The organism is Novosphingobium guangzhouense (assembly GCF_002896965.1).
Lineage (GTDB): Bacteria > Pseudomonadota > Alphaproteobacteria > Sphingomonadales > Sphingomonadaceae > Novosphingobium > Novosphingobium guangzhouense.
On record NZ_LYMM01000024.1, the window covers coordinates 56,497 to 114,167 of the forward strand.

At 63.8% G+C, this 57,671-nt stretch carries 42 protein-coding genes (1 of these 42 running past the window's edge); 26 read left to right on the top strand and 16 right to left on the bottom strand.

Annotated features, from left to right (window positions below; translation table 11 throughout):
- Positions 1-245: 245 nt before the first annotated feature.
- From A8V01_RS06990 to A8V01_RS07010, 5 genes are all read left to right on the top strand, one after another.
- The gene (locus A8V01_RS06990; RefSeq protein WP_103095201.1) at positions 246-1,259 is read left to right on the top strand and encodes a polysaccharide pyruvyl transferase family protein; all 1,014 of its coding nucleotides are present in this window, start codon (positions 246-248) and stop codon (positions 1,257-1,259) included.
- 420 nt (positions 1,260-1,679) lie between these two features.
- Positions 1,680-2,795, top strand: a complete 1,116-nt coding sequence (locus A8V01_RS06995) for an acyltransferase family protein (protein WP_146037211.1) — start codon at positions 1,680-1,682, stop codon at positions 2,793-2,795.
- Positions 2,796-2,897: 102 nt separating this feature from the next.
- Positions 2,898-5,600 (top strand): family 16 glycosylhydrolase, encoded by a 2,703-nt coding sequence (locus tag A8V01_RS07000; RefSeq protein ID WP_146037212.1) that lies wholly within the window; start codon positions 2,898-2,900, stop codon positions 5,598-5,600.
- Positions 5,601-5,726: 126 nt separating this feature from the next.
- A complete protein-coding gene (locus tag A8V01_RS07005; protein ID WP_103095204.1) occupies positions 5,727-6,791 on the top strand; it encodes an acyltransferase family protein in 1,065 nt (354 codons plus the stop codon).
- Entirely contained in the window at positions 6,788-8,065 is a 1,278-nt protein-coding gene (locus tag A8V01_RS07010; RefSeq protein ID WP_103095205.1) for an O-antigen ligase family protein, read from the top strand. The genes A8V01_RS07005 and A8V01_RS07010 overlap by 4 nt, the downstream gene beginning before the upstream one ends.
- Here the strand turns inward: A8V01_RS07010 and A8V01_RS07015 are convergent.
- Positions 8,057-9,400: an MFS transporter gene (locus A8V01_RS07015; protein ID WP_103095242.1), complete on the bottom strand. Its 1,344-nt coding sequence runs from the start codon at positions 9,398-9,400 to the stop codon at positions 8,057-8,059. The genes A8V01_RS07010 and A8V01_RS07015 overlap by 9 nt on opposite strands.
- A 305-nt stretch (positions 9,401-9,705) precedes the next feature.
- Between A8V01_RS07015 and A8V01_RS07020 the strand changes: the two genes are divergently transcribed.
- Both A8V01_RS07020 and A8V01_RS07025 read left to right on the top strand, forming a co-directional pair.
- Entirely contained in the window at positions 9,706-13,557 is a 3,852-nt protein-coding gene (locus tag A8V01_RS07020) for a LamG domain-containing protein (protein ID WP_245892366.1), read from the top strand.
- Positions 13,554-14,231: a LamG domain-containing protein gene (locus A8V01_RS07025; RefSeq protein ID WP_103095206.1), complete on the top strand. Its 678-nt coding sequence runs from the start codon at positions 13,554-13,556 to the stop codon at positions 14,229-14,231. The genes A8V01_RS07020 and A8V01_RS07025 overlap by 4 nt, the downstream gene beginning before the upstream one ends.
- 63 nt (positions 14,232-14,294) lie before the next feature.
- On the opposite strand, the gene A8V01_RS07030 is transcribed toward A8V01_RS07025, so the two are convergent.
- From A8V01_RS07030 to A8V01_RS07055, 6 genes are all read right to left on the bottom strand, one after another.
- Complete coding sequence (locus A8V01_RS07030) at positions 14,295-16,430, bottom strand: TonB-dependent receptor (RefSeq protein ID WP_103095207.1); 2,136 nt, start codon at positions 16,428-16,430, stop codon at positions 14,295-14,297.
- A 185-nt stretch (positions 16,431-16,615) separates the two neighbouring features.
- Positions 16,616-17,914 carry an APC family permease gene (locus A8V01_RS07035; protein ID WP_103095208.1) on the bottom strand — a complete coding sequence of 433 codons (1,299 nt, stop codon included), beginning with the start codon at positions 17,912-17,914 and terminating at the stop codon, positions 16,616-16,618.
- The gene (locus tag A8V01_RS07040) at positions 17,911-19,395 is read right to left on the bottom strand and encodes a S10 family serine carboxypeptidase-like protein (RefSeq protein WP_103095209.1); all 1,485 of its coding nucleotides are present in this window, start codon (positions 19,393-19,395) and stop codon (positions 17,911-17,913) included. The genes A8V01_RS07035 and A8V01_RS07040 overlap by 4 nt, the downstream gene beginning before the upstream one ends.
- Positions 19,396-19,397: 2 nt before the next feature.
- On the bottom strand, positions 19,398-20,576 hold the full coding sequence (locus tag A8V01_RS07045) for a pyridoxal phosphate-dependent aminotransferase (RefSeq protein WP_103095244.1): 1,179 nt from the start codon (positions 20,574-20,576) through the stop codon (positions 19,398-19,400).
- A 97-nt stretch (positions 20,577-20,673) separates the two neighbouring features.
- Positions 20,674-23,733 carry a TonB-dependent receptor domain-containing protein gene (locus tag A8V01_RS07050; RefSeq protein ID WP_103095210.1) on the bottom strand — a complete coding sequence of 1,020 codons (3,060 nt, stop codon included), beginning with the start codon at positions 23,731-23,733 and terminating at the stop codon, positions 20,674-20,676.
- A gap of 161 nt (positions 23,734-23,894) precedes the next feature.
- A complete protein-coding gene (locus A8V01_RS07055; protein ID WP_103095245.1) occupies positions 23,895-25,352 on the bottom strand; it encodes a S10 family serine carboxypeptidase-like protein in 1,458 nt (485 codons plus the stop codon).
- A gap of 181 nt (positions 25,353-25,533) precedes the next feature.
- Between A8V01_RS07055 and A8V01_RS07060 the strand changes: the two genes are divergently transcribed.
- The 8 genes from A8V01_RS07060 (at position 25,534) to A8V01_RS07095 (ending at position 36,469) form a co-directional block, all read left to right on the top strand.
- Complete coding sequence (locus tag A8V01_RS07060; RefSeq protein ID WP_245892367.1) at positions 25,534-26,775, top strand: aminotransferase class V-fold PLP-dependent enzyme; 1,242 nt, start codon at positions 25,534-25,536, stop codon at positions 26,773-26,775.
- A 31-nt stretch (positions 26,776-26,806) separates the two neighbouring features.
- Positions 26,807-28,315 (top strand): S10 family serine carboxypeptidase-like protein, encoded by a 1,509-nt coding sequence (locus tag A8V01_RS07065; protein WP_245892368.1) that lies wholly within the window; start codon positions 26,807-26,809, stop codon positions 28,313-28,315.
- A 295-nt stretch (positions 28,316-28,610) separates the two neighbouring features.
- Positions 28,611-28,700, top strand: coding sequence for a potassium-transporting ATPase subunit F (locus tag A8V01_RS07070; protein ID WP_103095248.1), 90 nt, complete (start codon positions 28,611-28,613; stop codon positions 28,698-28,700).
- A gap of 12 nt (positions 28,701-28,712) precedes the next feature.
- On the top strand, positions 28,713-30,416 hold the full coding sequence (gene kdpA, locus A8V01_RS07075) for a potassium-transporting ATPase subunit KdpA (protein WP_103095211.1): 1,704 nt from the start codon (positions 28,713-28,715) through the stop codon (positions 30,414-30,416).
- Positions 30,417-30,426: 10 nt separating this feature from the next.
- Positions 30,427-32,475, top strand: coding sequence for a potassium-transporting ATPase subunit KdpB (gene kdpB / locus A8V01_RS07080; protein WP_103095212.1), 2,049 nt, complete (start codon positions 30,427-30,429; stop codon positions 32,473-32,475).
- A 12-nt stretch (positions 32,476-32,487) separates the two neighbouring features.
- Positions 32,488-33,078 carry a potassium-transporting ATPase subunit KdpC gene (gene kdpC, locus A8V01_RS07085; protein ID WP_103095213.1) on the top strand — a complete coding sequence of 197 codons (591 nt, stop codon included), beginning with the start codon at positions 32,488-32,490 and terminating at the stop codon, positions 33,076-33,078.
- A complete protein-coding gene (locus A8V01_RS07090; protein WP_103095214.1) occupies positions 33,075-35,777 on the top strand; it encodes a sensor histidine kinase in 2,703 nt (900 codons plus the stop codon). Before kdpC ends, A8V01_RS07090 begins: the two co-directional genes overlap by 4 nt.
- Positions 35,774-36,469, top strand: a complete 696-nt coding sequence (locus A8V01_RS07095) for a response regulator (RefSeq protein WP_103095215.1) — start codon at positions 35,774-35,776, stop codon at positions 36,467-36,469. Before A8V01_RS07090 ends, A8V01_RS07095 begins: the two co-directional genes overlap by 4 nt.
- 14 nt (positions 36,470-36,483) lie before the next feature.
- Here the strand turns inward: A8V01_RS07095 and A8V01_RS07100 are convergent, their stop codons facing one another.
- From A8V01_RS07100 to A8V01_RS07125, 6 genes are all read right to left on the bottom strand, one after another.
- On the bottom strand, positions 36,484-36,816 hold the full coding sequence (locus A8V01_RS07100) for a YnfA family protein (RefSeq protein WP_103095216.1): 333 nt from the start codon (positions 36,814-36,816) through the stop codon (positions 36,484-36,486).
- A 65-nt stretch (positions 36,817-36,881) separates the two neighbouring features.
- Positions 36,882-37,181 (bottom strand): hypothetical protein, encoded by a 300-nt coding sequence (locus A8V01_RS07105; RefSeq protein ID WP_103095217.1) that lies wholly within the window; start codon positions 37,179-37,181, stop codon positions 36,882-36,884.
- A 123-nt stretch (positions 37,182-37,304) separates the two neighbouring features.
- Positions 37,305-37,847 (bottom strand): VOC family protein, encoded by a 543-nt coding sequence (locus A8V01_RS07110; RefSeq protein ID WP_103095249.1) that lies wholly within the window; start codon positions 37,845-37,847, stop codon positions 37,305-37,307.
- A gap of 31 nt (positions 37,848-37,878) precedes the next feature.
- On the bottom strand, positions 37,879-38,670 hold the full coding sequence (locus tag A8V01_RS07115) for an SDR family oxidoreductase (protein ID WP_103095218.1): 792 nt from the start codon (positions 38,668-38,670) through the stop codon (positions 37,879-37,881).
- Between the two features lie 74 nt (positions 38,671-38,744).
- Positions 38,745-39,563, bottom strand: coding sequence for an SDR family NAD(P)-dependent oxidoreductase (locus tag A8V01_RS07120; RefSeq protein ID WP_103095219.1), 819 nt, complete (start codon positions 39,561-39,563; stop codon positions 38,745-38,747).
- The gene (locus tag A8V01_RS07125) at positions 39,560-40,339 is read right to left on the bottom strand and encodes an SDR family NAD(P)-dependent oxidoreductase (RefSeq protein ID WP_103095220.1); all 780 of its coding nucleotides are present in this window, start codon (positions 40,337-40,339) and stop codon (positions 39,560-39,562) included. Before A8V01_RS07125 ends, A8V01_RS07120 begins: the two co-directional genes overlap by 4 nt.
- Positions 40,340-40,486: 147 nt before the next feature.
- Here A8V01_RS07125 and A8V01_RS07130 point away from each other — a divergent pair, with 147 nt between their 5' ends.
- From A8V01_RS07130 to A8V01_RS07140, 4 genes are all read left to right on the top strand, one after another.
- Entirely contained in the window at positions 40,487-41,929 is a 1,443-nt protein-coding gene (locus tag A8V01_RS07130) for an aromatic ring-hydroxylating oxygenase subunit alpha (protein ID WP_103095221.1), read from the top strand.
- Complete coding sequence (locus A8V01_RS07135; protein WP_103095222.1) at positions 41,926-42,699, top strand: ThuA domain-containing protein; 774 nt, start codon at positions 41,926-41,928, stop codon at positions 42,697-42,699. The genes A8V01_RS07130 and A8V01_RS07135 overlap by 4 nt, the downstream gene beginning before the upstream one ends.
- 370 nt (positions 42,700-43,069) lie before the next feature.
- Positions 43,070-43,198, top strand: coding sequence for a hypothetical protein (locus tag A8V01_RS29155; RefSeq protein ID WP_245892369.1), 129 nt, complete (start codon positions 43,070-43,072; stop codon positions 43,196-43,198).
- Positions 43,195-43,623 (top strand): transketolase C-terminal domain-containing protein, encoded by a 429-nt coding sequence (locus A8V01_RS07140; protein ID WP_245892370.1) that lies wholly within the window; start codon positions 43,195-43,197, stop codon positions 43,621-43,623. Before A8V01_RS29155 ends, A8V01_RS07140 begins: the two co-directional genes overlap by 4 nt.
- On the opposite strand, the gene A8V01_RS07145 is transcribed toward A8V01_RS07140, so the two are convergent.
- Positions 43,595-46,414 carry a TonB-dependent receptor gene (locus A8V01_RS07145; protein WP_103095223.1) on the bottom strand — a complete coding sequence of 940 codons (2,820 nt, stop codon included), beginning with the start codon at positions 46,412-46,414 and terminating at the stop codon, positions 43,595-43,597. The two genes, A8V01_RS07140 and A8V01_RS07145, sit on opposite strands and share 29 nt — an antisense overlap.
- A gap of 125 nt (positions 46,415-46,539) precedes the next feature.
- Here A8V01_RS07145 and A8V01_RS07150 point away from each other — a divergent pair, with 125 nt between their 5' ends.
- The 6 genes from A8V01_RS07150 to A8V01_RS07175 all read left to right on the top strand — a co-directional run bounded on the left by A8V01_RS07150 (position 46,540) and on the right by A8V01_RS07175 (position 54,351).
- A complete protein-coding gene (locus tag A8V01_RS07150; RefSeq protein ID WP_103095224.1) occupies positions 46,540-47,409 on the top strand; it encodes an exonuclease domain-containing protein in 870 nt (289 codons plus the stop codon).
- A gap of 62 nt (positions 47,410-47,471) precedes the next feature.
- Positions 47,472-47,672, top strand: a complete 201-nt coding sequence (locus A8V01_RS07155; protein ID WP_211294973.1) for a hypothetical protein — start codon at positions 47,472-47,474, stop codon at positions 47,670-47,672.
- Positions 47,673-48,292: 620 nt separating this feature from the next.
- Positions 48,293-50,677 (top strand): TonB-dependent receptor, encoded by a 2,385-nt coding sequence (locus A8V01_RS07160; RefSeq protein ID WP_170065854.1) that lies wholly within the window; start codon positions 48,293-48,295, stop codon positions 50,675-50,677.
- Positions 50,678-50,745: 68 nt separating this feature from the next.
- Positions 50,746-51,888: an LLM class flavin-dependent oxidoreductase gene (locus A8V01_RS07165; protein WP_103095226.1), complete on the top strand. Its 1,143-nt coding sequence runs from the start codon at positions 50,746-50,748 to the stop codon at positions 51,886-51,888.
- Positions 51,881-53,221, top strand: a complete 1,341-nt coding sequence (locus tag A8V01_RS07170) for an MFS transporter (RefSeq protein WP_103095227.1) — start codon at positions 51,881-51,883, stop codon at positions 53,219-53,221. Before A8V01_RS07165 ends, A8V01_RS07170 begins: the two co-directional genes overlap by 8 nt.
- Complete coding sequence (locus A8V01_RS07175) at positions 53,218-54,351, top strand: serine hydrolase domain-containing protein (RefSeq protein WP_103095228.1); 1,134 nt, start codon at positions 53,218-53,220, stop codon at positions 54,349-54,351. Before A8V01_RS07170 ends, A8V01_RS07175 begins: the two co-directional genes overlap by 4 nt.
- 203 nt (positions 54,352-54,554) lie before the next feature.
- Here the strand turns inward: A8V01_RS07175 and A8V01_RS07180 are convergent, their stop codons facing one another.
- Complete coding sequence (locus A8V01_RS07180) at positions 54,555-55,373, bottom strand: ferredoxin--NADP reductase (RefSeq protein ID WP_103095251.1); 819 nt, start codon at positions 55,371-55,373, stop codon at positions 54,555-54,557.
- Positions 55,374-55,402: 29 nt separating this feature from the next.
- Positions 55,403-55,837: a hypothetical protein gene (locus A8V01_RS07185; protein WP_103095229.1), complete on the bottom strand. Its 435-nt coding sequence runs from the start codon at positions 55,835-55,837 to the stop codon at positions 55,403-55,405.
- Positions 55,838-56,050: 213 nt separating this feature from the next.
- On the opposite strand from A8V01_RS07185, the gene A8V01_RS07190 reads away from it, so the two are divergent.
- Positions 56,051-57,671, top strand: partial view of a glycoside hydrolase family 3 N-terminal domain-containing protein gene (locus A8V01_RS07190; protein ID WP_103095252.1) — the 5' portion only. It continues 653 nt past the right edge of the window; the window shows 1,621 of its 2,274 coding nt (coding positions 1-1,621); its start codon is at positions 56,051-56,053; the stop codon falls past the right edge of the window.

Sequence of the window (57,671 nt, forward strand, 5' to 3'; positions counted from 1 at the left end):
TGAGAGGTGTGTTGTGGAATTTTAATACGGGAAATGCGCCCGCTATTAGGCGCATCACTCTGTGAGCCGCGTTGGCGGGCCGGCGGGGTGCTTCGGATCGGTTCATATCGGATGCAAAGAGTCCTTCGGTTGGCGCCTGCCGTCGCCGTTTCAGGGGTATCGCAGTTGATTCGGCGGGGAGTTGGGCGGGCGGCTCAATCGCAGATCGTCGCGGCGGGCATGCGGCTTGGCGCAGGGCGCACGCGATGAAGTTGCTTCATTACCGACCATCGGTTCCGAACTTCGGTGACGATCTCAACGCTGAACTATGGCCGACGCTTGCGCCGGATCTGTTCCTTGATACGGGCAGCGACGCCGCTTCTTACGAAGCGGCATTCGTCGGCATTGGCACCATAGTGGGTATCGACCCCGGGCAGGCTCGCGTTCTGCACGTATTCTCCAGCGGAGCTGGCTACACCGATGTAAATCGATGGCGTTCCTGCCATGTCGATTATCATTGCGTCCGTGGCCCCGTAACAGCCCGCCTATTGGATCTGAATGCGGACAGAGTGTTGACTGATGGCGCAATCCTCGCGCCATTGCTGCGCCGTTTCAGGCCTCGTGAAACGGACCTTCAGGGCGGGGTCGCAGTGGTTCCCCACTTCGAGACCATGGATTTTCCTGGATGGCGTGAGGCCGTGCAGATGGCCGGGTTCACGCTTGTGGACCCTCGGGGCACGCCGGAATCGGTAATTCGCTGCCTAGCCGGCGCACGGCTAGTGCTGACGGAGTCATTGCACGGCGCAATTATTGCGGATGCGTTCGGTGTTCCCTGGCGGGGCTTTGCGGTTTCGCGAAATTTCTCGACTGCAAAGTGGGCTGACTGGGCGGCATCGCTCGATTTGAAGGTTGATATCGCTCTGGTGCCGCCACCAGACCCTGTGCAGTTGTTCCGCTTCGGGAGACGTGCGGAGCCGTTCGGTTCATTAATCCAGCTTCGCGAGGATACCGCATCGCAGGAATTTCGGCACAGGATTGTATCAGATCCGCGCGCACCATTCCTGAAGGCTCAGGCCAAGCGCGTGGCGGAGGCATTGCCCATGGTCCGACGTGTGCTGGGGTATAACGCGGAACGTACTGCGCAGGCATTGACTGACGTGGCGGCGCTTGAACCCTATTGCAGTTCGGCCGTTCGCCGCGAAAGCCTGCGCGACGCGATGCTGTCTCGGTTGGAGGCATTGGCCGTAAGGGCAGGAATTTCGGCAGCCGTTGCCGTGTGAGTGGTCTCCGGGAGGGCTGCAGAGGCCTTATTTAACCTGATCAAAGGATTTCTGCGGTAGCAGAGGGAGGATGTCTCAAGCACCTCCCCCACGTTCGGCTGTTCGGCCGGCCAGACCATCGGCAGTGGTAGGCGCGCGGCCGATACTGTGGCGCGGTTGGCTTGTGGGTGCGACCATCAGCCTCGCACTTTGGGGCGGGGTGGCGGTTCTTTTCCTGAACTTCTGATGCGGCGCGGCGCCAGCCGCGCCAAAGTTTTCGGGATTCTCGGGGCAGGCCTTGGGCGATTGCCTGTATTTTGGATGCACTTCAGATTGAGAGACGTCCCGCAAAGTTCCTAGTCTGATTCCGTTGGGCCCGTGTCAGTTCTGTGCTGCGGGCGGCGCGATCGCATCTCGGATCGCGCAGGGGCGGAGTGCATCGTGAGCAGAAACTTATCGGTATTTCTCGATCTGCTGCGCTTGTTCGCGGCGATGCTGGTTCTTATCGGGCACGCGGGCGAAGTCTATCAGCTGCAGCTTCCCGCGATGATCGGGCACAGTGCGAAAGAAGGTGTAGCAATATTCTTCGTTCTGTCTGGATTTGTGATCGCTTTCGTTGCGCAAAATAAGGAGAAAGACTGGCGTGCATTCGCCAGGGCGCGTGCATTGCGGATGTATTCAGTCGTACCATTGGCTGTTGCCGTGCTTGTCTTATGCTATGCCTTGGGTGTTGCATTCGACCCTCAGGCTTACGCTGCAGGAAGCGTAAGCCTGCGCGCGGGGGCTATTGGAGAGCCGCCGGGCGGGTGGCTTTTGCTGCGCTATCTCACGTTCACTAACGAGATCTGGTTTGATCGTGCGATGATCAGCACGGGCGCGCCGTTCTGGTCCCTCGGGTACGAGGTTGCGTACTATGTTGGCTTCGCCGTCATGTTTTATGGCAGGGGCGTCAGGCGTTGGGTGCTTGCCGGCCTATGGCTGGCCGTGTGCGGGCCGCGTATCATCCTTGCTTTCCCGCTCTGGCTGCTGGGTGTTGCTGCCTGGAGCGTGGTTCGCCGGGGCATGCGGATGAAGCGTGCGCATGCGCTGGCCGCGCTATCGCTGGTCGCGCTGACTGCGATAATTTTGCGCAAGTGGTGCGCGGCTGTGGCGATGCCGCTATTCGAATGGGCAGAGGCGGGCCGACTGGCTGCGAGCATGGGCTACTATTTATCGTTGGGCCTGTTGTTGGCGGCAGCGATAGTGATTTTAGCATCTGCTGCAGTCGACCGTTCGATCTGGCCGCGGCGGCTGGAGGGAGTCGTTCGCTTCTGTGCCGGCGCCAGCTTTACGCTCTACATCGCTCATCTGCCGGTAATGGTGCTGATCTCGGTGATGTGGCCGGGCAGTAATGGATCGCTGTTGGGAGGTTTGACGGCGACAGCGTTGACGTTTGTAATCACATTGAGCTTGGCTGAACTGGGTGAGCGCCGCAAGGCTGGCTACGCCAAGTTTTTCTCAAAAATATCAATGTGGGTGCCAGTAAAGAATAAAGAGTCGATCCCTGCAATCGATTAAACTCCGTTTACCACAGTCCTTATGCCGCCATTGTGAATGGCTGTCTTATTCAAATCCTCGACACGGCAAAGCAATTGAGCTTGCGTGACGGGGATTTAGATAATGTCTTTTTCTTATAAGAACGCATTCGGGGTTTTACTTAACAGCTCTTCGGCGGCTGTAAACTCGTTCTTCGGCACTGGCGGCGCGGACTCTCTCAAGGGAACTGCAAAAGCCGATATCATGCGCGGCTACGGCGGCGGTGACAGCTATTATGGTGGGGCAGGCGATGACACGTATGTCGTCTCGTCGATCAAGGACAAGGTGTTTGAGGCCAAGGGCGAGGGCGTCGATACCGTCCGTTCGTCAGTTTATCACATTCTGGGCGCGAACGTTGAAAACCTGATCCTCGAAGGCAATCAGGCCTGGTACGGCGGCGGCAATGACCTTGATAACGTCATTGTCGGCAATGAATATGCCCAGCAGATCAACGGCGGCGCCGGAAACGACGTACTGATCGGTGGCGGCGGCGCGGACAGGTTTATCGTGACGGCCGGTAACGGCAGCGACGTGATCATGGATTTCGCATCGGGAATCGACAAGATTCAGCTTGGCGGATACGGCGTCACCGCTTTCAAGCAGATCCAGTCGATCGCGCAGCAGGTCGGCAATGATACCGTCCTTCATTTCGGGAACGGCGAGGATCTGATCCTTCGCAACGTGCAGGCGACCCGCCTCGCCGCGACTGACTTCACTTACGAGCTTGATCGCTCCGCCTTTGTCCAGTCGTTCGGCGACGAGTTCAATTCGCTCAGCCTCTATTCCAAGGGCGGAACCTGGCGCACGGAATTCGGGAACGGCGGTCCGGGCACGATTGCCAGCCGCACCTTGCGCACCGAAGCGCAGCTCTATTTCGATGAGGATTGGGGCGGCACCGGCAAGAAGGCGCTGGGCGTGAACCCGTTTTCGATCGACGACGGCGTGCTGACCATCACGGCAGAGCGCGCGAGCAGCGATATCCTGCAGTACATGGACGGCCACACCTGGACCTCCGGACTTCTGACGTCGAAGTTCACGTTCGCGCAGCAGTACGGTTACTTCGAGATCCGAGCGCAGATGCCTTCTGGCAATGGCTTCTGGCCGGCCTTCTGGCTGCTGCCAACCGACAACAGCTGGCCCCCCGAACTCGACATTTTCGAGCAGCATGGCAAGGATCCGAACGTCCTTTACATGACCACGCACGGCACCAGCACGCCGGGGAAGACCATGGAGGCACAAGACCGCGCGGTACTGGATACGACGCAGTTCCACACCTATGGTGTCGATTGGAACGGCGAGCGGATCATCTACTACATCGACGGCATGGAAGTGGCGCGGCAGGCGACACCTGCGGCGATGAAGAAGGAAATGTACATGCTCGTCAACCTTGCTGTTGGCGGCACCGAAAGCTGGAGCGGGCCAAGCGATGCAAGCACGCCTACCGGCGAGATGAAGATCGACTACATCCGCGCCTATCGCACGTCGGACACGGTGTCGACGACGAGCAATGGCAAGCACGTGGTTTACACGCCGACGGCATCGAGCAATGCGCCCCAGCCCGTGAGCACGACGCCCGAACCCGCAACGCCGGTGACGACCACTCCCCCAGTGACGACCCCGACTCCTGCTCCTACCACCACTGCACCGGTGCAGTCTTCGAACGGCACGATTACGGGCAAGGTCTATAACGGCACCAGCGGCAACGACGTGTTCCGCGTCAGTTCGCGACTGGACAAGGTGGTCGAGGCGCTGAATGGCGGCACGGACACCGTATTCGCAAGTGACAGCTACGTGCTGGGGGACAATGTCGAGAACCTGACGCTGAGCGGCGACAAGGCGCTCGATGGCACGGGAAATGCGCTCGACAATCGCCTTGTGGGCAACAGCGCCGTGAACTTGCTGAAGGGCATGGCCGGTAATGACTATCTTGATGGTGCCGGCGGTGCCGATACTCTGATGGGTGGCATCGGTGACGATATCTATCGTGTCGACGACAAGGCGGTGAAAATCGTAGAGTATGCCAACGAAGGCTCGGACCTGGTGGTCAGTTCGGTCAGCTACACCCTTTCTGCCAACGTGGAGAACCTGCGTCTCGATGGAACCGCCAGCATCAACGGCATCGGCAACGCTGAAGCCAACCGTCTGATCGGCAATGGTGGCAATAACGTGCTGAACGGCCTTGGCGGTAATGACTACATCGATGGCGGTGCAGGCAACGACACGCTGATCGGCGGCAAGGGGGATGACGTCTATGTCGTCGACTCGACTGGCGACCGCGTGCTTGAAAATGCAGACGAAGGCAACGATACTGTCATGTCTGCGGTCAGCTTCACGCTGCCGGCCAATGTCGAGACGCTGCGCCTGACTGGTGCGGCGGCGATCAACGGGGCCGGTAATGCACTGTCCAACAAGCTTTACGGCAATGCCGCCGCAAACAAGCTTTTCGGCTGGGCTGGCGATGACCTTCTTGATGGCGGCGCAGGCAATGACGTGCTGAACGGCGGTGCCGGCACCGATACGCTGACCGGCGGGGCAGGGGCAGATACTTTCGTGTTCTCGACCGGTTATGGGAAGGACAACGTGACCGACTTCCAGCATGGCGTTGACAAGCTGGTACTGGTGAACGTGAAGTCCAGCGCAGTGTCGATCAGCCATACGGCCACGGCGACGGTGGTTTCGATCGGGGCGGACAAGATTACCCTGACCGGCGACACACAATTTGGCCTGTCGGATATCACGTATATGACGACCGGCGAATACAACAGCACGCTTGGCCTGATGGCCTGATCGATCCGGGGGTAATTATCTCCGAAACGAAATCATCTTTCCGCTCGCGGCGTCGACCGCCCTGTCGGAGGGATGTATCGAGGCCGGGATACGATGTTCGTATCTCGGCTTCGAGGCGTTTGACGCATGCTTCTCAACATCCAGGCATTAAGGGCGCTGGCAGCCTTGCTAGTCGTGATCGTTCATCTCGAAGCGTTGGGTGTCGTACTTGGGTTGGGCAAAGGTGTGTTCAACCTTTTTGCGGTAGGTGTCGATCTGTTCTTCGTCATCAGCGGCTTCATCATGGTTCATACGACGTCGCGCAGGGCAGTCACTCCGGCCGGCTTCCTGACCAGCCGGTTGGTGCGCATCGCGCCGCTTTACTGGACCTTGACGGTTGCGGTGTTCGCTCTGGCGCTGGCCTGGCCTGCGTTGCTGGGAACTACGCGCGCGGACTGGGGGGCGCTGGTGCGTTCCCTTGCCTTCATCCCCGGGGAGCGGGCGGACGGAACCGTGCGGCCGATCCTGTTTGTTGGCTGGTCACTCAACCTAGAAATGGCCTTCTACGTTGTATTTGCCTTTACGCTGATCGTTCGCGACGTGGTGGGCCGGGTAATCCTGGGCGCGGCAGTGCTGGCCTCGGCGGTATGTCTGGGCATCGTGCTGCGTCCATATCTTGGTTTTGAACTGCGCTTCCTGACGCAGCCGATACTGCTGGAGTTTGCAGCCGGAATGATCGTCGGCCTGCTATATCCTCTTCTCCCGGCTTCACGCGCGGCAGCCTGGGGTGCGGCAGTCACCGGGGGCATTGCCCTTATCGTGCTGGTAATCGCAGCCCGGTGGCCGCTGCCGGGTGGCTGGCCGGTGTCGTTGTTACCGGCTTCCATCGCTGTGCTGGCCGCGCTTGTCGCTGAAAGGGGAGGACTGGCCGTCGCATGGCAACCTGTTCAGGCGATCGGGGCGGCAAGCTACGCGCTCTATCTGACACATCCCTTCGTCACACAGGCGGCAACGATAGCGGCAGAACGGTTCGGGATGCTGAATGCCGCTACTGCGCCGTTGTGGATGGTCGGCGCGCTGGGCAGTTCCGTTGCTGTAGGAGGGCTGGCGCACCGACAGCTTGAGCGTCCGCTTGGCCGTCTGCTGCAGGCCGCGCTATCGTCGGCAAGTATCCTTTCTCGCCGCTCACCTGGGATGGAGGCGATACGATGAATACGATCGTGGTGCCAACTCCGGTGATGTCTTCGCGCCGAAGCCGGTTGAGCGAACTTGCGGCGGACCGGATCGTGCAGGATGGGGTATTCGCCGGGTTCATCGTTCTTTCGCGCATTCCGGCGAACCTGGGGACGGGCGGCGCTGCAATCGGGCTGGCGTTGATGGTGCTGTATGCCGCAATAAGGCTGGATCAGTGCCGAGCGGTCATGCTCCGCTGCCGCTTGCAACTGGCGTATCCAGTTTTGGCGCTGGCATCGATCTTGTGGGCGGTTCATCCGCTGGTGACCGGCCGGGCGGCGGTCCAGATGGCGATCACGGCCTTCGCAGGTCTGCTGCTGTCGCAGGCGGCACGGCCACGCGCGGTCTTGTTAGGACTTTTCTGCGCGTTTGCCGGATATACGGTGGCATCGTTCCTCATCGGGCATACCCGGCCGGACGGTGTGACGGGGGCTCCCGCGCTCTTCGGACTTGGGGGCGAGGCGAAGAACTACTTTGCCGACAGCGCCGCCACCGGCGCTTTGTTGTCCTTGGCCATGGCGGCGGTGTGCCTTGAACGGCGGGCGTTTGCAGCGACGATTGGATGTGCCATGACTATCCTGTTTTGCATCCTGGCGACGCACCAGGCGCGCTCAGCGGGGGCGCTTGCATCGCTGGTGTTGGCGGCGGGTTTGATGCTGATACTGCTGATCATGCGCAGTCGATCCCCGACGGCGAAGGCGCTTGTCAGCCTTGCCTTGCTTGCCGGGCTGATTTTAGGCGCCGTCTTTTTCGAGCAACTGCTTGTTATCGTGCAGCAGGTGGCGGCGAAAGATGCCGGGCTGACCGGGCGCGGGTATCTTTGGTATCGGGCGGAGTTCATCGTTGCCGAACGACCCTGGCTAGGCACCGGATACTTCGGTTTCTGGACGCCGGAGAATCCCGATGCGATCGGCTTCTGGCGATACTTCGACATCCGTCAGGAAGGCACGGCTTTCTCGTTCCACAACAGTTACATCCAAACCATGGTGGAGACCGGCTATCTGGGGCTTGTGGTCCTTGTCGGGACGTGGATCGCGGGGGTACTCGCACTGTTGCGGCGCTTTGTGATCACGCCGTCGCTGCCGACGTGTTTCTGGCTTTCCTATCTGGTACTTCAATTGAGCAAATCGCCGGTCGAACCCATTCGCCCCGCTGCATTGGTGGCGCCAACCGTCATGCTTTTTGCGGCGCTCGGTTTTGGATGGTTTCCCTTTGGGCGTTCCGCAAGAGCGGGATCGAGCAAGTCAGGATGACGGCGCGCCAAGTCGGCGCTCATCCTCCCGGTCGATGGCGATAAGGGACGCGCCTTTGCTCTCGGTCATGAGCAGCGCGGCAATCAGGCTGATGGCACCCGCACCCGAGATGTACAATGCGATCGGCATCCAGTCATCATAGGCGCGCAGCAGGCTTGTCCCGATCAACGGAGCCCAAGAACCGGCGAAAATCGCGGTCACCTGATAGCCCAGAGAGACGCCTGAATAGCGCATTCTGGTCGGGAACATCTCTGCCATGATGGCGGGCTGTGGGGCGTACATCAGGGCGTGGACGAACATGCCGATGAAGATGCCTCCCAGCACAATGGCGGTACTTGTGCTGGCAAACATCGGGAATGCCACGAAAGGCCACGCCATCGTCAGCGCCGCGCCCAACAAATAGACTGGCTTGCGGCCGATCCGGTCGGCCATCGCACCGAACAGCGGGATGAGCAGCACGTGCAGGATGTGCGCGCAGAAAAGCAGCGCCAGGATCTTGGTGGTGTCAACGCCGATATGCGCCAGATACGTGATCGAGAACGTTACGACCATGTAATACAGGATGTTTTCGCCCACGCGCAGGCCCATCGCCGTGAATACACCGCGCGGATAGCGGCGGAACACTTCCGTCAGGCCGTAGCCGTCGTCCGCGCGTTCTTTCGCTTCGGCCTTGGCCGCTTCGAAGATGGGGGAATCGGATACCTGGGTTCGGATATAGTACCCGATGCCGACAATGACGGCCGAGAGCCAGAAGCCGAAGCGCCAGCCCCACGACATGAACTGGGCGTCAGACAGCGTGGCCGAAAGCAGCAGCAGGACGATGGTAGCCAGAAGGTTGCCCAGCGGCACGCCCGCCTGCGGGAAGCTGCCCCAGAATGCGCGACTGCGATTGGGGCTGTGCTCTGCCACCAGCAGTACCGCGCCGCCCCACTCACCGCCAAGAGCGAACCCTTGAACGAAGCGCAGCAGCACCAGAAGCACCGGCGCCATGTAGCCGATCGCGCTGAAAGTCGGCAGGCATCCCATCAGGAAAGTGGAGCCGCCGATCAGCATCAGGCTGAATTGCAGCAGCGACTTGCGGCCTATCCGGTCGCCGATATGCCCGAAGATGATTCCTCCGAGCGGCCGCGCGATGAAACCTACCGCATAAGTGGCAAAGGCCGCGATCACGCCGTCCAGGTCGTTGCCCGTGGCTGGAAAGAACACCTTGCCGAAGACCAGGGTTGCTGCGGTACCGTACAGGAAGAATTCGTACCATTCGACCACGGTGCCGGCCATCGAGGCGCCTACCACTTTGCGCAAATAGGGCAGATCGGCGGTCTCTTCGTGCTGCATCGCGTTTTGCATCCTGTTTCCCGTGGCGGCCTCCGTAATTTGGATCAGGTCCTTCGGTTGGCGCGCTGCCTATGTTGCAGCGCATCGGCACCGACTCAAGGGTATAGAACTGCTAGGTCACCTGGACGCGAATGCGGGCGCGGCTGCGCACGGGCGTGTAGCCGCTGACTTTGCAGGGTTCTGATAACTTGCTGCGCCCAATGCCATATTCACCTTGAAACTGAATTGATACCGGTGTCATAAAGGCACATCCAAGGCGAACGGGAAGGGCTTGCGGTCCGATCCCGCAAGGGAGAGACATCTGCGTGTTGCATACCTTTCGGCGTTTCGTGGCTTACCGGGCCTGTTCTTCCATTGCTCTGGCGGTAGCCGGTCTGTGTGCGGCCGCGCCTGGGGCGCAGGCGCAGGATGCCGGGGGGCTGCTGTTCCGGGCGCCGCTCGATGAAGGGTTTGACGCGACGGTTTCGGGCGGCGCTGCCGCGCCCAATTTCAGGAGCGATGTTTCGATTGTGCCCGATGGGGCGCTCAAGGGGGCGGGGCGCTGGACCGATGGCGGTTATGTGGCTTGGGAAGCGCCGGGCAACATCTATGCCCAGCGCGGCACGCTTTCGTTCTTCTGGCGCAGCCATACGCCCGTTGGCGAAGCGCCTTTCGTAATCTTCCGCGCCAGTGCCGGGGATCACAGCAGCTGGGACATGGCGTTTCTGCGCATCGACTGGAACGGACACGGCTTTGACGCCTTCGTGACCGACGCCAACCTTTCGCGCGTGCGGGTCAGCTGGACGATCCCAACGCCCCCCGCGCCTGATGCCTGGCACCACGTTGCCTTCGGCTGGGACGAGACACAGGGCGTGCGCCTGTTCTGGGACGGCAAACAGGTAGCGGCGAAGCAGCAGAAGGCCGACCTTGACATGGAGCTTGATCAGTTCGGCTTGGCTGGACGCGTGATCGCGCCGCATCAGGTGCAAAGCCGCTACAATTTCATGCGTGGCTCCGACCTCGACGACATCCGCGTCTACGACCACATGCTGGAGGAGGGCAGCGTTGCCCGCCTGGCCGCACGGCAGGAGCCTGCCGCACCCGCCGCTCCGTCTGCGCCCGAAATCCGCGCCGCATGGCTCCATCGCTTCGGCTGGGACAATAGCGCTCCTCCGGTCCTGGCTGATGGCACCACAGTAGTGCGCAAGGTGGAATTCGCCGACGCCAAGGATCTCAAGGAATGGATGTGGAAGGGTACTGACGGCATCGCGGAGACGACCTGGCCCGGCGTCTACAACCGTTCGCGTCTGCCGGGGCGAGACGATTATTTCGAGCTGCCCGACTGGAACGTCTATGTAGAGGGCGGCAAGACCTACCAGCTGACGCTGCCGCAGGATGCTGCCTTCAATCGCGTGGAAATCCGTGGCGCGGCTTATGGTGCGCTGGAATGGTCGCCCGATGGCAGGTCTTCGTGGCGCAAGCTGGCGACGCGGCCCCAGGGCGTGGTGCGATCGGTCACCGATACCGCCACGACGACCGGCGGCGTACTGCGTTTCACCAACGTGATGCAGGAACAGCCGATCCAGGAAATCTGGGCCTATGACATGCACGCGGGAGAGGTGCCGGCGGGCACGTTCCAGCTGAGCTACACCGTGAACGCCAAGGCGGCATCGGATCTTGGCGCGCTGGATGGGCTCAACCGCTTCATCGCCGGGCGTTACCCCGCGCGGGAGCGTGCAACGGTGGTCGCCTTGCCGACAAGCGGGGTGAAGGCGGCGGTCGGCGCGGGCAGCGCGGGTGCATCGGGCACGGCAGCCCGCAGCTCTGACGACCTTCCACTGGTCCACGTGTTGATCCCGTCCAATTTCGGCGCGGCTTCGGCGGATCGCCCGCTGGCGCGTGCATGGAACTATGGCTGGGAAAACGTGCATGACGGCCTTGATGGCGTGGCCATCGATCTGCCCGCCATCAAGGCGACGCCTGACGCAAAGGGGCTGATCCCGCTGGATATCCGGGTCAAGGATCCGATCTGGCCCGAGCGCGACATGATCGACCTGCAGGTGTCCGTGCGTCCCGGCCAGCCGCGCACGCTCTGGCTGGATTTGCGTGATCGTATCCTTACGGCTGACAGCCTCTATCTGACCGTTGCTTCGGCTGCACCCGATTTCGGCGCCACTTCGCTGGATGGGATGAAGGTGCGCATGGTCTTCAAGGACCGCGCCGAAGCGAAGGCCGAACATATCGCCGACCGCTTCAATCAGGTGAAGGACAACTGGGCGTTTCTGGTCGAGGAACACACCGCTTCCAAGCGGGCGGGCCTTTATCGCAGGCTCTACGGCGATATCACCGACCTTCTGCGCGTGGACCCGGACAATCTGGAGGCACGGCGCTACTGGGCGGATATCGGCTATTCGCAGGACCAGCTGCCGCCCTTCGTTCAGCCGGAGGCGCCCGCCGGCATGCCGCTCTGGGCGTTCCGACAGCTGGAAGATCTCCGGCTGACGCGCCAGTTCGTCAACTGGTGGATCGATCATCGGCAGGTGCCTTACGGCGACTTCGGCGGCGGGATTTCGGATGATACCGACCTGACGCAGCAGTGGCCCGGCCTTGCGCTGATGGGGGTCGATCCGGACAAGATCAACGCATCGCTGAGGGCGCTGTCGGACGCGGTCTACAAGAACGGGATGATCGTCAACGGGCTGAGCTACATCAGCACGGACGAACTGCATGTCTACGAAGAGGGCATCAATTCCGATGCCGAAAGGCTCTACCTCAACTGGGGCGAACCCAAGGCGGTGGAGCGGATGATGGCGACGGTGCGCGGCCTGAAGGACGTGATCCGCGTCAATCCGGCCGGGCACATGCACATCTCCTCCAGCTGGTATGGTGGCCGCAAGATCTACCGTGACGAGCCGTGGGCATGGCAGAAACCCTATGGTTTCGTGATCATGCACACGCCCGTCCTGCTGGGCGTGTTCAATGCAGATCCGACTGCGCGCGGAATGGTGACGGGGTTGATCGACGGGCTTCTGGCGCATGGCAAGCAGGGTGCGGATGGCCTCTGGACGTTCCCCAATGACATCAGCTTCGACCATGACAGCGAGCGTGCGGGCGACGGCGGCGGTGCTTCGCTGCCGATGCAGTCGGCCTGGGCGGCGTGGCGCTTCACCGGAGATGACAAGTACCTGCGGCCGGTGCTGGGCCGTCTGGGCAAGAACAACTTCGCACCGCTGAACGAGATCAACGAGAACGCCATCACCGTGCTCGACAAGCGCAGCGCCTGGCGCGATGCGGTGCTGAAGGCAGCGGCGGGCGGCAACGACTTCGCCCGGTTCGAGGCGTGGAACACGACCGGGGACCGTTCCTGGCTGGAGGCGCTGAACGCGGCCGGAATCGCCGACAAGGCGCAGCACATGTACATGTACACTGAAGGCCACTGGTGGAGCGACCGGGTGGACGCGCCCAACGAATATCTCCAGCGCGAGCGCCTTGGCGGCATCGCGCTCAAGCGAAACCAGACGTATCCGGGCAATGCAGTAAGCTGGCGCTTTGCCGATCCCGAGGCAGCATTGAAGGTGGCCGTGCTGGTGCGCGATGCGACGCCGGAAGGCTTTACCGTTTCCGCCTACAACACCACGAACGTCGAGCAGCGGGCCGATATGGGCACGTGGAATGTCGTCGCGGGTACATGGGAAATGACGCGCGGGCTGGCTGCGGATGGCGGTGATACGGCACTCAACGGCACACAGAGCACCCTTGTGGAGCTTGAGCGCGGCGCATCGCTGCCAGTGACGTTCGCGCCGGGCACAACCACCGTCATGACCTTCCGCCTGCGTGACAAGGCGGCGGTACAGCCGGAGCATCGCCCCGATCTGGGCATCGGCACCGACGACGTGACGCGCAAGGGCACCCGCATCGGCGTGACCGTTCACAGCCTGGGCTCGGTCGATGCGCCGGCGGGGACGGTGACGCTGGAGACGGCGGACGGCAAGGTGCTTGCTTCTGCCCCGGTCGCTGCGCTGGCTGCTCCGCGCGACCTGTCGCCCAGTACGGCACAAGTGTCGCTGACCGTTCCCTCGGGCGCGCCTGCGGTGCTGCATGTCAAGGTGTCCGCTGGCGTGCCGGAAGTCACGCAGCGCAACAATGTGGTCGTGCTGGGCGGGGAGGCGGGCCGATGAGGCCGCGCGCCGCCCTGCTGCTTGTGCTTGCCGCTTTGTTCGGCGCGGGAGCAGCCGATCCTGCGCTGGCGAAGGCGCACCGCATCACCTGGACATTCGACAACCTCGATCGCATCGGCAGGCTGAAGCCGCAGGTGCTCGGCGATCCGAAGATAGAGGATGCGCCGGTCGGCAAGGCCGTGGTCTTCGACGGGGTGGACGATGCGCTCTACCTTGGCCGTCACCCACTGGCGGGGGCGGCGAAGTTCACGGCGGAAGCTGTGTTCCGGCCGGATGGCGGCGCGTTCGAACAGCGCTGGCTTCACCTGGCCTCGAACGATCCCGAGAACCAGACGCGGATGCTGTTCGAAATCCGCGTCGTGGGCGATTCCTGGTATCTCGACAGCTTCGTGAAGGGCAAGGGCTATTCGCAGGTCCTCATCGACCCGAAGAAACTGCATCCCATCGGCCGCTGGTATCACGTGGCCCAGACTTTCGACGGAACAACCTATCGCAGCTATGTCGACGGCGTGCTGGAATGTGAGGCGAAAGTGGAAGGCTTCGTACCGCAAGGGCCGGGCGAAACGTCCATTGGCGTGCGGCACAACCGGGTGAACTACTTCCACGGCGCGGTGCGCATGGCTCGTTTCACCGACCGCGCGCTGGCGCCTGCGGATTTCGCGCGTCGGCGCTAAGGGCAGGGCATTCCCGAAATGCAGCCTGCCGGAGCGGTGAGGGCCGCCCCGGCAAGCCGTTTGTCAAAAGCTGACCCGAGCGCTGACGCGGATATCGCGGCCGGAAAGCATCGAGTAGTCCTTGAGGTACGACGACGCGCGGCGGGCCACCACGTCGAAGATGTTGTTGGCCGACAGCGCGAAGCTGAGCGGACGCTCATTACCCCAGGGGCGGATGTTCACTTCGGCGTTGACCATGGTGTAGCCCGGCGTCGAGGTTTCGAATTCCGAGGTACGGTCCTGCTTGGCCACGCGCTCCACTTCGCCGCGGACATCGAACTTGGGGGCCTGGTAGCTTAGGCCGCCAAGCACGCGCAGCGCCGGGATGCGCGGCGCGGGGCCCACGCTCTTGATTTGCGCGTGGACATAGTCGCCCAGCGCGTCCGCCACCACCTTGCCGTCGCCGAAGCGGGCAAGGGTGAGCGAGCCCTGCGCCTCGAACCCGTAATAGCGCGCGTCGGCCTGGCGGAACTGGTAGACGGGCAGGCCGTCCTCTTCCTCTCCGGTCAGGTCGTCGTAGATGAAGTTCGAGAACCAGGTGTGATAGGCGGATGCTTCGAAGGTGTAGTTCGTGCCGCTGCCGCGCAGGATCGCTTCGATGCTGTTGGCCTTCTCCAGCTTGAAGTCCGGGTTGCCGACTTCATACGCCTGCGTGCCGGCGTGCGGACCGTTGGCGAAGATTTCCTCGGCCGCGGGCGCGCGTTCGGTGTGCGAGAAGTTCAGGCCGATACGCCAGTTGTCGTTGAGGCCATAGGAACCGCCGATCGAACCGGAGAACGCATCGTAATTGCGGCTGCCGTCGAAGAACTGGTCCTGATCGGCCAGCGGGTTGGCCGAAAGGTAGGTGTGTTCGTACCGGCCGCCCAGCTCGAACTTCAGCGCGCCGTAGTCCAGCTGCTGCAGGGTAAACAGGCCGACCTGCGTGGTGGTGTTCTTGGGCAGGAAAGCTTCTTCGCCGATCACGTTGAAGTCGCGGTTGTAGAACTGGGCACCGGTGACGCCCTTCCATGCGCCATGCTTTGCCTGAGAGAATTCGAGGCGGCCTTCCATGCCCTTGTTGTAGAACGCGGTGCCGACCGAGCCGTCCTCCTCCAGTTCGGCGTGGGTATAGTCCGCATAGCCGAGGCGCAGCGAAACCTTGTCGAGCACGTTGCCGTCGCCGTTCAGTTCGGCGCGCATGTCGATGCGGTCCTGCTTCATGCTGAGGCGCGGAGCCTCCTGTTCTTCGCCGGGCAGCGTCGCGAAGCGGATCGGCACGCCGTAGAGGCTGTCGTAATGGCTGTACGATACGCCGATGTTGCCGCCCGTGCCGACGTAGGCGATGCCCGCCCCGGCGGTCCAGGTCTTGGCCTGCGAATTGGGCAGCTTGCCCTTGACCGCAGCGTTGGCGGCGTAGTCGATCGCTTCCTCGCCGTCTTCGGGCTCTTCTGCGGGCAGCAGGCTGGTTTCCAGCGCCTGCGCGCGCAGGGCCGGGGTCAGCGCGTGGCCGCCGATGCGCACGTTATCGCTCTTGAGGTAGCTGCCGTCGACATGGGCGACGAAGCCGCCGTCAGGGCCGTTAGTCAGCGGCACGTCGACCGAAGCGGAACCCGAGCGCTCGTTCGCGGCCGAACCGTAAGTGCCCATGGCATCGACATGGATCGGCTCATCCGGCACAGAGTTGGGAATGCGCTTGTCGATGACGTTGACGACGCCGCCGATGGCGGAGGAACCGTAAAGCAGCGACTGCGGGCCGCGCAGCACTTCGATGCGTTCGGCCAGCAGCGGGTTGACGACGACCGCGTGATCGACCGAGGTGTTCGACACGTCGATTGAGCCGAGGCCGTTGGTCAGCACGCGCACGCGCTCACCCTGAAGGCCGCGCAGCACCGGGCGCGATGCGCTGGGGCCGAACGAGGTGGCGGAAACGCCGGGTTCATGTTCCAGCGTCTCGCCGATCGAAGGACGCATGGCCTGCGCCAGATCCTTGCCCTGCACTACCGCAACGCTCGACAGCATGTCCTGACGCTTGGTCGGCAGCAGGCCGGTGACGATGATCTCGGAACCGGCGGACTGGTGATAGGTGTCCTGTGCGGCAGTGTCGGGGGCGGATTGGGCATGTGCCGCGACGGGAAGGGCAAGCACCGCCACGGCGCAGCCGGTGAGAAGCTGGGATTTCATAGACCTGATACCTTGGGAGGAGATGGTTTAACGTATCATATCTCGATCCGGGCACACGCAGGGGATGGCCTGCCCGGATCGACAGGCCACCCTCTAACCGATGATCGGTGATGTTACAACATAATGTCTGGATGGTTGCTGAAAAATGTCTCGATGCGTGACGGTGGAGACACTTTACCGCAAGGTCAGCGCCGGGCGCGGGTGTGCAGCCAGCGGAATACCGCGCCGGCCAGCACCCAGCCGGCCAGCAGTGCGTAAGGACGCCAGTCGGCTTCCAGCCCGACCAGCGCCAGCGCCAGGGCGCAGGCGGCGCCGGCGTAGGCAAAGGCGCGCATCCGGGGGCGGGAGAACTTGAAGGCGGCGGCTTCGTAAAGTTCGTCGTGCCGCTCCACCACCCGTGCGGCGGACAGGCAGATGCTGGCATATTTCAGCAGGTTGGGAATGTTGACGGCAAGGAACAGGAAGGTCAGTTCCATCGGCAGCAGCAACCCCGCACAGCCGATCGCGAAGACCGCCAGCAGCGCGACGTAAGGCGTCTGCCAGCGCGGATGGACGCGGCCCAGCGCTGCGGGCAGCATCCCCGCCGTGCCCATGGCATATAGGCTGCGGCTGAACATCGCGAACATGGCGTTGAGCGACTTGCCGATCGAAAGCACGGCCGCCAGCACGATCACCGGCGTTGCTACCGGGCCCATGAAGGTCTTCGCGGCGTCAAGGATCGGCGCCTCGCTCGATCCCAGCGCCGGTGCGCCCAGCACGCCCAGCGCCACGAAGCCCACGGCAAGGTAGAGCAGCGTTGCCGAGCCGATCGAAAGCGCGATGCCCAGCGGGATGGCGCGGCGGCTGTCGGCCACTTCGGCGCCAGCCTCGGTCGCGGCCTCGATGCCGAAGAACAGGCCCATCAGCAGCGGCATCGCGGCGACCATGCCGTGCATTCCGTTCGGAAACAGCGGCTGGAGGCGGGACAGGTCCACCGCCGTTGCTCCGCCCCAGGCGATGAACACCGCGAACAGGATCAGCATTGCGCCCAGCAGCCACTTCTGCACGGTGGCAGCGATGTGGACGCCGAACATGTTGGCCAGCAGAGCCAGCACCAGCACCGCGAACATCGTCGGCTTGACGGGCAGCGGCAGGATCATCGATCCGTAACGGACAAGCACCAGCGCGAGGACCACCATGGCGCCCATGTTGGCGATGATCCGCGCCCAGGCGATGAAGAAGCCCAGCGAGGGATGCAGAAACCGCGCGGGCCATGCGAACGATGCCCCCGACACCGGCAGGGCGGAGCCGAGGAAGGCATAGCTTACCGCGATCAGGTACATCGGCAGCGCCGCGATCAGCACCGAAAACAGCATCGCGGGCCCCGCAATGGCGGTGGCAGGGGCAATCGCGGAGAAGATCGAGACGCCCACAGCCGTACCAAGGCCCAGCGCGACGACGCCCCACAGGTCGATGCCCTTGGCCAGCTTGATATCTTCGCTCATGGCTTGCTGCCCCGGATCATGCTGCCCGCCACTACGAAGGCGCGCACGTCTGCGACCAGCTTGCTCCAGCTCGCGTCGTCTGAATAGGCGACGTGGCCGGCGGGATAGCGTCGGTTCACGAAGCGGTCGGCCGTCAGGTTCGATTGCGCGAAGAGATAGTCCGCCGCGCCGACGGTGGTGGTAAGGTCGAAAAGCCCGGTGCCCACGAACAGGCGCAAGTCCGGCTCGGCGGCCATGGCGGCCTCAAGCCGGGCCATGAACGGCCAGTCGTTGAATGGGCTGTCACCGGCCCCGTAAGACCATTCGCCGGGAAAGCGGCTGATGACCTTGTAGCGCTGTGCATTGGCGACGCCGATGGCGAAAAGCTGGCCGATCACCGCCTTGCCGTAAAGGTCGGACACCGGGGAAAAGGCATCTGGGCCTACCATCTCGCCTGCGTTTGCAGGCAACGGCGCGGTGTAGCGCGCATCGTAGCGGCCCAGCACTTTGCCTTCGCCGCGCAGCAGTTCGACGCGGAAGCGCTCCTTGGAAATGCGCAGGTCATGGGCCAGGTAGAACGCGGCCGGGATGCCGGTAAGGTCGGCCAGCTTCGTGGCTATCGTGCCGCGCGCCGCCTCGTCCAGCGTCCGCCCCTTGTAGAGCGCATCGAGATAGGCGGGCGCGAAGGCGGTGGCCTTGTCCGCGCTGGAGTCGGGATCGCAGGGTGCCGGACGCTTGTGGTGGTAGCAGGCCAGCGCGGCCAGCGTGGGCAGCGAAACCGGGTAAGTCACCACGTTGTCGGGCCGCTGCGATGTTTCGATCATGTTGAGCGCCTGCCCAAGCAACAGCACGCCGCGCAGGTTGAGCTTTGCATCCTGCGCCCGCAGAGCGTCCACCATCGCGGCCGCGCGGATGGTGCCGTAGCTTTCGCCAAGGATGAACAGCGGCGATCCGGTGCGGCGGTTTTCGGCAAGCCAGGCGCGCGCGGCCTGCGACACGGCATCCGCATCGCCCTTCACCGACTGATAGAAGGCGCTGTCCGCATCCTTCGCGATCTCTGAAAAGCCGGTGCCCGGCGGGTCGAGGAAGACCAGGTCGGCAATGTCCAGCAAGGATGCAGGGTTGGCGGAAACTTCGGCAGCAGCAGGCAGCGGCGCTGCGGGGTCTTGCGGGACATGCGCCCGCATGGGGCCAAACGCGCCCATCTGCAGGTAGGCCGAAGCCGCGCCGGGTCCGCCGTTGAAGACGAACAGCACCGGCCGATCGGCGCCCGCATTCTTGCGGACGTAAGCGACGTAGCCCGCGCTGGCATCGCTGCGGCCCGGCGCGCTGGATACCGGATAGGTGCCTGCCTCTGCGGTGTAGGCAAGGCGCTTGCCGCCGACCTTGATGGCCTGCTGCGCGCGGCCTTCGATCCGGGTGGCAACGGTAGGCACGTCCTGCGCGGCGATGGACGTGCTGGCGAACAGGCTCGCCAGCGTGAGGGTCAGCCATGTGCGCATGTTCAGTTCGTCCCTCTGGCTGCGAGCAGGTCGCGGTAGCGGACCAGCCCGTCGGTCAATGCCTGCAATCCGTAGTCCACGTCCGCAGGCGCGCGGGCGAAGCCGATGCGGATATGCCCGGCGGCGCCGAAATATTCCCCCGGAGCAACGATCACGCCGCATCGGTCGGCCAGCCATTCGGAGAAGGCGATCGTATCGTCAATCCCGGTCAGACGCGGGAACGCGATGCAGCCGAAGCGCGGCAGTTCGCCGGTGACAAGCCCCTCGGCGCGCCAGTGGGCGTGGTAGCTTTCGATGATCGGGCGCGCCTTGCGCATGATGTCATCGCGATAGGCATCGAATGGCTCTGGTCGTTCCAGCACCAGCGCGGCGGCGGCGTGGGCAAGGTTGGACACGCCGAATTCGGTCTCTTCGGCCAGCGCGCGGATGCGGCGGATGGGGGCATCGTCCGCCACGATCCAGCCGCAGCGCAGCGTGCTGAGGCCGTAGGACTTGGTCAGGCTGTCTATCCCGATGATCGCCGGAGATAGCGACACGGCAGAGGGCGGGCGTTCAGCCGCATCGACATAGGCCGCGTAGACTTCGTCAACGACCACGTGGATGCCGCGCGCCTCTGCTATCCGGGCAAGGGCCAGCAGGGTATCGCGGTCCGCCGCCATACCCGACGGGTTGTGCAGGTTGGAAAGCACGATAAGCCGCGTCGCCGGGGTGATCTGCGCGGCGACTTCATCGGGATCGACGGTGAAGCCGTCACCCCGTCGGGCGAACTGGTCGACGGCCATGCCATTGGTGCGGGCGATGGTGTGGAAGAGGTCGAAGCCGGGGGTTTCGACCAGCACCGATTCGCCGGGGCCGACCAGCGCGCGATAGATCAGCGAAAGCGCGCCCGTGGCCCCGGTGGCGCACAGCACGTTGTCCTGCGGCACGCGATAGCGGCGGGCCAGCTGCTCGACCACGTAGGGGTTGCCGCTGAAGGCGCTGGTGTAGCGCGAGGTGACCGGCTCTGCGAATTCGTTGACCACGATCCGGCGCAGAAGATCGACCGGCTCGGGCACCGAACTGTCGAACAGGCTGACCAGCAGGTTGCGTTCGGAACGGACCGCGCGGATCACCTTGCGGACCCATTGCGAATAGGAACCGATCCCGACGTCGTCGGGATGGGCGGGGGAAGCGGGGGGCATCGGCGGTGTCATCGCGGGGGGCTTCGTCTGCTTTTCCGTTCGATGCGGGGAAGATGAAACCGCCGCCTGTGCGGTGATGCACAGGCGGCGGATCGGGTCACTTCAGCTTGATGCGCGCGCCAAGGAAGAAGCGGCGGCCAAGGATGTCGCCATAGGCGATCTGCGGATAGGACGGGGCCTTGTCGGTCAGGTTGTCGATACCTGCGCGGAAGGTGATGTCACCCGCCTCGACCTGTGCCGAGATCGAATGGACGATGTTCGACTTCAGGATCGGGTTCGGCGTCGTTTCGATGGTGGCATCGTAGGTGGCGCGGGTACGGCCACGGTAGTCGAGCTGGTAGCTCACGCGCACCGGGCCCTTGTTCCACACCGCGTTGAACCGGCCGACCCATTCGGGGCTGGTGTACGTATCGTCGGTGCGAATGAAGGTGGTGCCCGTCACCGAGGTAGTGAGCAGGGTGTTGTGCGTGGCATTGGCGGTCAGGCGCAGGTTGCCAAGATCACCGCCGAACAGGTCGCCGGGCGCGAAAGCATAATCGACAGTGTAGGTTTCGCCCCGGTACTTGAGCACGCCGGCGTTGAAGGTGGTCGTGGTGCCGGTGACGATGGTGCCGCCGATGCTGTCCGCGTCAGGCCCGGCAAGGCGGGTGAAGGCGCTGCAGACGGTGTCGGACGGATCGGGATCATCGAAGCAGGCCGCCGCGAAGTTTTCGGTGGTGAAGGCAGAAAGACCGTCCTTCAGGTCGATCTCGATGCGGTCGACACTGATCGACAGGCCGGGGATGAAGCGCGGCTGCAACACGATGCCGTAAGTCAGCGTGTCCGAAATCTCGTTGCGCAGGTTCGGGTTGCCGCCCGCGGTCACGGTGGTGCGGTTGAAGTTCTCCGCCGGGCTCTGGAACCGGGCGAGGCGCTCTGCCGCGCTCAGGCCCGAGCCGGTGCCGTCCGGGGCCACGCCGTAGCCGGGGTTGGCGGTGAATGCCGCCAGACAGTTCGCATAGCGGACCGACGGATTGGAGCCCGCGTTGATGCGGTCCGCATCGCAGGGGTCGTAGCCGGCGGACTCGAGCGAGGAACTGGTCGGCGCCAGCAACTGCGTCAGCGTGGGGGCGCGGAAGTTGCGGCTGCGCGATCCGCGCAGGGTCACGCCATCGGTGACTTCCCAGCGCAGGCCCGCATCCCACACGTTCTCCTTGCCCGCGAACGAGTTGTCGACGTAGCGGAACGCGCCCTTGAATTCGAGCAGCTTGACCAGCGGCAGGGTGAAGTCGCGGCCGATCAGCGGCACGATCACTTCGGCCGAAAGCTCGTCGGTATTGTAGCGGCCGGACTGCGCGACCTGCTGCGATCCGTCGCCGAACACGCCGTCAAGATTGGCCTGAAGCGGGTCGAACGATGCCTTCTCGTCACGGTGTTCGTAAGCGGCACTGAACTGCACGTCGCCCATCGGCAACGTGAACAGCGTGCCGCCCAGGGTGGCAAGAATATCGACCTGCTCGTTGGTCCAGTCCAGACCGGCGCGGGTGCTGACGTACTTGCGCGCGGCATCGCTGACCGTGCCGGTGCCGAAGGGGTTGATGGGGGCGCAGGCGGGATCGTCGTTAGTGGTGTCGGCATCGGCGTTGATCGCGCAAACCGCCTGCCCGCCCGAAAGGACCGAGTTGATGGCGTTGTTGTAGCGGCTGTTGACCACCTGCCAGCTGCGCTGCTTGCCTTCGACACGGGCATAGCTGCCCGAAACCGACCAGTAGAAGTTGCGGCTGCCGACCTCGAAATCACCGTCCAGCGTCAGCGCACCGCGCCAGGTGTCGGTGTTGTAGGTCTGCACCGGGTCGGGCACGAGGTCGTAGAAGTACTTGGAAAGGTACAGCGGCGCGCCGTTGGCGAAGCTGGGGCGCGCGGCGATCAGCGCGGCCTTGGCTTCGTCCGTCAGGAAGGCGTTGTTGATGGTGAAGGCGATCGGCCCGGCATAGGAGCCGTTGTTCAGCACGGTGCGGCTGTTGCCCTGCGGGATCTCGCGGCCCTTGGTGTTGGCGTAGAGGAATTCGCCCGAAAGGGTGATGCGGTCGGTCAGGTCGTAGTGGCCGATGGCGTTCGCGGTCAGACGCTCAAGCCCGGTGCGCAGGCCCGCCAGTTCCTGATAGGGGAAGCCTTCACCGTCCGATGCGAAGGGGATGCCCTGGATGGTGCCGGGGTTATAGGGGATGACGCTGCCGTCGCTGCCGAACTGCAGCGCGCTGCCCTCACCGTTGCGCAGCAGGAAGTTGGGCGGAGGTGCGGGGGCGGTGAAGATCACGCCGTTGCCGTTGAACGGCCAGAAACCGGCGTTGAAGATCTCGTCCACCGAGGGGATGCCGTCGTTCGGGCCGGTGTCGGCGGGATTGGTCACGGTCAGGCGGCCGAGGTTCGACAGCGGGCGGTCCGAGAAGCGCAGCGAAGGCGTCTTCGACCAGCCCACGTCGACCGCGAAGTTGCCGCGGCCTTCGGCGAAGTTGAAACCGGCGGTGCCGCGCAGGGCGTAGGTGCCATAGTCGCCCGGGTCGGAAATGCCGGTCTGGCCGTCCAGTTCAAGGCCGGTGAAGTCCTTCTTGAGGATGTAGTTCACCGTACCCGCGATCGCGTCCGAACCGTAGACGGCCGCGCCGCCCCCCTGGTACACTTCGACGCGCTCAAGCAGGCCAAGCGGCATGATGTTGGAATCGACCTGCGCATCGCCGCCGCCCGCCGTGCCGCCGATGCCGGAACTGCTGGTCACCATACGGCGGCCGTTGAGCAGGGTCAGCGTGCGGCCCGGCCCAAGGCCGAACAGGTCTGGCGCCTGGATACCCGATCCGCTGCCTTCGCCCGAACCGTCTGCCTGGTTGAGCGAGGGGATGTTGGAAGGCAGGTCGTTCAGGGCATCGGCAGCACTGGTGTAGCCGCGATCGATGAACTGCTGCTGGCTCACTTCCATGACGGGGGCAGCATCGGAATTGGGGGCACGCCGGATACGCGATCCGGTGACGACGATATCCGCGCCACCGCCCAGCGTATTGTCGACTTGGGCGGTCGAGCCCTGAAGCTGGGCCGCTTCCTGTGCATGGACGGGAGCGCCCATCATTCCGAGCGAAAGCGCTGTCGTGGCCAGAAGCGTGCGTGTCTGCGTGCGAAGTGTCATGCCCGAATTCCCCGGTTTGTCCCTGAAGGCCGCTGCGTTGAACGCGGCGTTTCCCTGTCCCTCAGGATAGCGGGCCGTGCGGGGAATAGTTTTGCGTTCGCGGTGTCCTGCGCGCATCGCTGACCGAAGTTATATTGAGTTCAGTGGTGCGCGCGCAAAATTTATGCGCCTTGCTGCAGGAAGGTGGAAAGATCACGCCCGAAGGTCCGGCTTGAGCGATCATCTTCATACATCATGTGACCTCCTTCGTAGCATCGCAGCACGAAGCGCGCGGCGATGGCGGGCGGCAGCGCGGAGACAGTGGCGGCATTGCCCGCGCAACTGTTGAGCGAATCGTAACGTCCCGCCGCCACCCATGTGCGCAACGCGGGTGCCTTTTCCATCGCGCGCAAAGTCCAGAGCTGCGACGGGCTGGGCGGACCTTCGCCCGCCATCGCGCGCGCCAGCGATTCCTTGGTGATCGGGGCCTGATCGTACTGCCAGTTGCTGCCCGCATCGCTTGCCGGGGCGTCGATCCCAGCATAGCTGCCCACGCGATAGCCCAGCGTGGTGCGGTAGTAATCCAGCACCAGCGCGTCTTGCGGCTTCTCGTCAGGCGCGGGGCCGGACTGGCGCATGTCGAAGACGTCCAGCGTGCGGCCCTTGTCCGCCAGCAGCGCGGTGCGAAACTGGCGGGGAGAGACCCACAGGGTCTTGCCGTCCACGATGGCGGGATCGATGCCCTGATACCGCGCCAGCGTGGCGATTACGGCGGCGCGCCGTTCGGGCGGCAGCGTATCGGGGGCGGCAAGGGCAGGGGCGTAGACCTGCCGTGCCCAGGTCTGCGCCTCTGCGACCAACTGCGCGCGGTCCATCCCGCCCGCAAGCTTGCCGAGCGCGTGCGCGGTGGCGATGCGGCTGTCGAGCGAAAGTGCGCGCATCAGGTTACGGTCGGGCATGTCGCCCAGCGGAATGCCGCCCGAAATCAGCGCGATGCCCGCAACCGGGGTTCCAGCATCGACCAGCGCGTCGGCAACGCCCGCCGCGCGCCATGTGCCGAAGCTTTCGCCTGCAAGGTAGAGTGGGGCGGCGGTACGCGCATAGGCATTGCGCCAGTCCGTGACGAAGCCGGAAACAGAGGCGATGTCCGCGCGGGTGCCGTAGAAGTCAGCCGTGTGCCCCGGCGTATCGGCGCGGCTGAAGCCGGTGCCCACCGGATCGACGAAAACGAGGTCGCTGACCGCCAGCGGGCTGGCGGGATTGTCTACCAGGCGTTCCCCTTCGATCACGCGCGGGCCAAGGGCGTGGAACTGCAGCAGCCGCGAATCCGCGCCGGGGCCGCCGTTCCACACGAATGTCAGCGGACGTGCCCCGCCACTTTTGCCGCCGCGCTTCGGCTTTTGATCGGGCACGATATAGGCGGTGTAGAAGATCGCACCCCGCACTTCGCCAGCGAGGTTGCGAACGGGCAGGGTTCCGGCACAGGCGACATAGGCAATGCGCTTGCCGTCGATGACGGCGCTGTGCCGCGTTTCCACCGCATCGCCCTTGCACACGGCCGTCGTCGATACGGCTGCCACAGCGGGTGCCGCGGGGGTTAGCGCCATCATCAGGGCGGGAATAGCAGCCAGTCGCAGCATCTTGGTTCTCCGGATCGTGATGGCACGATAGCTGCGGGGCTGGGGCATTTTTATGCGCAGTTGGATGGTCGTGGATGGACCGTGATCCGGTGGAGGCATCCGTTTTGACGGCAACAACGGCGAAATCTATGCGCGATGGGCAGGCTAGTGTGCATGACAGGCGAAAAGGACAGGAGCGCGCATGGGGACGTTGGGAATGACACGGCGCGGGGTGCTGGCGGCAGCCGGTGCGATGCCGATCGCCGCGCAGGCCGCCGTGGCCGCAAAGGCCGCGCCCCCGTCCGCCACATTCCCCCAGCGTACCGCCTTCGCGCCATCCGTCGCCGGATATCTGGACAGTGGGACGATGCACCCGGTCCCGCTGGGCGCGCGCGCGTCGGTACAGCGCTACCTTGACCAGCGCACGGCGATGGAGGGGCATTATCCCACTGACGAGGTCGAGAAGCGGGTGAAGGACAACTTCGCAAGGCTGATCAACGCCTCGGCAGAGGAAATCGCCTTCGTCCAGAGCACCACCGCCGGAGAGCAGTTGGTGATAGAGGCGCTGGACTTTCCCCATGGCGGCGGCCGTATCGTCACCGATACGCTGCACTTTTTCGGATCGTTCTATCTCTATGAGGAACTGGCGAAGCAGGGCGTGGACGTGGCGTGGCTGCGGCCGGAAGGCGGGCGCATCCCGGTCGATGCGTATGAACGGGCGATCACGCCGGGCACGCGGCTTGTCGCGCTTTCGCTGGTATCGACCTACAACGGGTTTGAGCACGACCTGAAACGCGTGTGCGAGATCGCCCATGCGCGCGGGGCGCTGGTCTATGCCGATATCATCCACGCGGCGGGCACCATTCCCATCGACGTGCGCGCCAGCGGCGTCGATTTCGCGGCCTCTGCCAGCTACAAATGGCTGATGGGCGATTTCGGGCTGGGCTTCCTCTATGCCCGCGCCGACTTGCGTGATCGGCTGAAGCGCACCCATTTCGGATATTACCAGTTGGCCGGGTTCGCCCCCCACGTCTACCCGTTCGATCCGCCTGGCGACACGATTGCCGACACCACCCCGCGTACCGACATGGAAGGGCTGTTTGCCGGGGGCACGCGGTCGCACGCGGTGCTGGCGCAGCTCGACTGGTCGCTGGACTATATCCTTGGCCTTGGGGTGGATCGGATGACCGCCTACCGCATGCCGCTGCTGGCGCGCCTGCGCGAAGGGCTGGCGGCAAAGGGCTATGCCATAGTCACGCCCGAAGGATCCCGCACGCCGCTGGTTACCTGCGCGCTGGAAGGCGCCTATGCGAAGCTTTCCGATCCGCTGAAGGCGGCGCAAGTGCGCATCACGCTTTCGCGCAACCGTTTCCGCGTCTGCCCTTCGGTATTCACAGAAGCGCAGGACATCGACCGCCTTGTCGCCGCGCTTCCGCGCGTCTGATCCCTTTATCCGAGCCCCACAGGAAACGCCGATGCGCCATGTAGCCGTTCTTGCCACCATGCTGCTTGCCACCTCCAGCGTCGCGGTCTGCGCGCAGGACGGGAATGCACCGATGTCCCCCGCCTTCCTGCGCGCGATGGAGCCGATGGTCCCGCGCGAAGCGGCGAGCGACCGCGTGGTTACCACCAGCCATTCCGCGCGGATCGCCGGACGCAAGCTGGCCTACAAGGCGATCGTTACCGAACTGCCGATGGCCGGGGCTGACGGTGCGCCCGCGGCCGTCGCGGTAAGCTATGCCTACATTGCACAGACCAAAGACGATCCGGCTCAGCGCCCGATCCTGTTCGTGTTCAACGGCGGGCCGGGCGCATCGTCCTCTCCGCTGCACATGCAGGCACTGGGGCCGCGCCGCTTCGTCGGGCAGGGCGATGCGATGCATCTGGAGGACAATCCGCACAGCCTGCTCGACGTGGCCGACCTTGTCTTCATCGATCCGGTGGGCACGGGCGCCAGCATGCCGGTGAAGGATCGTGACGCCAGCGGGTTCTGGGGCGTGGGCGGCGATGCGCGCAGCGTTTCGGCCATGATCGATGCGTGGGTGAAGGCCAATGGGCGCACCGCATCTCCGCGCGTGCTGGTGGGCGAAAGCTATGGCACCTCGCGCGCGCTGGCGGTGCTGAACGAGGACATGGCCGCGAAGAAGCCGCTGCCTGCAGGCGTGGTGCTGCTGTCGCTGGCGATCGGCGATGCCGATGGTCCGGTGCTGTCCGAGGCGATGCATCTGCCCACTTTCGCGGCGGTGGCATGGTATCATCAGGCGATCGAGCGGGGCGGGCGCACCGTGGAGCAGCATTATGCGGCGGCGCTGCACTTTGCGCAGACCGAATATGCCTCTGCGCTGATGCAGGGGCCTTCGCTGCCCGCCGCCGAGCGCAGGCAGGTGGCGGAACGGATGGCGGCGTTGATCGGCATTCCCGCCGCCACGATCGAGGCGAAGAACCTGCGGCTCGACAATTATGATTTCATGCTGTCGCTGCTGGCCGACAAGGGCCTGCGCACCGGCCAGCTTGACGGCCGTGCGAAGCGGGCGATCGCGGAATCAAAGCTGCGCCCGCCGTTCGACGATCCTTCGATGTCGCTGGGTTCGGGCACCAGCGCAGGGATCGAAAGCTACCTCAAGGACGAACTGGGCTATGCGGTGCCCAGCCCCTATCGCAGCCTCAACCTTGGCATCAATTTCAAGTGGAACTGGGACAAGGAATATGGCGGCAGCTACCGCGCCATGTCCTTCGCCCCTTACCTGAAGGCGGCGATGGAGGCCCGACCCGACCTCAAAGTCTTTGCGGGCGGTGGCTATTACGACATCACCACTCCCGTCTACGCCGGTCAGTTCGCGCTGGAGCAGGCGGGCGTTCCGGCCGACCGGGTGACGTATGCGCGCTATGCCGCCGGACATTCCGTGTTCGAGGACGAACAGGGCCTGACGGCGCTCAGCGCGGACCTCCATCGTTTCGTGGCGGGGCTTGGCGGGAGGAAGTAACCCGCCAGGGCAAGTGCCGGAGAAACTCGCCTGAGGCCAATTTCCGGGCGAGTTCTGCGCTCTGCAATTCATACGTAAATACTATGTCGTTCAGGTTTTGCCCGTCTCGAATTTCAACGGCGCATTAGCCTAATGGGTCTGCTGCATTCGACGCATCCCGCACCTTTCGTGCGGGTGCGCTTGCAGGAGCAATACCCATGCAGGACATCCTCTGGATCGGCCTGACCCTCGCGCTGCTGGCGGCCAGTCTTGGCTATGTCGGCCTGTGCAACAAGGCGTGAGGGGCACGACCGACATGACCATCGATCTGTGGCTGGCGGGTTTCACCGCCATCGGCCTTCTCGTTTACCTCGTTGCCGTGCTTGCACGGCCCGAGCGGTTCTGAGGGGGCGCCGACATGACCTTTCAGGGATGGCTGTATATTGCAGTCTTCGTCGGCATCCTGCTGGCGCTCACCAGGCCGATGGGGCTGTGGCTCCATGCGCTTTATGAGGGCCGCCGCACGCCGCTGCATGTCGTGCTTGGCCCAGTCGAGCGCGGCTTCTACAAGCTCGCGGGCGTCAACCCGGATGAGGACCAGCCATGGCATCGCTATGCGGTCCACATGCTGGTGTTCAACGCGGCGCTCCTGCTGCAGACCTACATCGTGCTGCGCCTGCAGGGCGTGCTGCCGCTCAATGGCCCTGGCTATGCGGGTATCGGCGCGGATGGGGCGTTCAACACCGCCGTCAGCTTCACCACCAACACCAACTGGCAGTGGTATTCGGGCGAGGCGGCGATGAGCAATCTGTCGCAGATGCTCGGCCTCACGATCCACAACTTCCTGTCGGCCGCGACGGGCATCGCACTGGCATTCGCTTTCTTCCGTGGGTTCGCACGCCGCAGCACCACGGGCATCGGCAATTTCTGGGCCGATATGACGCGCGTGACGCTCTATCTGCTGCTGCCGATCTGCGTGGTCTACACGGTGTATCTGATTGCTGCCGGCGTGCCACAGACGCTTGCTGCGTCGGTTGATGTCGCGACGCTGGAAGGCGTCAAGCAGACCCTCGCTCTCGGTCCTGTCGCCTCGCAGGAAGCGATCAAGATGCTGGGCACCAACGGCGGCGGGTTTTTCAACGCCAACTCCGCGCACCCGTTCGAGAACCCGAGCGCCGTCACCAACCTGATCCAGATGCTGTCGATCTTCGTCATCGGCACCGGCCTGACCTGGTGCTTCGGCAAGGCGGTGGGCAATACCCGTCAGGGCTGGGCGATCCTGGCTGCGATGATGGCGATCTTCCTTGTCGGCGTAACCGTCGTCTACTGGCAGGAAGCCGCGGGCAACCCGATCCTCCACAGTCTTGGCGTGGCCGGTGGCAACATGGAGGGCAAGGAAGTTCGCTTCGGCATCGTTGCATCCGCGCTGTTCTCGGTCGTTACCACGGCAGCCTCGTGCGGCGCGGTCAATGCGATGCATGACAGTTTCACGGCGCTGGGCGGCATGATCCCGCTGTTCAACATCCAACTGGGCGAAGTCGTCATCGGCGGCGTCGGCGCGGGTATCTATGGCTTCCTGCTGTTCGCCATCCTTGCCGTCTTCGTGGCGGGGCTGATGGTCGGCCGCACGCCGGAATATGTCGGCAAGAAGATCGAAAGCCGCGAAGTGAAACTGGCCGTTCTGGCGATCGCGGTGCTGCCGCTGATCATTCTGGGCGGAACCGCGATCTCCTCGGTGCTCGAAGTCGGCCTTGCCGGTCCGCTCAACAAGGGGCCGCACGGTTTCTCCGAGATCCTCTACGGCTTCACCAGCGCGGTGGGCAACAACGGTTCGGCCTTTGCGGGTCTGACCGCAGGCACGCCGTACTATAACGGCATGCTGGGCGTCGCCATGTGGCTCGGCCGCTTCTTCGTCATCATCCCGATGCTGGCGATCGCGGGCAGCCTTGCCGCCAAGAAGTACACCCCCGCGACCGCAGGCAGCTTCCCCACCACGGGTCTGCTGTGGACGGGCTTGCTGATCGGCATCGTGTTGATCGTCGGCGGCCTGACGTTCCTGCCCAGCCTCGCCCTTGGTCCCATCGCCGATCATCTTGCGATGATCCGTGGCCAGCTTTTCTGAGGATCACCCCATGGCCCGGTCCGCTAAAACTTCCGAATCCAAATCCCTCTTCACGGCAGACCTGATCGTTCCGGCGATCGGGGATGCTTTCCGCAAACTCAATCCCAGGGAACTGATCCGCAACCCGGTGATGTTCACCACGGCCGTCGTGGCGGTGCTGCTGACCGTATTGCTCATCGTCGGGCAGGACGGCCTTGCTGCGGGCTTCAAGATCCAGCTCGTGCTGTGGCTGTGGCTGACCGTGCTGTTCGGCACTTTCGCCGAGGCTTTGGCCGAAGGGCGCGGCAAGGCGCAAGCGGCCAGCTTGCGTGCCACAAAGGCGGAACTCACCGCCAAGCGCCTGAAGGGTGACGGGGAGCGTTATGACAGCATCCCCGCCAGCCAGCTGAAGAAGAACGACATCGTTCTGGTTCAAACCGGCGACCTGATCCCCTCGGACGGCGAAGTTGTCGCTGGTGTCGCCTCGGTCAACGAGGCTGCGATTACCGGCGAAAGCGCCCCCGTCATCCGCGAGGCCGGTGGCGACCGCTCGGCCGTAACGGCGGGCACCCGCGTCATCTCGGATGAAATCCGCGTGCGCGTGACCGTCAATCCGGGGCAGGGCTTCCTCGACCGCATGATCGCGCTGGTCGAAGGGGCAGAGCGCCAGAAGACCCCGAACGAGATCGCGCTTACGCTGCTGCTGGTGGGTCTGACGATCATCTTCCTGATCGCCGTCGCCACCATCCCCGGCTTTGCCAGCTATGCGGGCGGTTCGGTGCCGGTGTCGATCCTTGCAGCCCTGCTGATCACGCTGATCCCCACAACGATTGCGGCGCTACTTTCCGCCATCGGCATCGCGGGCATGGACCGTCTGGTGCGCTTCAACGTTCTCGCCAAGTCGGGCCGTGCGGTCGAGGCCGCAGGCGACGTTGACGTGCTGCTGCTCGACAAGACCGGCACCATCACCATCGGCGACCGTCAGGCAAGCGAGTTCCGCGCCGTGAGCGGCGTCGATATCAACGAACTGGCCGAAGCCGCACTGATCGCCAGCCTTGCCGACGAAACGCCCGAGGGCCGCTCGATCGTGGTACTGGCGCGCGAGAAGTTCGGCCAGAAAGCCACCGACCTTCCGTATGACTCCGAAGTCATTCCCTTCACCGCGCAGACCCGCATCTCGGGCGTGAATACCGGCGGACGGATCATCCAGAAGGGCGCGGTGCAGGCGATCCTTCACGCCAATCCCGGCGCGGGCAGCACCGCTGCCGCCACCGAACTGCGCCGTATCTCGGACGAGATCGGCCGGGCCGGCGGCACGCCGCTGGCGGTTGCGGTGGATGGCAAGCTGCTGGGCGCGATCTTCCTCAAGGACATCGTCAAGGCCGGCATCCGCGAGCGCTTCGGCGAACTGCGTGCAATGGGCATCCGCACGGTGATGATCACCGGCGACAACCCGCTGACCGCAGCCTCGATCGCGGCGGAATCGGGCGTGGACGATTTCCTTGCCGAAGCCACGCCCGAGGACAAGCTGGAGCTGATCCGCAAGGAACAGCAGGGCGGGCGCCTTGTCGCGATGTGCGGCGATGGGACCAACGATGCCCCCGCGCTGGCGCAGGCCGACGTCGGCGTCGCCATGAACACCGGCACGCAGGCCGCGCGCGAGGCGGGCAACATGGTCGATCTCGACAGCGATCCGACCAAGCTGATCGAGGTCGTGGGCCTGGGCAAACAGCTGCTCATGACGCGCGGCGCGCTGACGACCTTCTCGGTCGCCAACGACGTGGCCAAATACTTCGCGATCATTCCGGCCATGTTCGTGGCGCTGTATCCCGGCCTTGGCGTGCTCAACGTGATGGGTCTTTCCAGCCCGCAGAGCGCGATCCTTTCGGCGATCATCTTCAACGCGCTGATCATCCCCTGCCTTGTTCCGCTGGCGCTGAGGGGCGTGGCCTACAAGCCGATGGGGGCTGGCCCGCTGCTGGCGCGCAACCTTGCCGTCTACGGCCTTGGCGGCCTGATCGCGCCATTCATCGGCATCAAGCTTATCGACCTGGCCGTTGGCGGCCTCGGTCTCGCCTGAGGAGGCGGCAACATGACCAACAATCTTTCAAGCGCGTTGCGCCCCGCGATCGTCATGACAGGGCTGTTCGCCGTCCTGCTGGGCGTCGCCTATCCGCTGGCCATGACCGGCATCGGGCAGGCCGTGTTCCCAAGCCAGGCCAACGGCAGCCTGGTGACGGAAAACGGAAAGGTGATCGGCTCTACCGTGATCGGTCAGGCCTTCACCTCGGAACGCTACTTCAACACCCGCCCTTCGGCGGCGGGAGACGGGTACAGCGGCCTTGCCTCTTCGGGCTCCAACCTTGGCCCGGCATCGCAGGTGCTGCATGACCGGGTGAAGGAGCAGGTCGGCAGGATGCAGGCAGCCGAACCGGGTAAGGCGATCCCGGCAGACCTCGTGACGACGTCGGGTTCGGGCCTTGATCCTGATATCACCCCCGAGGCCGCGTTCTATCAGGTCGATCGGATCGCCCGCGTGCGCCGGATCGAGCCGGAGGCGCTGCGGCGCCTTGTCGCAGGCACGATCGAGGAGCCGGTGCTTGGCTTTATCGGCGAACGCCACGTCAATGTGTTCGAACTCAATCGACGACTGGATGCACTTGGCGCTAAGCCGGTTTCGTGAACGAGCCTGATCGCCCATCTCCCGAAGCCCTCCTGCGTGCAGCCGCGCAGGAGGGGCGCGGCCGTCTGAAGATATTCCTCGGGGCGGCCCCCGGCGTCGGCAAGACCTGGGAGATGTTGACCGAAGGCCACCAGCGCCGGGAAGCAGGCTTGGATGTCGTGGTCGGCGTCGTCGAAACGCATGGACGGCGCGAAACCGAGGCGCTGGTCCACGGGCACGAGATCATCGCCCGCCGCGAAGTCGACCATGCCGGGCACAGCCTTGGCGAAATGGATATCGACGCCGTTCTCCTGCGCGCGCCGCAGCTGGTGCTGGTGGACGAACTGGCGCACACCAATGCTCCCGGAAGCCGGCATCCCAAGCGCTATCAGGACGTGGAGGAACTGCTGGACGCAGGGATAGACGTCTATTCCACGCTCAATATCCAGCACGTCGAAAGCCTGAACGACGTCGTCGCCTCCTTCACCCGCGTCCGCGTGCGCGAAACGGTGCCCGATTCGATCATCGAACAGGCCGAGATCGAAGTCGTCGACATCCCGCCCGATGAACTGATCGAGCGGCTGAAGGATGGCAAGGTCTACATCCCGCACGAAGCGACCCGCGCGCTGGGGCATTTCTTTTCCAAGTCCAACCTCACCGCGCTGCGCGAACTGGCGCTGCGCCGTGCGGCGCAGGCGGTGGACGCGCAGATGCTGGAGCATGTGCGCGCCAATGCGCTGGCCGGCAGCTTCGCGGTGGGCGAGCGGATCGTCGTTGCCGTCAGCGAACATGCCCACGCCGCCGGGCTGGTGCGCGCGGGCAAGCGCATGGCCGATGCCCTGCGCGCGCCGTGGACGGCCGTGCACATAGAAACGCAGCGCGACCGGCACTTCAGCGATAACGAACGCCGCCAGCTGGCCGACACGCTGGCGCTTGCCTCTAGGTTGGGGGCTTCCACCGCCAGCATACCCGCCGCCGGCGTGGTCGAGGGGCTGGGCGGTTTCGCGCGCGATGCCCGCGCGACGCAGATCGTCATCGGCAAGTCCGCCCGCTCATGGTGGTTCGAGGCGCGGCATGGTTCGGTGGTGGACCGGCTGGTGCGCAGCATCGGCGAAGTCGCCGTCCACGTCCTCCCCTCGGGAGAGCCCGCCGCGCCTGCGCGCAGGCGGGAGAAACGCGGCGGCATTCCAGGCGGCCACTGGGGCAACCCGGCGCACTACGCGGTGTCGCTGCTGACGGTCGCGGCGATGACCGTGCTGGGCCGCCTGCTGGTGGAAGTGATCGACCTTGGCAATATCGCGCTGCTCTATCTCATCCCGGTGATGTACGCGGCGGCCTCGTTCTCGCTGCGAGCGGGGCTGTTCGCGGGGCTGGCGTCCAGCCTTGCCTACAACTTCTTCTTCCTGCCGCCGACCGGCACGCTGACCGTCGCCAATCCGGAAAACGTCATCTCGATCCTTGTCCTGCTGGGTGTCGCGGTGGTGACCAGCCAGTTCGCGGCACGGGTACGCGCGCAGGCGGACCTTGCCGGGGCCAGCGCCCGCCAGAACGCCGCGCTCGCCAGCTTTTCGGGCCAGCTGACCGGCGCGGCGACGCAGGACGAACTGATGCAGGCGATCTGCGCCGAAGTGGCCCGCCTGCTTGACGTGCGTGCGGTGATGCTGCTCCCCTCGGCGGGCGGCCCGGACCTTGCCGCCGCCTATCCGCCCGAGGACCGGATGGAGCAGATCGAACTGGCCGCCGCGCAGTGGGCGATAGACAACGAGCAGCCCGCCGGGCGTGGCTCATCGACCCTGACCGCTTCGGACTGGCTGTTCCATCCGCTGATGGCATCGACCGCTTCGGGCCGGGGTGTGATGGCCGTTTTGGGTATTGCGCGCGAGGATGCGGGCGATCCGGTGCGGTCCGATCAGGTGCCCCTGCTGATGAGCCTGCTGGATCAGGCTTCCATCGCCCTCGACCGCATGGCGCTGGAGGAGGAGAACATCAAGGCGCAGGCCATCGGCGAGCGGGACAGGCTGCGCGGGGCGCTGCTGTCGTCGGTCAGCCATGACTTGCGCACGCCGCTCACCACCATTCTTTCCGCCGCGCAGGAAATGAAGAAGCATCCCGCCACCGCCTTCGGCGCGGAACTGGTCGAGACGATCGATGCCGAGGCGCAGCGGCTCAACCGCTTCGTCGCCAACCTGCTCGACATGGCGCGGGTAGAGGCGGGCGCGCTGCCCATGAAGGTGGAGGCGACCGACCTGTTCGATGCGGTGGCGGGCGCCGTCCACGATACCCGCACAGCGCTGCAGGGGCGGCAGGTGGACCTCGATATCGCTCCCGACATCCCGCTGGTGCGGCTCGATCCCGTGCTGCTGCACCACTGCCTGATCAACCTGCTGGATAATGCCGGACGTTATGGAGAACCGGGCACGCCGATCACCATCCGCTGCCGCCGCGTACCCGATGCGCTGCTGCTTTCGGTGTCTGACGTAGGGCCGGGTATCCCGCCCGGGCAGGAAAAGCGGGTGTTCGATACCTTTACCCGGCTTGAAGGGTCAGACCGGGTACGCCACGGGACCGGGCTTGGCCTTGCCATCGTCAAGGGCTTTGCCGAAGCGATGGGCCTGTCAGTCGAGGCTTCCAATGCCGAGGAGCCATTCGGCGCCTGTTTTACCATCCGCATACCCGAAGCGCTGATCATCCGGCACCCGGACGACGAGGACATTGCATGAAGAACCGCCACAAGGTGCTGATCGTCGACGACGAGGCGCATATCCGCCGCCTGATCCAGTCGGCCCTGACACGGGCGGATTATGCGACGGTGGAGGCCGGAACCGCGAAGGAAACGATGGAGCGCCTGCGCGAAGAGCGCCCCGACGTGGTCCTGCTGGACCTTGGCCTGCCCGATCGCGATGGACTGGAACTGGTGCCGCTGATCAAGAAGGACACCGACGCCACCTTGATCATCGTCTCGGCCCGCGATGCGACGGACGAAAAGGTCGCCGCGCTTGATCTGGGCGCGGACGATTACCTGACCAAGCCGTTCGATACCGACGAGATGCTGGCGCGCTTGCGTGTCGCCCTGCGCCACCGCATGGCGCGCGGCGGCGGGGTCGCGGCGGTGACGGCGGGCGATGTTTCGATCGACCTCATGGAACGGCGCATCACCAAGGCGGGTCACGAAGTCCATCTGACGCCCAAGGAATATGCAGTGGTCGCGCAACTGGCCCAGCACCCCGGCCGGGTGATTACCCATGCCCAGATCATGGCGCAGGTCTGGCCCGCGTCCAGCGAACGCCATGTGGAATATCTGCGGGTACTGGTGCGCACCTTGCGTCAGAAGCTGGAGGACGACCCGCAGCGCCCGCAGATCATCGCAAACGAACTGGGCGTGGGCTATCGGCTGCGCGTTTCGGTGGACTGAGGCAGGGCGGCGGGTTACGCTGCTCCGGCCGCGCGCGGACCGAAGAAGATGATGCCCGCGCCGACAAGGCATACGACGGCGCCCAGCAAGTCCCACCGATCGGGCCGGGCACCCTCGACAAGCCAGAGCCACAGCACGGCCGATACGACGTAGACCCCGCCGTATGCGGCATAGGATCGCCCGGCATTGTCGGCATCGGGGATCGTCAGCAGCCAGGCGAACAGGCACAGCGAAGCGATGCCGGGCGCGATCCACAGCACCGACTTGCCAAGCCGAATCCAGGCCCAGAATGCGAAGCACCCGGCGATTTCTGCGAGCGCGGCAAACACGAATGCGAAAGCGGTCATCGCGCGCTTGTTGCGGGTAAACGACGGCCTTGCAAGGGGAAGGAGGCTTCGCCCTGCAAGCCGGGTCAGCGGCGCTGGTCGCTTGGTCTGAAGCCGATCGTGGCCAGCAGGTCGATCAGGCGCTGGCCGTCTGCGAAAACGCGGTCGCGCCATTCCTTGTGGTCAAGGTGGCCCAGGACGGAGCGCTGGAACAGCCCGGCCTCGCGCACGGCATCGCGCAGCAGGCGTGCGGAAAGGGCATCGGTTTCAAGTGGCACTACTGCAGCCTCTGCAGCCTGCGGAGCAAGCGCGGCGGAAGTGACGGGCAACACGGCCCGGCGCGGCATGGCGGCCTGACCGGCGCGCTTGAGGGTATTGGCTTCCACGTCCCAGGGCTCCCGAAGGTGGCCGCTTAGTTATGCGGCCGGCTTGATCGCTATGAGTGGAACACGGTCGGCGCGATTAAGTTTCGGTTCAGGCTCGGCGCACGCGGATTTTATCGTTTGCGTTCAATTGTGAACGGTGGGCGAATAGGGGCGGATCGGCTGGATTTCCGGGGTTTCGTGGATCTCGAGGATCTCAAAGACATTGCCGAAGAAGTCCCGGCAATATGTCCCCGCGTAGCCGTGCTTCACACCGTTTTCGTCGATGGTGATACCGTCCATCATCGGCGGGGTATGCACCGGCAGGCCCGCTGACACGATGCGGCGATGCGTCTCCTCCACATCGTCCACCTGCAGGGCGAAATGGGTGTAGCCATATTCGTTGACGCCCCGGCGCGCGTTCTGAGGGGCCTGTCTGGGCGCGGCATATTCAAACACTTCGATCTGCACGTTGCCCAGGCGACAGAAGAACTGCCGCGCCGCGCTGCCATCCAGCCCGACGACGCGGTCGATGAAGGGGTTGTCGGCCCAGCTGAGCGGTTCGACTTCCTCCACCGCGCCCAGAATGTCGATGTAGAATTGGCGCGCCCGGTCAAGGTCGGGCACGGACACACCGATGTGGTGGACGCCGATGATCCCCGGCAGTCTGGCGGCAGGAGCAGGGGGCATCGCGGGCATCTCCTTGGTTCAGGTCGCTATGTCAGACCTGGCTGAACCCGCCGTCCATCACCAGCTCGTCGCAGGTCATGAAGCTGGACGCGGCAGATGCGAGGAACACCACGCCGCCCGCCATCTCTTCCGGTCGGCCAAGCCGCCCGATCGGGTGCGATACGTTCATCGCCGCGATCGAGGCTTCGCGCGAAGGAGAAGCGCCCAGTTCGACATAACGGCCCATGATCGAATTGAGCATCGGCGTCTCGATCCCGCCGGGATGCACCGAATTGACGCGGATGTTGTATTTGAGCGCGGCGAATTCTGCGCCAAGGCACTTCGACAGCATCTTGATCGCCGCCTTGCTGACGCAATAGGCCGCGTTGAATGCGGCCCCGCGTAGGCCCCCCACGCTGGAGAAGTTGATCACCGAAGCGCCGGTCGGCCGGGCCTTCCCGCCTGCCTTCAGGAGATCGAGCATGACCTGCGTGCCGATGATCGCCGAATCGACGTTGATCGCGTTGACCTTGTGGAATTCGGCCAGCGGGGTGTCTTCGAACTTCGTCACGATCGAAAAGCCCGCGTTGTTCACCAGCGCATCGAGCCGCCCGTACTTTTCGCGCACCAGCGCCTCCACCGCGCGCCAGTCGGCCTCGCTGGTGACGTCGTGTTTCAGGTAATGATCGGCGCCTTCGATCTGCGCTTCGTCGCGCAGGTCGGTGGCGATGACGGTGGCGCCTGCCGCCTTCATGGCCTTGACGATCTCGCGGCCGATGCCGCCGGCGGCGCCGGTGACGACGGCGACCACGTCGGGAAGGGCGCTGTTCGTTGCGTGGGTCATTTCAGGTGTCTCCCGGTGGCCTCGGTGTGCCGTTGTGGTATCGTTAGGTGCCGTTTAGGTGCCGTTGTGTGCCGCTATTGCGCGGTCCATCCGCCGTCCACCACCAGTTCGCTACCAGTCATGTACGAACTGTCTGAAGAGGCTAGGAAAAATACCGCGCTGGCCAGTTCGGACGGGTCTGCAAGGCGGCCGATCGGCGTCTTGCTGGACATCAAATCGACCAGATCCTGCGCCTTGCCGGCAACGCCCTTGTCCACCCAGCGCTGGAAGCCTTCCTGCAAAAGCGGCGTCATCACGAAGCCGGGGTGGAGCGAATTGGCGCGGATCGGCATCTTTTTTTCCGCGAATTCCAATGCGATGGACTTGGTGAACAGCCGTACCGCGCCCTTGCTGGCATTGTAGCCGGAAACCTCGCTCATACCGACCAGACCCATGATCGAACTGACGTTGACGATCGATGCCCCGCCCCGGAAATCTGCGCCACTCGCCGCCATCAGCGGCACGAAAGTACGCACGCCCAGGAACACGCCGTCGACGTTGATGCTCATGATCCGGCGCCAGCCTTCCAGCGAAGTCTCGGCGACCGGGCCGGTCAGGTCGATGCCGGCATTGTTGACCAGGATGTGCAGTTTTCCGTGCCTTTCAGTGACGGCGGACAGCACCTTGGCCCAGTCATCCTCCTGCGCGACATTGGCTTGCACATAGCTTGCCGCCTGCCCCAGCCGGGCAAGGGTGGCGGCGGCATGGTCGGTGTCGGGTGCCTCCAGATCGGTGAGGACAACTTCGGCCCCCTCAGCCAGAAACCGCTCCACGCAGGCAAGGCCGATGCCCCGCAAACCGCCGGAAACCAGCGCTACGCGGCCCTTGAGCCGCTGCGAACCCAGATCGATCATACGCCGTTCATCCCTGCGGTGGAGGCCCCGTCCATGGTGAATTCGCTGCCCGAGCAGAACCGCGTCTCATCGCTTGCCAGCCAGGCGACGAGCCCTGCCACTTCGTCCACCGAAGCCATGCGGCCCATCGGCGAAAGCCCCTCGTAAGCGGCGCGGGTGGCGGCAGGATCGCCCGATTTCTCGATCAGGTTGGCGATCATCGCGGTCTCGACCACGCCGGGAAGCACGGCATTGACGCGAATCTTGTATTTGCGGTTGCCGGAATGGACGGCGGACGACTTTACCAGCGCCAGAACGGCGGTCTTCGACACCGAATAGGCCACGAAATTCCCCATCGCCCGGTGCGCATTCATCGAGGAGTTGACGATGATGGAGCCGACAGGCCCTTCGGGATTACGCGCCATGGCCCGCATTGCGTGCTGCACGGTCAGCATCACGCCGGTCAGGTTCACGCCGATGATCGTGTTCCATCCTTCGATGCCGATGGATTCGATGCTGCCATCCCCGTTTTCGGTCCCGGCATTGGCGAAAGCGATATCGAGGCGACCGTATTCCTCCAGAATCCGGGCCATCAGGCCATCCCACGCGCTGACGTCAGTTACGTCGTGCCGGATGAACAGGGCGCCCGTGGCGGCGCAGACCGCGTCGGCTGCGGCCTGGTTGGAGCCGGTGAAAATGACCCTGGCACCTTCGGCGCACAGACGCTCGACGGTGCCTGCGCCGATGCCGGAGGTTCCTCCGGTGACCAGCGCCACCTTACCTTCAAGCCGCTTCACGGCAATCTCCCAATGACTATGGCGCTGAACATGGCCCATCCGTTCCGCTCCACAACCTATGATTTTGAGCAAGGTGACTTGTGCTGCGGCCAAGTGCAGAAATGTCCCCAAACAGGGTAATTTGCGTTCTTGGGAGATTGATGAACCATGGCCGACCGGGATCCCGATATCGCCACGAAACTGGGCGAGGACCGCAGCGAAGGCATCAGCTGGGCCGAACTCATGGCCCAGGATTCGCGCACGCCTCCTGCGATCCTGACGGAAGAAAGTTACAGCTATCGCGGCTCGGACCCGATTCCCGCACAGCGTTATACCAGCGAGGAATTTGCCCGGCTCGAACGCGAACGGATGTGGCCCTACGTGTGGCAGTTCGTCGCGCGTGAGGAAGACCTGCCCGAACCGGGCGACTTCATCGTCTACGAGAATGCGGGCCGCTCCTATCTTGTCAGCCGGCAGGATGACGGCGCGATCCGCGCGATGCATAACGTCTGCCTTCACCGCGGGCGCAAGCTGCGCACCGAGGAAGGCACTGCCGACAAGTTCGTCTGCCCGTTCCATGGCTTTGCATGGAAGAAGGACGGCAGCTTCGATTCGATGCCCTGCAAGTGGGACTTTCCGCACATCAACCCCGAAACCAGCGGGCAGAGCCTTGATCTGCCCGAAGCCGAAGTCGGTCGCTGGGCGGGTTACGTCTTCATTCGCGAGGAGAAGGGCGGGCCGAGCCTTGAGGAATTCCTCAGCCCGCTGCCAGAACATTTCAAGCGCTGGCGGCACGAGGAATGCGCCAGCGTCATGCGCGTTGCCAAGGAAGTGCCTGCCAACTGGAAGGTGGTGATGGAGGCGTTCATGGAGGCCTGGCATACCATCGTCACGCACCCGCAGCTGCTGCCCTTCACCGGCGATTCCAATGCCGCCTACTGGACCTGGGGCGACAACGTGAACGTCAACCTCGTCCCCTTCGGCGTGATGAGCCCGCACATCGCGGAAGGGCAGGGCGAGCAGTGGATCGTCGACGAATTCATCAAGTACAACGGCCGCTCGGGCGACAACTATGAGGGCGAGGCGCACGCCAACCCGATGGCGATCAAGGTGCCCGACGGCGTGACCGCCCGCGCCGCGCTGGGCGCAGCCATGCGCGCTGCCTATACCGAAAGCACCGGCTACGACCACGAAAGCGCGACCGACGCCGAACTGCTCGACGGGCTGGTCTACAACGTGTTCCCGAACTTCGCGCCCTGGGGCGGCTACATGCCGAACATCGTCTACAACTGGCTGCCCGGCAAGACGCCGGACACCTGCATCATGGAAGTGCGCATCCTCGCGCGCATTCCAAAGGGGCAGCCGATCCCGCGCGGGGCGCCGCTCAAGATGCTGCGGCTTGACCAGAAATGGACCGAGGCGCCAGAACTTGGCATTCTGGGGGACGTGTTCGAACAGGACATGGACAACCTGCCATTCGTGCAGGAAGGCCTTCATGCCTCCAAGAACGGGCTGGTAAACCTTGGCAATTATCAGGAAATCCGCATTCGCCAGTTCCAGGACACGCTGATGAAGTATATCGAAGGCGAACTTGGCGTGGCGAAGGCATGAGCGAGGCCGAGGCGCGGCCCCCGCGCATCGACTGCGTGCTCATCTGCGGCGGTGTGTGGCACGACATGGACTTCGCGCGGCTGGAACTGCTCAAGCTGCTGGCCGAAGATCCCAGCGTGCGCACTCGCGTGTTCGAGAATTACGAGAATCTCGATGCGCTGCGCGAAGCGGATATCCTGATCACGTACACCTGCGATGTCACGCCTTCGCTGGCGGCGCAGGAAGTGCTGCGGGACTGGCTGAGCGCGGGTGGCCGCTGGCATGCGTTGCATGGCACAAATTCCGTGCTGCGCCTGCTGGCAGAGGGGCCTGACAAGGGCCTGTGGGACGCGCCCCGCTGGGCACCGCTGTTCATGGACATGCTGGGCTCGCAGTTCATCTCGCACCCGCCGATCGCGCCGTATACCGTCACCGTGGCAGACCCTGAGCACCCGCTGGTCAAGGGCATCGCGCCGTTCGAGACGACGGACGAACTCTACCACATGGAAACGCACGGCCACTTGCATGTCCTGCTCGAAACTGAATGCACGGTGGAGGGCACCGGCTTTGTGGAGGCGGCAGACGCGCTGGGCAAGCATCCGGTGATGTACCTGAAAGACCATGGCAAGGGCGCTGTGCTTTACAACACTCTGGGCCATTGCCGGGGGCATTACGATCTGCAGCCGATGCTGGACTGGTGGCCCACGGTGGACCGCTGCGCCTGGGATTTGCCGGTGTTCTATGACCTGCTGCGCCGGGGGATCGCCTGGCTCAAGCAGCGCGAAACTTAAGGTGCGGAGGCGGCCGAGCGTTCGGCGCCGTACCCGCCCCCTCGCGCCTGTCAATCGATCGTGAATGGAAGCGAGCTGTTTTCGTCCGACCGCGTGGGCCACAACACGCTCAGAGTGATCCGGGCAAATTTCCAGCGGCCGTCCCGGCATGCTGGCGGGTGACGAGGTCCAGCAAAAGGCAGTGGCCGCGTGCGAAGCCCGGCCCGGTCAGGTCGCTCGCGTGATCGGCCACAAGATGCAACGTCTCGTGCGGGGCGCGGACATGGGCCCGGTGTCGGCCCCGAGTACCGCTACCGGCATGACGTCCTGCGCGACGCCTTCCTGAAAATGGTGGACCAGCTGCGCGCAGCATTCCGACCGGCCTTATCCGATGTTCATGAACATACTGGGGCTCAAGATCATCGCCCCTTCGGACGCTGCGGACATGAAGGGGCTGCTAAAGTCCGCAGTGCGCGATGACGACCCGGTGATGAGCTTCGAAGACGCACCTGTTGGATGAACAATGCCGAAGTGCCTGACGATCCCGATTTCCTGATCCCCATCGGCAAGGGCGACGTAAAGCGCGAAGGCGCCGACATCACGGTGGTCGCCATCGCCGGCGGGGTCAATGTCGCGCTCAAGGCGGCGAAGCTGCTGGCGGGCGAGGGCATATCATTGGAAGCGATTGATCCGCGCACGCTGGTCCCGCTCGACCGCGATCTGATCCCGCGTTCGGCGCGCAAGACCGGCCGCGCGATCTGCGGCCAACCGCACCTGCAGCGCCGCCAGCGAGATCGCCGCCACCATCGTCGAGGGAGCCTTCGATGCCCTGCGCGGGCCGGTGGTGCGGATCACGACGCCCGGCGATGCGGTGGTGGCCTTTGCCTTGCCACCGGACAGATAGCCTCCAGATCCGTCAGAATATGCGACGCAGGGACAACATGATCGTCCGCCCCATCGGGTCTAGGTAATCAGCCTGATAGGCATAGGGCGTCGCCCCGGTATCGTCGGTGACCTTCTGCCGCTGGTTGAAAAGGTTCTCGACCGAAAGGCTGACCCGCGTGCCCCGTGCCCACGACTTGCCCCGGAAACGGTTCTGAAGATTGGCAAAGACCCGCAAGTCTAGCGTCGCGAGCGAGCTGAAATGCAGATCGCCTGACGATGACCCGGTACTTGCCCCGATCACGCGCGCCGCGCTTTGCCAGTTGCCTTCAAGACGCAGTCCGATGCCGTTATCGATGAGTCCCAGGCTTCCCTGTACTTTGTGCCTTGGCGTGGATGCACCCGTGACAGTGCCTCCGTCGAGGAGATCGATCGTGGGGCTTCCTTGCGTAAGTTGGACGTCCTGCCTCAGCACCCAGGTATGGTACAGCGAGGCCAGCAGGCGCACGCCATTGTCTCCACCGCCGCCAAAGCCCCTTGGGCCTCCAGGGCCGCGCGGTCCGCCGAAGCCGCCGGGCCCGTTGCCCGGTCCACCGCCGGGGCCATCACCGGGAGGAGGGCCCATACCGTCCGGCGGCGGCCCCATGCCATCGGGCGGCCCCATCCCGTCATCGAAACCCGGCCCGCCCGGAGGCCGCCCGAAGCCCCGTCTTTCATCGCCACGTTCGCGCTCACCGGTGACGGTGATTTCCTCGCTGTTCGCATCTGGCGCCCGATCATGGTCAAGGCGCTCTTCGCCCGGCACCGCCGTGGGCGGAGCTTCGCTGTGCGGGACGCCCTGAACCGCCGCGCCATCGCCCCCCCAACGGCGGGAAGGTGGACGCGGCGGGCGAGTGGGCTTGCGCAACTGGGCTGAGAGGTTGAAGCCCCAGCGCACCTGTTCGCTACGCTGGCGATAGACGTTGACCGGCCGGGCATCGACAGACAGCAGATTGCCGTCCTCGTCCCGCAAGAAACGGTCGGGGTACGCATCTTCTACCGCCTGAGTCACCCCGCCCAGCGACATAATCGCGTTGTGGTTGCGACTGTTAACGTATGTAGCGCTGAAGTTGAGCTTGGGCGTGCTCATCAGTTGCGCGTTGAGGCCAAGCTTGAAGCTCCGGCGGTCATCGGCCTTGAGATCGGGATTGCCGCCGGTGACGGCCGTCACCAGCACCGTCTGGCCCGTGACATAGTCATATACGCGTTGATTGCTGGTGGTCACCGTCGGATCACTGAGGTTGGCGACTGTCGGCGCGCTGCGGTCCTGATTCATCGCCGCGATCACGGTGATCCCGTCCCGCGGGCGCCAGTTGAGCCCGTAGCCGAATGTCGCAAGACTGCCGTAGCCGGACACTTGCGTTACCCCGCCATTGAGGTTCACGCTAAGCGTCCCGATCGCGCCCAGCACACGTTTGCTGCGGCTGGTAAGCGGAATGTCGACGCTCAGTCGTGCACTGCCGTTGGTTCGATTGGCATCGCCGCTGCTCGCAGTGCCGTCGCGCAGGCTGGTTGAGGATTGGGCTGTGAAGTCCCCGCCCATTTTCAGGCTGATGCCGATATCTCCGGCGGGCAAAGGCAGCAGTTTGCCCGACACCAGCATGCTGGCGCTGCCGGTGTCCGAACTGGACTTTGCGCGGTTCACGATCATGTCGCCGAGCAGTGCGGGCGACAGCGTGCCATAGGGATCGACGCCGGCGCTCCCTGCGTTCAGCGCATCCTGCAAGGTGGTCAGGTCATAGCCGTTGTCGGCGCGGGTTTCAGATTCCGAATGGGCGTAGCTGCCGATGACTGAAAGCTTCCAGCGGGTGGACAAGTCGAGGTTGACTGTCCCTCCGGCCGAGACGGCGCCGGTATTCACCACCTTGCGTAGCGGGTCTTGGGAGAGGTAGCGCGTGAAGGTGCTCTCGCCGCCGTCCGCGTAGGGATTGTCGGCGGGGACAGTCACTTCGCCGGTCGCGAGGCCGTCCAGCGAGCGGCTGGTCTGGTAAGTCCCCTTGACGTTGAACGAGGCGGTTGCGTTGGAAGCCAACTGGTGAGCAAGGCTGGCGCCCAAGACGTAGCTACGTGTCGATGCCTGCACGGTGCGATAGTCGCTTTCGCCGGGTATTGCATCGACGGCGGTGACGTTGCTGTCGGGATCGGCGGCAATGTCGCGGTCGCTTTCGCGTATCGCGGCCTGGCTGGTAGCCTTGCCGGTGATGTTGACGCGGTCGTTATCGCGGATGCGGGTATAGGTGAAGGTTCCGTTGCCCTGTCCTCCATCGCCTGCACCGGACATGCCGCCGCCCAGATTTACGACCTTTGACTGGAAGCGTCGTTTGAGGATGATGTTCACCACTTTCGCCTGCGCGTCGTAGCCGTATTTGATCGCCACTTCTTCTGGCAGGATGTCGACGCGCAGGATGGATTCGACGGGAAGATCGCCGACCTCGTTGACGCCCGATATGCGTTTGCCGTTGACCAGAACCACTGGCCCGCTTGATGCGTCGCGCCCGGCGATGCTGGCGGTCTGGTCTGCGAGCTCGTCAAGCAGCTCCGCGATGGAATCGACGCCGTAGGAAGCGATTTCGGCCTGGCCCAGCTTGTTCTCGGCGGGGATGTCGCCAATGACGGCACCCGGCAGGGCTAGTCCGGTGACGACGATTTCGTCGGTTTCCCCTGCGCTGGTGCTGGCCGCGGCGCTGGTGTCCGAAGCGCCCTCGCCGGCAGACTTCTGCTGTGCGTAGGCGTCTGGCGGCAGCATGAGCACGGCCGAGCCCAGCAGGGCGCTGAAAGTGCGATGTCGAAGCGGGTTGCGGTGCGCGGATGCCATGTGATCCGGCTACGATGAGGCACGAGGGGCGCCTATCCGCAAATGGTGAGAAATTGTAATCAGGTGTCTCGGGACCGACCGGCAGGTGCTCGCGCGGGAGGCTGCATCTTGCTAGACCACAGGGCATGACCCAGCCCATCGCTTTATCACAGCCCGTCCAGACCGATACGCCGGACTTCGTCGTCATAGACGTGGAAACTGCCTGCGCACGCGTCAGCAGCATCTGCCAGGTCGGGATTGTCGGCTTTCGCGATGGACGTGAGGTTTTTGCTTTTGAGACACTGGTGGATCCACGTGATGAGTTTTCCCCGTTCAACGTCGGCATCCACGGGATCAGACCGGATCACGTGATCGGGCAGCCCAGCTTCGGGGAGATACACGCCACCGTCAGCGCTCATCTTGGCGGCCGGATTACCGTTGCCCATTCGTCGTTCGACAAGGGGGCACTTGCCGCCGCATGTCGCCTGGGAGGGCATCCGCAGATCGAGACCGAATGGCTGGATAGCGTGCGAGTGGCAAAGCGGGCGTGGCCGCAACTGGCAAACCACAAACTTAACATGCTGGCGCGGTTCCTTGGCATAGAACACCGTCACCACGACGCCTTGAGCGATGCGCGCGCGGCAGGAATGGTCATCGTCAAAGCCATAGAGCACACTGGTATCGATCTGAAGGGATGGATGGCGCCGCCTGCGCGCGCGAAGCCCAGGCCGCCGATTGCCGCGGCGGATGGTACGTTGAGCGGAGAGCGCGTGGCGATCCTGGGGGAAGCGGTCGACGGCGGGCTCGCGTCCCTTGTCGCAGCCGCAGGCGGGCGGGTTCTGCGCTCGGTCGGCATGACGACGACGTTGCTGGTCGTCGCAAATGCCCAGCCCTACGGTCGTTGGGTGGAGGCAAGCCCGATGCATCGCAAGGCCCGCGAACTGGCCGATGCGGGCAAGCCTGTCACGATCGTTTCCGAAGATGCGATTCGGGCCAGGGTCGCAGACGCTGCCTGAAGCGGGCATAACCTGAAGCCTTTGGATGGACGGTCGATGCGGGAGGCGGTTAACGGCGGCCGATGAGTATCATCGCAACCATCATGAATTCGAGCACCGGTCAGCCGATCCAGAAAATGACTTTCGAGCGCATGCCCAAGCCCTGGGTGACGCTGCATCTTGCAAACGGCGAACAGGTGACGGCAGATCGTGTCCATGTCGGCAAGCCGGCCCCCGGCAAGTTCATCGCGCCTGTGGAGGTGTGGGTTACACCCAAGGGTTGAACACCGCGCCCAACTACATCTAAGTCCCGGGATTCCCGATAATACACTGTAATAACAATATCTAATTGGCGCGTGAGCCGCGCGCTATCCCACCGTCATGGCTGGACCGGCATCGAGTTTCATCTCTGCCGGCGGGGCGCCGGAAAGTTCTGGCGTCCTGATCCGGCCAAGTGGAAGCGGTCGCTTCTCTCATCATCCGAACACACGCCCAACTACGGCTTGGTTACTCGCTCCGTGGGTTGCATCGACCTGCGCTCAACGGGTCTGGCGATATGCGTAAGGCTGATTTGCAAATGAAAAGCGGAACAATCCTGATCGCCAGGCGGACAATATCGACGGAAATATGGACCGTTATTCGGCATGCAATCACCTTTCAATACACAAACATTCAGGGAAACTGAAGGCATAGATAAGTTTTTCAGCATGAAAAATTTATCTATCACTAGGGAAAAGCGAAAAAGATCGGAGCTTTATAAAAAGCATTCGGTCCCTGTTTATATAACATTATTTAAGATGAGGGACTTATGTTGTTTCATGTAAATAAGAGATTGCTCTTTTCTGCGTGCTCTTATGGTGCGATCATTTCTGCGTGTTCGCTGCCGCTTCTTCCGCAAGCCGCAATGGCGCAGGTCACTGCCGAAACTGCCGGTTCAGCCACGGACATCGTCGTCACTGCCCGTCGGCGTGAGGAACGTATCCTCGAAGCACCGCTGGCGATCACAGCGATGACCAGCGAGGCGCTTGACGAGCGTGGGATCAAGAACCTTCAGGACCTTGGCAGCTTCGTGCCGGGCATGAACATTGTCGGCCAGGCCACCGGCGGCGGTGCGCGTGCGGACCGTTCCTTCGTCGGTGTCATCCTGCGCGGTATGCAGCCTTCGACTTCTGCCGCTCAGACGGTGTCGATGTTCATCGACGGCGTTCCCGTCACGCAGGCGACCGCGCTGCAGGTGCTGTCCAACCCGGCCCGTATCGAAGTGATCAAGGGCCCGCAGTCCGCCACCTTCGGCCGCCAGACCTTTGCCGGCGCGATCAATATCGTGACAAAGGACCCCAGCGACACCATGTCCGGCAGCATCAGCGGCATGGCCGGAACCCGCGCCAACTACGACGTTTCGGGGGAATTGAGCGGCCCGATCTTCGGCGATGTGCTGGGCTTCCGTGCCACAGCGCGTGCCATGGGGAAGCATGGCTCCTACAAGAACGCCAGCAACCCGAAGGAGACGCTGGGTGATCAGTCTTCAAAGGCGGGCACGCTGGAACTGACCTTCAAGCCGACCAGCAACCTGACGGTCAAGGGCTTCGGGCTCTACGCTCAGATGAAAGACGGCCCTTCCGCCAACGGCTTCATCAGCGCCTATGCGCTGAGCGACCCCAACGGCAATCTGGTGCGTGCAGACCAGTCCAACTGCAACGTCACCGGATCGAGCGGCGTCACCACGCGCTGGTTCTGCGGCGTTGCGCCCAAGCTGTCGGCGCTCAGCCCGTCTGCGAACACGGCAAATACCGCGACCGTCACCAACTTCCTGAACGACAAGAGCGGTCGTCTCGTCGATAACGATCTCGATGGGTACGGGCTGGTCAATGACTACTACCACCTGCATCTTGATGTGAATTGGGACATAGGTGACAGCGGCTTCTCGGTCCGCTCGCTGACCGGCTGGAACCACGAAGCCAAGAACGAACTGGGCGACCTCGACAACTTCAACGGAGAGGCGTTCACCGGTACGGGTTCGCTCTACAAGGACGGCTACTACAACTTCATGTATCTGATCGAGGCGCTCAGCCGCGATTTCTCGCAGGAACTGCGGGTCAGCTACGACAATGGAGGAGCGCTGCAAGCATCGTTCGGTGGCAACTACCTGAACGCGCGCCAGCACGGCTCGAACGGCAGTCCCAACCTGATCGGCGCCCGCCGCAACGGCGCGACCGGGTCCGAGACTTATGGCGTCTTCGCAAATCTCAGCTACAACTTCACGCCTGAATTCTCGCTCGCGCTCGACGGGCGCTACCAGATCGACAAGCTTTACGCAGAAGCTGGGCAGGGCGGCGTGACCTCCACCGGTGCGACAATCCCGGCTGGGTTCTATGCCGAAGGGGAGAAGATCGCGGGCAAAAGCTACAAGAACTTCCTGCCGCGCGTCATCGCCAAGTACGACTTCGGCGACAACATGTTCTACGCTTCTTACTCAAAGGGCGTGAATCCGGGTGCATTCAACACGCTGTTCATCACCTCCATACCGGCCGTCGTCGCAGAGGCGCAGAAGCTGGGCTACGGTATCGAAGTGGCCCCCGAGAAGATCACCAACTACGAGATCGGCGCCAAGGGCCAGCTGTTCGGCACCATGGTGACATATGATGTGGCGGCGTTCTGGGCGGACTGGACCAATCAGATCCAGTCGCAGTCGACGACGATCTTTGCCGATCCGGACGGTGCGGGCATCCGCCCGTTCCAGGTGACCGGCTCCACCAATAGCGGCAAGGTTCGGGTGAAGGGGATCGAAGCGAATGTCTCGACCCGTCTGTCGCCTGCGGTGTCCGTCGATCTGACGGGCGCCTATATCGACAGCAAGGTGCGGGAGGGTAACAACAGCGGCGTTACGGCGCTGACCGGCATGACCGACTTCCGCGGCAAGCAGAGCCCTTTCACGTCGAAGTGGTCCGGCACTGCGGCGCTGAACTACAACGCGCCGATTTCCGATGTGCTTGACGGGTTTGCCCGGCTCGATTTCGTCTACAAGTCCGGCGCTTACAGCGACGTGTCGAACCTCGTGCGCTCGCCCGATCTGACGCAGGTGAACCTGCGCGCCGGTATCTCCAACGATACCTACCGGATCGAGGCGTTCATCACGAACCTGTTCAACGACAAGGCGTACTACAATATCTCGAACAACACGCTGATCCAGCCGACCACGACTTCGCCCAATTCGGCGGTGTCCGGCGGTCTGGTGGCGCAGCTGCGCGAACTGCGGACGATCGGTATCCGCGGAACTTTCAACTTCTGATCGACCCCATGACTGCACCCGGACCGCATCTGCGGTCCGGGTGATTTCTTCAGCAAGGTGCGCCCCAGATGCCGATCGAAATTACCGGGATCATGTCCCACCACTTGTCCAATGAGGACATGGTGCTTCCGCCCAAAGTCTTCGACAAGGCGATGCTGCGTGCCCATGCGCAGGCGCACGAGCAGGCGGGCTTCGATCGCGTCTTGATCGCGCAAAGTTCCTACTGGCCCGATTCCATGCCGGTTGCCGCCTATATGGCGGGCGTGACCGAGCGGCTGGGGTTCATGGTCGCGCATCGGCCGGGCTTCGTTTCGCCGACGATGGCCGCGCGCCAGTTCGCAACGCTTGACCATTTGAGCGAAGGCCGTGCTGCGATCCATATCATCACAGCCGCCAACGATCGCGAGACGCAGTGCGACGGCGACTTTCTGACCAAGGAGGAACGCTATCACCGCAGTCGTGAATTCGTGGATGTGCTGCGCCGCATGTGGGCGGCGAAAGAGCCCGTCTCGCACGAGGGCCGGTTCTACAAATTCAACGAATCCCTGCCGGAGATCGGCCCATATGAGCGTTCAGCGATCCCGGTTTACTGGGCGGGAGGCTCTCCGATCTCGATCCGCTATGCCGGCGAATGTGCCGACACTTACGCGGTAGGCATGGAATCGCTGGCCGATACCGGGCAGATCATCGAGCGTATCAGGGCTTCTGCGGCTGATGCCGGGCGCGACATCTCCGTGCAGGGCACTGTGCGCTACATCCTTGGCCGGACCGAGGCTGAGGCGTGGGATAATGCCCGTGAAATCCTGCGCAAATTCATCGCCAACGGGGAAGAGCGTCTGAAGCTGACCGGTAACAGCTGGTTTCAGCCCGGCGGACGCAGCGAAAAGGCATTCTCCAACGCTGCAGGCATTTCGAACGAGGATCGTTTCGGTGCACTGACGGGCTCGGACTCCGTGCTCGACGAGCGGCTGTGGATCGGTCCGCAGCGGCAGGGCATACCAATGGCGCCTTCGCTGGTCGGCACACCGGAGCAGGTGAGTGAAGCCATCGTGCGTTATTATGACCTTGGCATGACCGGCGTGCTGTTCCGGGGCTTCGACCTTTATGAAGATGCGCGGCGAGCCGGGGACGAGCTGATCCCCCGCCTGAAGGTTGCCGCGCTGGACCGGGACCGGGCAAAGGCGCGCGCCAGCGAGCCGCAGGATGCCTGAAGCTGCCAGAGATGAGGTCCGCGCCCCGCTTTCGATCGCGGTCGCCTGGGGATCTGGCTCGTTCTGCCAGAGCCTTGTCATCTACGCCTACAGCGTGCTGGTCCTGCGTTACCTTACGGATACCGTGGGTCTGGCGGCCGCATTGGCGGGCACTTTGATGGCGGCATTCAAGATCTACGACGCGCTTCTCAATCCGGTGATCGGATGGTTCGCCGATCGGATCGACACACCGATGGGCCGCCGCCGCCCGTGGATGCTGCTGGGGGGTGCTTTCTCTTCGGCATCGCTGGTGATCGGGTTCAACATCCCCCTCGATGCACCGATGATGGAGAAGATCGTCTGGGCCTGCGTGGGGCAGTTCCTGTTCTCTACCGGTTTCTCGCTTTTTGCGATCCCGTGGCTGGCGATGCCGCAGGAAATTTCGGGCAGCGCCCGCCAGCGCACACAGATGATGGCGTGGCGGGTAGGCTTCTCCTCGCTGGCGCAGGGTGCGGCGTCGCTCAGCGGCCCGATGCTGCTCGCGGCGCTTGGCATGGGTGCGCTGGCCTATGGCACGATGGGCTGGGTCATGGGCGCGCTTTGTCTCTTCTCGGCGCTGGGGACGGTATTCTTCACTCGCAAGGCCCGCGTGCGCACGGTGGAGAGCACGCATCGCCCACCGCTGGGCGCGCAGTTCGGGCTGCTGCTGGCGAACCGGCCTTTTCTGGTGCTCGTGGGGATCAAGATTTGCCTCTATTTCGGGCTGGCAGTGGCGGCATCGGGCATGGCGCTTCTGACACGCTGGGTGCTTTCCGTGAGCGACTACTGGCTGGGCATCTACACGATGGTCAGTACACTGGCGCTGCTGGCCTCCCAGCCCTTCTGGCTTTGGCTGAGCGGGAGACTTGCGACGCGCGGGGCGCTGGCCTGCGCCTTTGCGCTCCATGGGCTTGCGCAGCTGTCGCTGTTCTTCAATCACGGATCAGTGTCGCTGCTGATGGCGCAGGCCGTGCTGCTGGGGGCAGGTGGCGGCGGCGTGTTCATGTTGAGTCAGGCGCTGTTACCGGACGTGATCGAGCATGATTATCGCCGCACGGGTCTGCGACGCGGAGGGGCGTTCGCAGGCGTCGTGTCGCTGCTGGAGACGGGTTCTTCCGCCTTTGCCCTCTTTGCGATGGGGTTGGCGCTGTCGGCAGGCGGCTATGTCGCCGGGACGCAAGCAGGGCAGCCAGCACACGCGATTGAGGCGATCCGCTGGTGTGCCTGCGTGCTGCCGGCCATGGCTGAGCTGCTGGGAATCGTATTGCTGACCCGGTTCCGGATCGATCCCTTGCCGGCGGAAATCAACGCATGAAGCGGGTTGTCGCGATGGTTCTGGCGCTGATCGCGGCGCCCCTTGGCGCGCAGGACATGCCGCCTGCCTACAAGCGCAATTTCGAGACGCAGGACGGCTCGCTGGATCGGGTGGCGCGCTGGGACAAGTACGTCCCGACCGAAATCGTCGAAGGTGCACCCGGTCGCCTGTTTGCTGTTGCCGCGCCTGACCGGCTGGCGATCGCGCCGGAAGCGCTGGCGGCGGCGAAGCGGCAGGCCGATGATTCGCATACGATGGCGCTGATCGTCTATGCTGGCGGCAAGGTGCAACTGGAGGACTATGCGGCCGGTTTCTCTGCAGAATCCCGTTTCGACAGCTATTCCAGCGCGAAGGGTCTGCTGGCGCTCGCGGTAATGATCGCAGTCGACAAGGGTTTCCTGCGCCTTGATGACCCCGCATCGCGCTATATCCCGGCTTGGCGAGGGGATGGACGCAGGGCGATCAGGGTCCGCGACCTGTTGTGGATGCAGAGCGGGCTTGCCATCGGCCGCTTCGAGGTGAAGCCTTACAATCCGGTGCTCGACATGTTCATCGGGTTGGACATCAAGCCTTTCGTCGACGGTGCTCCGCTGGCCCGTTCGCCGGGAGAAGCATTTGAATTCAATCACATGAATGCGCAGGCCCTGCATGACGTGCTGACTGGCGCCACGCGGATGCGCTATGCCCGGTTCCTCTCCCGCCACTTGTGGAAGCCGCTGGGCGCGAGCGATGCGCTGGTGGCGCTCGATCATGAGGGCGGGGAGGCGCGGGCGGTGTGTTGTTTTGTCAACACGGCGCGTAACTGGTTGCGGATTGGGGTGATGCTGGCGAACGGCGGTACGTTCGAGGGGCGGCGGATCATTTCGGCCGCCAATGCGCGGATGCTGTCGACCCCCTCGCCACGCAACCCGGCCTTCGGCATGTTCATGCAAGTTGCTAATCCCGAAGGAAAATCCGGGGGCCCGAATTTCGGCTACCACGCCGCAGATCTCTACTATTTCGAAGGGCATGGCGGTCAGCGACTGTATATCGTCCCCTCTCGTGGCCTGGTAGCCTACCGGACGGGGAGGGTGGATTACGACTGGGACGACGTGCGCTTCGTCAATACGTTGCTGGATGGCATGAATTAGTCCATTTTTTGTAAGTAAATGATACGGCTGCATTATTCGTGAAATGCTGATTGACCTGCCCGCTGCACCTAGCGGCACCCAACGCGCACCTAACGGCACCCAAAGCGCACACAACGGCACCCAAGGCGCACCCAGCGCGTCCACAAACGAAAACGGCCCGCCCTTTGCAGGGCAGGCCGTTATCCATCACATTCGCGTGTGGCTTAGCCGACGAACGCGCGCTCGATCACGAAGTCGGCGGGCTTGTTGTTCGACCCTTCGACGAAGCCCATGCCTTCGAGCATCGCGGCGATGTCCTTGTTCATCGCCATCGAACCGCAGAGCATGACGCGGTCGGTTTCGGGGTCCATGCGCGCTTCGCCCTTCAGGCCTTCGAACAGGCGGCCGTTCTCGATCAGGACGTTGATGCGGCCGGTCGTGTGGAAGTCTTCGCGGGTCACGGTGGGCACGTAAGTCAGCTGGACCAGTGCCTGATCTTCGACCAGCGGGTCACCGGCAAGCTGGCTTTCCAGTTCTTCACGGAAAGCAAGGTCGGCAACCCGGCGTACCGAGTGAACGACGATCACCTGTTCGTACATCTCATAAACGTCGGGATCGCGGATCAGCGAGAGGAACGGCGCAAGGCCGGTGCCCGATCCGAACAGGAACAGGCGCTTGCCCGGCGTCAGCGCATCGGTGACGAGCGTGCCGGTGGGCTTGCGGCCGAGGTAGATCTGGTCGCCCGGCTGGATCAGCTGCAGCTTCGAGGTCAGCGGGCCGTCTTCGACCTTGATCGAGAGGAATTCGATCTCTTCGGCCCAGGAAGGGCTGGCGATCGAATAGGCGCGCAGCAGCGGCTTGCCGTTGTCGCCGCGCAGGCCGATCATGATGAATTCGCCCGACCGGAAGCGGAACGAGGCCGGACGGGTGATCTTGAAGCTGAAGAGGTGTTCGTTCCAGTGGCGGACCGACAGCACGGTCTCCACGCTCAGCGCGCCGGTCGGCTCCAGCGGGGTGGGTTCCAGAACGGTGCTATCGCTCATCAACGTCAGTCCTTGATTCATCGTATGGGTCACGCAGGCGGGTTTATCAGTGCAATGCCGAAGCCGGCGATGGTCATCGCGGCGCTTGCGCGGCTCATGGCCTGGGCGACCGCGGCGACCGTGTCGCATGGCACGACATGCGCGAGAGTTGCGCGCACGTTTTCGCGGCGGCCTATACCGACATCGCGCCAAAGTGCAAGAAGCAAGGCTTCATGTTCGCAGATGCGGTGGCATCCCATCGGGGCAAGCATCACCCTTTCGCTGGACCTGCGGCTGATCAGGGACATCGCCATGTGAAAGTCCGGCAGCACGGCGACTGCGTTGTATCCGGCAAAAGCGCGGCCGAGTGACTGTGCGGGGCAATTACCCTTCGATGCCGAATGCGCCCACCCACGCATGGCCCAGAGCAGGAACCGACCTGCATTGTCGAGTTCGGTGACCGGCCGGTCCAGAAAATCGTACATGGGCGCGCCTCAAGATGTGCTATTGCGAATTATTCGCATATCTTGTGCCCTTCGCGGTGTCATCCGTCAACCCGGAGCAGATCGGCGCGACAAGGCGGCGCCGGGGCAGGATGACCCGAAGGGCGACGCTGTCGTCAGCCCTTGCCGCAATGCAACAAAATGGCCTACCGCGAATTGACGGGGGCAAGTCGACGCACCAACTGCCAAGAGTTCATGAACCCAGATCGCCGCACCGTTCTTTCCGGTATCATCGCCAGCGCCATCGCTTCGGGCTTCTCGTTCAGGGCGCTTGCCGCCGATGAAGTGACGCGGGTGGACGATCTCATCAAGCGCATGACGATCGAGGAGAAGGCGGGGCAGATGACCTGCCTTGCCGACGCCTTCCGCCCCTTCAACCCGCCCAATCCGGCTGCGGGCATTCAGGACGTGAAGCGGCTTTCGGAGGAGATCCGAAAGGGGCGCGTGGGTTGCCTTTTCAACGGCATCGGCGTGGCGGGCGCGCGTAAGGCGCAGGAGATCGCGGTCAAGGAAAGCCGGCTGGGCATCCCCTTGTTGCTGGCGGGTGACGTGATCCATGGGCTGAAGACGATCTTCCCGGTGCCGCTGGGCGAGGCGTCCAGCTTCGATCCGGTGCTGGCGCAACGTACCGCGCGCGCCATGGCGCTGGAAGCGACGGCGGCGGGCCTGCACCTGACTTTCGCGCCGATGGCCGATGTGGCGCGCGATCAGCGCTGGGGCCGCGTTGTCGAAGGTTCCGGAGAGGATGTGACGCTGACCGCGCTGCTGACGGCGGCGCGCGTGCGCGGCTTTCAGGGGCGCGACTTGAGGCGGGACGATTCGCTGCTGGCCTGCCCCAAGCACTTCGCGGCCTATGGCGCGGTGGCCGGCGGGCTGGAATACGGCAGCGTCGATATCAGCGACGAAACCTTGCGCGAAACCCATCTGCCGCCCTTCACCGCCGGTTTCGGCGCGGGTGCACTGACGACGATGGCGGCTTTCAACGAGATCAACGGCGTGCCTGCCACTGCCGACCGTTCGCTGCTGACCGATACCCTGCGCGGAGAGATGGGCTTCACCGGCTTCGTTTTCTCCGACTACACGGCGGATGAGGAACTGGTGGCCCACGGCTTTGCCGAGGATGATCGGGATGCGGCCCGGCTGGCGGTGCTGGCGGGCGTAGACATGTCGATGCAGAGCGGGCTCTATATCCGCTACCTGCCGGAACTTGTGAAAAGCGGCGCGGTGCCGATGGGCACGGTCGACGTGGCGGTGCGGCGGATCCTTTACGTCAAGATGGCGATGGGGCTGTTCGACAATCCCTGGCGCTCGCTGGACGAGGGGGCCGAGGCTTCGCGCATCGGTTCCCCCGCACACCGCCAGCTTGCGCGCGAGGCGGGCGCGCGCTCCATCGTGCTGCTGCAGAACGACGGGGTGCTGCCGCTCGACAAGGGCAAGAAGCAGAAGATCGCGCTGATCGGCCCGTTCGGCGCGGACAAGGCGAACCTCTATGGTCCCTGGGCCTTCTATGGCGATCCCGACAAGGGCATCGACGTGGCAACGGGCTTGCGCGATGCGATGGACGATCCCGATCTGCTGACGGTTGTGCCCGGCTGCGCCATCCACGGTCCTGTCGATGGCGGGATAGACGCTGCGGTCAAGGCCGCGAAGGCGGCCGACGTGGTGATCCTGGCGGTCGGGGAATCGCAGGACATGTCGGGAGAGGCGCAGTCACGCACGGTGATCGAAATCCCGCCCGCCCAGCAGGCGCTGGCCGATGCAGTGGCCGCGGTGAAGAAGCCCACCGTCGTCCTCCTGCGTCACGGTCGCGCGCTGG

Coding starts and splice junctions, on each gene's coding strand:
- A8V01_RS07065 (WP_245892368.1), top strand. CDS start 26,807: ATGCGCCATGTAGCCGTTCTTGCCACCATGCTGCTTGCCACCTCCAGC.
- A8V01_RS07170 (WP_103095227.1), top strand. CDS start 51,881: ATGCCTGAAGCTGCCAGAGATGAGGTCCGCGCCCCGCTTTCGATCGCG.
- A8V01_RS07185 (WP_103095229.1), bottom strand. CDS start 55,837: ATGTACGATTTTCTGGACCGGCCGGTCACCGAACTCGACAATGCAGGT.
- A8V01_RS07145 (WP_103095223.1), bottom strand. CDS start 46,414: ATGGCATCCGCGCACCGCAACCCGCTTCGACATCGCACTTTCAGCGCC.
- kdpB (WP_103095212.1), top strand. CDS start 30,427: ATGGCCCGGTCCGCTAAAACTTCCGAATCCAAATCCCTCTTCACGGCA.
- A8V01_RS07040 (WP_103095209.1), bottom strand. CDS start 19,395: ATGCGCACATGGCTGACCCTCACGCTGGCGAGCCTGTTCGCCAGCACG.
- A8V01_RS07155 (WP_211294973.1), top strand. CDS start 47,472: ATGAGTATCATCGCAACCATCATGAATTCGAGCACCGGTCAGCCGATC.
- A8V01_RS07135 (WP_103095222.1), top strand. CDS start 41,926: ATGAGCGAGGCCGAGGCGCGGCCCCCGCGCATCGACTGCGTGCTCATC.
- A8V01_RS07130 (WP_103095221.1), top strand. CDS start 40,487: ATGGCCGACCGGGATCCCGATATCGCCACGAAACTGGGCGAGGACCGC.
- A8V01_RS07060 (WP_245892367.1), top strand. CDS start 25,534: ATGGGGACGTTGGGAATGACACGGCGCGGGGTGCTGGCGGCAGCCGGT.
- A8V01_RS07110 (WP_103095249.1), bottom strand. CDS start 37,847: ATGCCCCCTGCTCCTGCCGCCAGACTGCCGGGGATCATCGGCGTCCAC.
- A8V01_RS07115 (WP_103095218.1), bottom strand. CDS start 38,670: ATGACCCACGCAACGAACAGCGCCCTTCCCGACGTGGTCGCCGTCGTC.
- A8V01_RS07055 (WP_103095245.1), bottom strand. CDS start 25,352: ATGCTGCGACTGGCTGCTATTCCCGCCCTGATGATGGCGCTAACCCCC.
- A8V01_RS07000 (WP_146037212.1), top strand. CDS start 2,898: ATGTCTTTTTCTTATAAGAACGCATTCGGGGTTTTACTTAACAGCTCT.
- A8V01_RS07140 (WP_245892370.1), top strand. CDS start 43,195: ATGAACAATGCCGAAGTGCCTGACGATCCCGATTTCCTGATCCCCATC.
- A8V01_RS29155 (WP_245892369.1), top strand. CDS start 43,070: ATGTTCATGAACATACTGGGGCTCAAGATCATCGCCCCTTCGGACGCT.
- A8V01_RS07045 (WP_103095244.1), bottom strand. CDS start 20,576: ATGCCCCCCGCTTCCCCCGCCCATCCCGACGACGTCGGGATCGGTTCC.
- A8V01_RS07025 (WP_103095206.1), top strand. CDS start 13,554: ATGAGGCCGCGCGCCGCCCTGCTGCTTGTGCTTGCCGCTTTGTTCGGC.
- A8V01_RS07100 (WP_103095216.1), bottom strand. CDS start 36,816: ATGACCGCTTTCGCATTCGTGTTTGCCGCGCTCGCAGAAATCGCCGGG.
- A8V01_RS07010 (WP_103095205.1), top strand. CDS start 6,788: ATGAATACGATCGTGGTGCCAACTCCGGTGATGTCTTCGCGCCGAAGC.
- A8V01_RS07165 (WP_103095226.1), top strand. CDS start 50,746: ATGCCGATCGAAATTACCGGGATCATGTCCCACCACTTGTCCAATGAG.
- A8V01_RS07180 (WP_103095251.1), bottom strand. CDS start 55,373: ATGAGCGATAGCACCGTTCTGGAACCCACCCCGCTGGAGCCGACCGGC.
- A8V01_RS07175 (WP_103095228.1), top strand. CDS start 53,218: ATGAAGCGGGTTGTCGCGATGGTTCTGGCGCTGATCGCGGCGCCCCTT.
- A8V01_RS07005 (WP_103095204.1), top strand. CDS start 5,727: ATGCTTCTCAACATCCAGGCATTAAGGGCGCTGGCAGCCTTGCTAGTC.
- A8V01_RS07030 (WP_103095207.1), bottom strand. CDS start 16,430: ATGAAATCCCAGCTTCTCACCGGCTGCGCCGTGGCGGTGCTTGCCCTT.
- A8V01_RS07050 (WP_103095210.1), bottom strand. CDS start 23,733: ATGACACTTCGCACGCAGACACGCACGCTTCTGGCCACGACAGCGCTT.
- A8V01_RS07120 (WP_103095219.1), bottom strand. CDS start 39,563: ATGATCGATCTGGGTTCGCAGCGGCTCAAGGGCCGCGTAGCGCTGGTT.
- A8V01_RS07035 (WP_103095208.1), bottom strand. CDS start 17,914: ATGAGCGAAGATATCAAGCTGGCCAAGGGCATCGACCTGTGGGGCGTC.
- A8V01_RS07015 (WP_103095242.1), bottom strand. CDS start 9,400: ATGCAGCACGAAGAGACCGCCGATCTGCCCTATTTGCGCAAAGTGGTA.
- A8V01_RS07150 (WP_103095224.1), top strand. CDS start 46,540: ATGACCCAGCCCATCGCTTTATCACAGCCCGTCCAGACCGATACGCCG.
- A8V01_RS07160 (WP_170065854.1), top strand. CDS start 48,293: ATGGCGCAGGTCACTGCCGAAACTGCCGGTTCAGCCACGGACATCGTC.
- kdpC (WP_103095213.1), top strand. CDS start 32,488: ATGACCAACAATCTTTCAAGCGCGTTGCGCCCCGCGATCGTCATGACA.
- A8V01_RS06990 (WP_103095201.1), top strand. CDS start 246: ATGAAGTTGCTTCATTACCGACCATCGGTTCCGAACTTCGGTGACGAT.
- A8V01_RS07095 (WP_103095215.1), top strand. CDS start 35,774: ATGAAGAACCGCCACAAGGTGCTGATCGTCGACGACGAGGCGCATATC.
- A8V01_RS07070 (WP_103095248.1), top strand. CDS start 28,611: ATGACCATCGATCTGTGGCTGGCGGGTTTCACCGCCATCGGCCTTCTC.
- kdpA (WP_103095211.1), top strand. CDS start 28,713: ATGACCTTTCAGGGATGGCTGTATATTGCAGTCTTCGTCGGCATCCTG.